This window comes from Marivita sp. (genome assembly GCF_020055635.1).
GTDB lineage: Bacteria > Pseudomonadota > Alphaproteobacteria > Rhodobacterales > Rhodobacteraceae > Marivita.
In genome coordinates, this window is sequence record NZ_JAIPUT010000033.1 from 1 (window position 1) to 48,100 (window position 48,100).

43 protein-coding genes are annotated in these 48,100 nt (G+C 63.8%); 18 read left to right on the forward strand and 25 right to left on the reverse strand.

Annotated elements, in window-relative coordinates:
- Both LCF60_RS15090 and LCF60_RS15095 read right to left on the reverse strand, forming a co-directional pair.
- Positions 1 to 257 (reverse strand): ATP-binding cassette domain-containing protein (locus LCF60_RS15090; RefSeq protein WP_292292875.1); only part of this gene is annotated, 257 nt, incomplete at its 3' end.
- Positions 254 to 2,134 carry a dipeptide/oligopeptide/nickel ABC transporter permease/ATP-binding protein gene (locus tag LCF60_RS15095; protein WP_292292877.1) on the reverse strand — a complete coding sequence of 627 codons (1,881 nt, stop codon included), beginning with the start codon at positions 2,132 to 2,134 and terminating at the stop codon, positions 254 to 256. The genes LCF60_RS15095 and LCF60_RS15090, both read right to left, overlap by 4 nt.
- 134 nt (positions 2,135 to 2,268) lie before the next feature.
- Between LCF60_RS15095 and LCF60_RS15100 the strand changes: the two genes are divergently transcribed.
- On the forward strand, positions 2,269 to 2,610 hold the full coding sequence (locus tag LCF60_RS15100; RefSeq protein ID WP_292292879.1) for a NirD/YgiW/YdeI family stress tolerance protein: 342 nt from the start codon (positions 2,269 to 2,271) through the stop codon (positions 2,608 to 2,610).
- Positions 2,611 to 2,627: 17 nt separating this feature from the next.
- Here the strand turns inward: LCF60_RS15100 and LCF60_RS15105 are convergent, their stop codons facing one another.
- Positions 2,628 to 3,575, reverse strand: coding sequence for an ABC transporter permease (locus LCF60_RS15105; RefSeq protein ID WP_292292881.1), 948 nt, complete (start codon positions 3,573 to 3,575; stop codon positions 2,628 to 2,630).
- Between the two features lie 89 nt (positions 3,576 to 3,664).
- On the reverse strand, positions 3,665 to 5,242 hold the full coding sequence (locus tag LCF60_RS15110) for an ABC transporter substrate-binding protein (RefSeq protein ID WP_292292882.1): 1,578 nt from the start codon (positions 5,240 to 5,242) through the stop codon (positions 3,665 to 3,667).
- A 102-nt stretch (positions 5,243 to 5,344) separates the two neighbouring features.
- Here LCF60_RS15110 and LCF60_RS15115 point away from each other — a divergent pair, with 102 nt between their 5' ends.
- Positions 5,345 to 6,040, forward strand: coding sequence for a DUF1028 domain-containing protein (locus LCF60_RS15115; RefSeq protein ID WP_292292883.1), 696 nt, complete (start codon positions 5,345 to 5,347; stop codon positions 6,038 to 6,040).
- Here the strand turns inward: LCF60_RS15115 and LCF60_RS15120 are convergent.
- The 6 genes from LCF60_RS15120 to LCF60_RS15145 all read right to left on the reverse strand — a co-directional run bounded on the left by LCF60_RS15120 (position 6,027) and on the right by LCF60_RS15145 (position 14,310).
- The gene (locus tag LCF60_RS15120; protein ID WP_292292928.1) at positions 6,027 to 6,740 is read right to left on the reverse strand and encodes an FCD domain-containing protein; all 714 of its coding nucleotides are present in this window, start codon (positions 6,738 to 6,740) and stop codon (positions 6,027 to 6,029) included. The two genes, LCF60_RS15115 and LCF60_RS15120, sit on opposite strands and share 14 nt — an antisense overlap.
- Before the next feature lie 147 nt (positions 6,741 to 6,887).
- Positions 6,888 to 9,932, reverse strand: a complete 3,045-nt coding sequence (locus tag LCF60_RS15125; RefSeq protein ID WP_292292884.1) for an efflux RND transporter permease subunit — start codon at positions 9,930 to 9,932, stop codon at positions 6,888 to 6,890.
- A gap of 10 nt (positions 9,933 to 9,942) precedes the next feature.
- Positions 9,943 to 10,974: an efflux RND transporter periplasmic adaptor subunit gene (locus LCF60_RS15130; protein WP_292292885.1), complete on the reverse strand. Its 1,032-nt coding sequence runs from the start codon at positions 10,972 to 10,974 to the stop codon at positions 9,943 to 9,945.
- Between the two features lie 160 nt (positions 10,975 to 11,134).
- On the reverse strand, positions 11,135 to 12,631 hold the full coding sequence (locus LCF60_RS15135; RefSeq protein ID WP_292292886.1) for a TRAP transporter large permease: 1,497 nt from the start codon (positions 12,629 to 12,631) through the stop codon (positions 11,135 to 11,137).
- On the reverse strand, positions 12,628 to 13,212 hold the full coding sequence (locus LCF60_RS15140; RefSeq protein ID WP_292292888.1) for a TRAP transporter small permease subunit: 585 nt from the start codon (positions 13,210 to 13,212) through the stop codon (positions 12,628 to 12,630). The genes LCF60_RS15135 and LCF60_RS15140 overlap by 4 nt, the downstream gene beginning before the upstream one ends.
- 63 nt (positions 13,213 to 13,275) lie before the next feature.
- Complete coding sequence (locus LCF60_RS15145) at positions 13,276 to 14,310, reverse strand: TRAP transporter substrate-binding protein (protein ID WP_292292889.1); 1,035 nt, start codon at positions 14,308 to 14,310, stop codon at positions 13,276 to 13,278.
- Positions 14,311 to 14,459: 149 nt separating this feature from the next.
- Here LCF60_RS15145 and LCF60_RS15150 point away from each other — a divergent pair, with 149 nt between their 5' ends.
- Positions 14,460 to 14,801 (forward strand): RidA family protein, encoded by a 342-nt coding sequence (locus tag LCF60_RS15150; protein WP_292292890.1) that lies wholly within the window; start codon positions 14,460 to 14,462, stop codon positions 14,799 to 14,801.
- Here LCF60_RS15150 and LCF60_RS15155 read toward each other — a convergent pair.
- From LCF60_RS15155 to LCF60_RS15175, 5 genes are all read right to left on the reverse strand, one after another.
- Positions 14,792 to 15,772 (reverse strand): 2-dehydropantoate 2-reductase, encoded by a 981-nt coding sequence (locus LCF60_RS15155; protein ID WP_292292891.1) that lies wholly within the window; start codon positions 15,770 to 15,772, stop codon positions 14,792 to 14,794. The two genes, LCF60_RS15150 and LCF60_RS15155, sit on opposite strands and share 10 nt — an antisense overlap.
- Positions 15,773 to 15,888: 116 nt before the next feature.
- On the reverse strand, positions 15,889 to 17,418 hold the full coding sequence (locus LCF60_RS15160) for an acyl--CoA ligase (RefSeq protein ID WP_292292892.1): 1,530 nt from the start codon (positions 17,416 to 17,418) through the stop codon (positions 15,889 to 15,891).
- 32 nt (positions 17,419 to 17,450) lie between these two features.
- Entirely contained in the window at positions 17,451 to 18,968 is a 1,518-nt protein-coding gene (locus tag LCF60_RS15165; protein WP_292292894.1) for a tripartite tricarboxylate transporter permease, read from the reverse strand.
- A gap of 15 nt (positions 18,969 to 18,983) precedes the next feature.
- Positions 18,984 to 19,472 (reverse strand): tripartite tricarboxylate transporter TctB family protein, encoded by a 489-nt coding sequence (locus tag LCF60_RS15170; RefSeq protein ID WP_292292895.1) that lies wholly within the window; start codon positions 19,470 to 19,472, stop codon positions 18,984 to 18,986.
- 122 nt (positions 19,473 to 19,594) lie between these two features.
- Positions 19,595 to 20,584 (reverse strand): tripartite tricarboxylate transporter substrate binding protein, encoded by a 990-nt coding sequence (locus LCF60_RS15175; RefSeq protein ID WP_292292896.1) that lies wholly within the window; start codon positions 20,582 to 20,584, stop codon positions 19,595 to 19,597.
- Between the two features lie 165 nt (positions 20,585 to 20,749).
- Here LCF60_RS15175 and LCF60_RS15180 point away from each other — a divergent pair, with 165 nt between their 5' ends.
- The gene (locus LCF60_RS15180; RefSeq protein WP_292292897.1) at positions 20,750 to 22,156 is read left to right on the forward strand and encodes an XRE family transcriptional regulator; all 1,407 of its coding nucleotides are present in this window, start codon (positions 20,750 to 20,752) and stop codon (positions 22,154 to 22,156) included.
- Positions 22,157 to 22,224: 68 nt separating this feature from the next.
- The gene (selD, locus tag LCF60_RS15185; RefSeq protein ID WP_292292898.1) at positions 22,225 to 24,393 is read left to right on the forward strand and encodes a selenide, water dikinase SelD; all 2,169 of its coding nucleotides are present in this window, start codon (positions 22,225 to 22,227) and stop codon (positions 24,391 to 24,393) included.
- Here the strand turns inward: selD and mnmH are convergent.
- The 5 genes from mnmH to LCF60_RS15210 are packed head-to-tail and all read right to left on the reverse strand — an operon-like array spanning position 24,375 to position 29,705.
- On the reverse strand, positions 24,375 to 25,430 hold the full coding sequence (gene mnmH, locus LCF60_RS15190; RefSeq protein ID WP_292292899.1) for a tRNA 2-selenouridine(34) synthase MnmH: 1,056 nt from the start codon (positions 25,428 to 25,430) through the stop codon (positions 24,375 to 24,377). The genes selD and mnmH overlap by 19 nt on opposite strands.
- 7 nt (positions 25,431 to 25,437) lie before the next feature.
- The gene (locus tag LCF60_RS15195) at positions 25,438 to 26,013 is read right to left on the reverse strand and encodes a PqiC family protein (RefSeq protein WP_292292900.1); all 576 of its coding nucleotides are present in this window, start codon (positions 26,011 to 26,013) and stop codon (positions 25,438 to 25,440) included.
- A gap of 16 nt (positions 26,014 to 26,029) precedes the next feature.
- Complete coding sequence (locus LCF60_RS15200; protein ID WP_292292901.1) at positions 26,030 to 28,483, reverse strand: MlaD family protein; 2,454 nt, start codon at positions 28,481 to 28,483, stop codon at positions 26,030 to 26,032.
- Positions 28,480 to 29,115, reverse strand: coding sequence for a paraquat-inducible protein A (locus tag LCF60_RS15205; protein WP_292292902.1), 636 nt, complete (start codon positions 29,113 to 29,115; stop codon positions 28,480 to 28,482). Before LCF60_RS15205 ends, LCF60_RS15200 begins: the two co-directional genes overlap by 4 nt.
- Positions 29,082 to 29,705, reverse strand: coding sequence for a paraquat-inducible protein A (locus LCF60_RS15210; RefSeq protein ID WP_292292903.1), 624 nt, complete (start codon positions 29,703 to 29,705; stop codon positions 29,082 to 29,084). The genes LCF60_RS15205 and LCF60_RS15210 overlap by 34 nt, the downstream gene beginning before the upstream one ends.
- Positions 29,706 to 29,995: 290 nt before the next feature.
- On the opposite strand from LCF60_RS15210, the gene choX reads away from it, so the two are divergent.
- The 7 genes from choX (at position 29,996) to LCF60_RS15245 (ending at position 35,127) form a co-directional block, all read left to right on the forward strand.
- On the forward strand, positions 29,996 to 30,910 hold the full coding sequence (gene choX / locus LCF60_RS15215; RefSeq protein WP_292292929.1) for a choline ABC transporter substrate-binding protein: 915 nt from the start codon (positions 29,996 to 29,998) through the stop codon (positions 30,908 to 30,910).
- A gap of 54 nt (positions 30,911 to 30,964) precedes the next feature.
- Complete coding sequence (choW, locus tag LCF60_RS15220) at positions 30,965 to 31,801, forward strand: choline ABC transporter permease subunit (RefSeq protein WP_292292904.1); 837 nt, start codon at positions 30,965 to 30,967, stop codon at positions 31,799 to 31,801.
- Positions 31,798 to 32,850 (forward strand): choline ABC transporter ATP-binding protein, encoded by a 1,053-nt coding sequence (gene choV, locus LCF60_RS15225; protein WP_292292906.1) that lies wholly within the window; start codon positions 31,798 to 31,800, stop codon positions 32,848 to 32,850. The genes choW and choV overlap by 4 nt, the downstream gene beginning before the upstream one ends.
- Positions 32,851 to 32,958: 108 nt before the next feature.
- On the forward strand, positions 32,959 to 33,822 hold the full coding sequence (locus LCF60_RS15230) for an MBL fold metallo-hydrolase (protein WP_292292908.1): 864 nt from the start codon (positions 32,959 to 32,961) through the stop codon (positions 33,820 to 33,822).
- A gap of 4 nt (positions 33,823 to 33,826) precedes the next feature.
- Positions 33,827 to 34,252, forward strand: coding sequence for a YeeE/YedE thiosulfate transporter family protein (locus LCF60_RS15235; RefSeq protein WP_292292909.1), 426 nt, complete (start codon positions 33,827 to 33,829; stop codon positions 34,250 to 34,252).
- The gene (locus LCF60_RS15240) at positions 34,252 to 34,686 is read left to right on the forward strand and encodes a DUF6691 family protein (protein ID WP_292292910.1); all 435 of its coding nucleotides are present in this window, start codon (positions 34,252 to 34,254) and stop codon (positions 34,684 to 34,686) included. Before LCF60_RS15235 ends, LCF60_RS15240 begins: the two co-directional genes overlap by 1 nt.
- 9 nt (positions 34,687 to 34,695) lie before the next feature.
- Positions 34,696 to 35,127 (forward strand): TIGR01244 family sulfur transferase, encoded by a 432-nt coding sequence (locus LCF60_RS15245; protein ID WP_292292912.1) that lies wholly within the window; start codon positions 34,696 to 34,698, stop codon positions 35,125 to 35,127.
- On the opposite strand, the gene LCF60_RS15250 is transcribed toward LCF60_RS15245, so the two are convergent.
- The 5 genes from LCF60_RS15250 to LCF60_RS15270 all read right to left on the reverse strand — a co-directional run bounded on the left by LCF60_RS15250 (position 35,124) and on the right by LCF60_RS15270 (position 41,017).
- On the reverse strand, positions 35,124 to 36,212 hold the full coding sequence (locus LCF60_RS15250) for a FliM/FliN family flagellar motor C-terminal domain-containing protein (RefSeq protein WP_292292914.1): 1,089 nt from the start codon (positions 36,210 to 36,212) through the stop codon (positions 35,124 to 35,126). The genes LCF60_RS15245 and LCF60_RS15250 overlap by 4 nt on opposite strands.
- Positions 36,213 to 36,271: 59 nt before the next feature.
- A complete protein-coding gene (locus LCF60_RS15255) occupies positions 36,272 to 38,959 on the reverse strand; it encodes an ATP-binding protein (RefSeq protein WP_292292916.1) in 2,688 nt (895 codons plus the stop codon).
- A complete protein-coding gene (locus LCF60_RS15260) occupies positions 38,956 to 39,249 on the reverse strand; it encodes a hypothetical protein (RefSeq protein WP_292292918.1) in 294 nt (97 codons plus the stop codon). Before LCF60_RS15260 ends, LCF60_RS15255 begins: the two co-directional genes overlap by 4 nt.
- Complete coding sequence (locus tag LCF60_RS15265; protein WP_292292919.1) at positions 39,246 to 39,614, reverse strand: response regulator; 369 nt, start codon at positions 39,612 to 39,614, stop codon at positions 39,246 to 39,248. The genes LCF60_RS15260 and LCF60_RS15265 overlap by 4 nt, the downstream gene beginning before the upstream one ends.
- An 86-nt stretch (positions 39,615 to 39,700) precedes the next feature.
- Positions 39,701 to 41,017: a helix-turn-helix domain-containing protein gene (locus tag LCF60_RS15270; RefSeq protein WP_292292920.1), complete on the reverse strand. Its 1,317-nt coding sequence runs from the start codon at positions 41,015 to 41,017 to the stop codon at positions 39,701 to 39,703.
- Between the two features lie 220 nt (positions 41,018 to 41,237).
- Here LCF60_RS15270 and LCF60_RS15275 point away from each other — a divergent pair, with 220 nt between their 5' ends.
- The 6 genes from LCF60_RS15275 to acs form a co-directional block, all read left to right on the forward strand.
- Positions 41,238 to 42,581 (forward strand): substrate-binding protein, encoded by a 1,344-nt coding sequence (locus tag LCF60_RS15275; protein ID WP_292292922.1) that lies wholly within the window; start codon positions 41,238 to 41,240, stop codon positions 42,579 to 42,581.
- A 108-nt stretch (positions 42,582 to 42,689) separates the two neighbouring features.
- Complete coding sequence (locus tag LCF60_RS15280) at positions 42,690 to 43,721, forward strand: branched-chain amino acid ABC transporter permease (protein ID WP_292292923.1); 1,032 nt, start codon at positions 42,690 to 42,692, stop codon at positions 43,719 to 43,721.
- A 3-nt stretch (positions 43,722 to 43,724) separates the two neighbouring features.
- Entirely contained in the window at positions 43,725 to 44,921 is a 1,197-nt protein-coding gene (locus tag LCF60_RS15285; RefSeq protein WP_292292924.1) for a branched-chain amino acid ABC transporter permease, read from the forward strand.
- Between the two features lie 12 nt (positions 44,922 to 44,933).
- Positions 44,934 to 45,689 carry an ABC transporter ATP-binding protein gene (locus LCF60_RS15290; RefSeq protein WP_292292925.1) on the forward strand — a complete coding sequence of 252 codons (756 nt, stop codon included), beginning with the start codon at positions 44,934 to 44,936 and terminating at the stop codon, positions 45,687 to 45,689.
- Positions 45,690 to 45,716: 27 nt separating this feature from the next.
- On the forward strand, positions 45,717 to 46,472 hold the full coding sequence (locus tag LCF60_RS15295; RefSeq protein ID WP_292292926.1) for an ABC transporter ATP-binding protein: 756 nt from the start codon (positions 45,717 to 45,719) through the stop codon (positions 46,470 to 46,472).
- An 87-nt stretch (positions 46,473 to 46,559) separates the two neighbouring features.
- The coding region (acs, locus tag LCF60_RS15300) for an acetate--CoA ligase (protein ID WP_292292927.1) at positions 46,560 to 48,100 on the forward strand (1,541 nt) is incomplete at its 3' end.

A 48,100-nucleotide genomic window follows, 5' to 3' on the forward strand; every position in this document is an offset into this window, starting at 1 on the left:
AGCGCCGGGTCCGCCGTATCCAGCGTCTCTCCGTCGATCTCGATGGTCCCGGTGGTTGGCTCCAGCAACCCCACCAGCATCCGCGCGAGGGTCGATTTCCCGCAACCGGATTCGCCCACGATGCCGAGTGTCTCGTTCTGTTGGACGTCAAGCGTGACCGGATGCACCGCCTTGACCGACCCCTTGGCCCGGCCCAACAGGCTCCGTCCCACCGGGAAGGTCTTCGAGACGTCCGACAATCTCAGCGCATGTGTCATTCCGCCGCCTCGCGCGTGCCCTGTTCCGGATAAAGACACCGCACCTTGCGGTCGCCCTGCCAGTCCAGCGGAATTTCGCCGCGCCGGCACTCAGGCTGCACCTTGAGGCAGCGATCCGCAAAGGCGCAGCCCTCGGGCAGCTTGTCCACAACCGGCGGCAGCCCCGCGATGGCCTCGAGCCGCCGCTTGCCGCCGCCCAGTTCCGGCACACAGGCCATCAACCGCGCCGTGTAGGGATGACGCGGCGCGTGCAGGATGTCTTTCGTGCTGCCTTCCTCGACGATCCGCCCGGCATACATCACCGCCACTCGGTCACAAAGCTGGGCCACCACGCCGAAATCATGCGTGATGAAGACAATCGCCAGCCCGCGCGACCGCCGCAGATCGTCCAATATGGTCAGAACCTGCGCCTGTACCGTCACGTCGAGCGCCGTCGTCGGTTCGTCCGCGATGATGATGTCCGGGTCGTTCGCCAGCGCCATGGCGATGCCCACGCGCTGCCGCATCCCGCCCGACATCTCGTGCGGATAGTCCGTCACGCGCTGCTCCGAGTTGGGGATGCGCACCGCGCGCAGCAGCTCGACCGCCTTGGCCCGCCCCTCCGCCTTGCCGATGGGTCGGTGCGACCGGATCGCCTCGATCAGCTGGTCACCGACGCGGTAGAGCGGATGGAGCGTCGCCAGCGGATCCTGAAAGATATAAGCGACGTTGCGCCCCCGCATGTCGCGCAGCTGTCTGTACGGCGCCCCGATCAGGTCTTTACCATCGTAATGCACCGCCCCGCCGGTGATCACGCCGGGGGGCGAAGCGACCAGCCCCATCAGCGACAGCGCGGTCACGGATTTGCCCGACCCGCTTTCACCGATGATGCCCAGGCATTCGCCCTTTTCGACATGCAGATCGACACCGCCCACAGCGCGGTAGACGCGATCCTTGACATGAAACTGCGTCTCAAGCCCCTGCACCTCCAGCAACCCCTTGCCGGTTGGTTCAGGCACCGGGCCTTTCCGATCCACCTGCGTCGTCGCCATCGGCCGCGACAGTGCCCCGGACTTCAGCCGCGGGTCCAGCGCATCGCGCACCCCGTCACCGAGCAGATTGATCGACATGACGATGATCAGGATCATCACCCCCGGCACGATCGACGTATGCGGATTGGTGATCAGCGCCGACCGCGCCTCACCCAGCATCGACCCCAGATCGGCCTGCGGCGGCTGGCTTCCAAGGCCGAGAAAGGACAGCCCGGCGGTCTCAAGGATCATCCAGCCGATGGTGGTGGACATGGCGATCACGATCACCGGGATCACGTTGGGCAGGATCTCGGACAGGATGATCCGCGTGTTCGACAGGCCCGCCAGCCGCGCCGCATCGACGAATTCCTTGTGCGCGATGCCCACGGTGATGCCCCGGATGTTGCGCGCGAAGAACGGCACATTCACCGCCGCCACCGCGATCAGCGCGTTGAACAGCCCCGGCCCCAAAGCCGCGACGATCGCCAGCGCCAAGAGGATGTAGGGAAACGCCATCAGCATGTCGACGCCGCGCATGATGATGTTGTCGGTGCGCCCGCCGTAAAACCCCGCGATGATCCCGATTGCGGCACCAAGGGTCGCGGCCACAATCGCCGCCGCAAACCCGACTGCCAAGGACAACCGCGTCCCCCACATCAGCCGCGACAGCAGATCGCGCCCCAGATGGTCGGTGCCCAGCAACGCGCCCTCGGACAGGATCGGCTGGAACCGGTTGCTCGTGTTGGTCACGTCCGGGTCCGCCAAAGGCAGCACCGGCGTCAGCACCGCCAGGAGAACCACAACCGACATCAAGACCCCGCCCGCCAGCGCCAGCCGATTGCGCGCCAGAAGCGTCAGAAATGCCATGCAGCACCCCTCCCTGACATTTGCGTCATCGCCGCTTGTACTGGCGTCAAATTCACCCATTTCACGATTACGTGAGGTGCGACCAAATCCTCGCACGTACCAGACGCACACCATTCACACTTAAGGAAACTGCAATGCTCCGCACCGCTCTGACCGCCTTTTTCCTTGTCACCGGCTCCGCTCTTGCCGCGCAGACCGATCCGCTCGTTCCGATTGCAGAGGCCGAACGCGGCAGCTTTGTCACCCTTGCGGGCGAAGTGACCCGCATCCTGGACGAAGACACCTTTCGCCTGACAGATGCCTCCGGGGACATCCGCGTCTATATCGGACCCAACCGAATGCCCGTGCGCCCCGGCGACAGGGTCTCCATCTCGGGCTTCGTGGATGACGACCTGTTCGGCCCGCGCGAAATCTACGCCGACACGGCCCAACTCGCCGATGGCAGCACCGTCGCTTTCGACAGGCGCTACGACTGATCCACAGCGGCGCAAGGTCATGTCTTGATCCGCGGATCAAGCAGGCTTTGCGCCACGTCCACCGCGATGTTGAACAGCACGTAACAGGCCGCCACGAAGACCACGCCGCCCTGCACCAGCAGGATGTCGCGCGTCAGGATCGCATCGACCAGCATCCGCCCCACGCCGGGCCACTGGAAGACGATCTCGATATAGACTGCACCCGACAACACAAAGCCCGCCTGGATGCCCAGTACCGGGATGATCGACACCATCGCCGCCCGCAGCGCATGGCGCCAGATCACGCCGCGCTCATGCACGCCCTTGGCGCGCGCCGTGCGGATGAAATCCTGCCGCAACACCTCGAGCATGGCCGATCGTGACAGCCGCGCGATCACCCCCGTCGCCACCACCGCCAGCGCCAAGGCCGGCATGGTCAGATGCGAGATCAGCGCCCAGATGTCGCGCGCGCCATAGATCGGCCACATGCCCGACACCGGGAACCAGCGCAGGTTCACCGCAAAGAACAGGATCATCATCATGCCCAGGAAAAATGACGGGATCGAAATGCCCAGCAAGACGACAAAGGTGATCGCCTTGTCCGCCCAGCCATACTGGTTCGCCGCCGAAATCACCCCGGCGATGATGCCGAGGATCGAACACAGCACAAACGCCGTTCCCGCAAGGACCAGCGTCGCGTTGAACCGCTCAAGCACCTCGTCCAGCACCGGACGGTTGAGCGCAAAACTGGTGCCGAAATCCCCGGTCAGCATGTTGCCGAGCCAGATGAAATACTGCTGCACCAGCGTCTTGTCCAAACCCAGATCGCGATTGAGCTTCTCGACATTCTCCGGCGTCGCATAGCTGCCCAGGATCGCCGTCGCCGGATCGCCCGGGATCAGCGCCATGATCAGGAACACGATCACCGTGATGCCCAGAAGAACCGGGATCGCGGACAACAGACGTTTGAGGATGTAGCCGGTCACGAAGGACCCCTTCATCTTGCCGGGTAAACTCCGGGGGGTGTGGGGGGCTGGCCCCCCACCTTGTCGGGCGGGCCGCGCCCGCCCGAAGCCTAGTTCTTCACGACATCATCCAGAAGCAGGAAGAATGACGGCTGAAGCGAGAAATTCTCGACCGCCTCATTCGTCACCGCGTTCTGCTTCCAGTTCGCCACGAACACCCAGGGCGCGTCTTCCTGCACGATGGTCTGCATCTCCTTGTAGAGCCGTGCACGCTCCTCCTGGTCGGTCGCAACCCGCGCCGCCTCAAGCAACTCGTCCACCTCGGGGTTGGAATAGTAGCCCGAGTTGAACCCGCCCTGGTCCGGCCAAGCGGCGGTGCGCAGCGCCAAGAAAGGCAGCGTGTCGGGGTCGTTGGTCATCCACGCCATTTCGGCCATGTCCGCCTTGCCCTCGAGCCCGGGGTTCACCTCGCCAAGGAAGGTGTTCCATTCGTAGGTCTCGATGCTCACGTCAAAGCCCACCGCTTCGAGGTCGGCCTGGATGGCCGTGCCCATCGCCACGGGGTCCAACATCCCCGATCCGCCTTCGGTGACAAAAAAGGTCAGCTCCGCGCCCTCGGCCCCGGCCTCGGCGATCAACTCCCGCGCCCGGTCGGGATCGTAGGGATAGGGCTCCAGTTCCTCGTTATAGGCCCAGGCAAAGGCCGGCGGCGTCGGGCCTGCGGCCACTTCCGCGGTGCCTTCGAGCACCTCCTCGACCAGCGCCGTCTTGTTGACCGCATAATTCGCCGCCTGACGCACGCGGACATCGGCAAACGGACCTTCCTTGGTGTTCAGGATCAGGAACCAGACGTGCGGCCCGGCCTGTTCATGCACCGTGTAGCTGTCGCCCTGGAACTCCGACAGCGCCACGGGGGGCACCTCGACCATCAGGTCGATCCCGCCCGCCAGCATTTCCGCCGTGCGGGTGTTGGCATCGGTGATCGGCCGGAACACGACCGCTTCCAGTTCGGGCGCGCCGTCCCAGTAATCGGGGTTGGCCTCGATCACCACCGCCTCGTTCGACCGCCATTCGACAAAGGTGAACGGCCCGGTGCCCGACGGGTTGCGCCCGAAATCGGCACCGTGCTCCTCGACTGCTGCGGGCGACACGATCAGCCCGGTGGGATAGGCGAGGTTCGACAGGAACGGCGCATAGGGACCATTCAGCGTGAACCGCACGGTCAGGTCGTCCACCGCCTCGACGTTTTCCACCGCCGAGAAGAAGAACGCCAGCGGGAACGGGCCGGTGTCGTGATAGGGGTGATCCTCGTTCAGCATCCGGTCGAAATTGAACTTCACCGCCTCGGCGTTGAAATCGCTGCCATCGTGGAATGTGACCCCGTCGCGCAGGGTGAAGGTATAGACCGTTCCATCCTCGCTGATCTCCCAGTCCGTCGCCAGCGCCGGTTCCACCTCGAGCGTGCCGTCGCGGTAGCGTACCAGCCCGTCATAGACATTCATCAGGATGCGGAAATCGTTCACCGCGGTGACAGCCGCGGGATCAAGCGCCTTGGGCTCGGCGATCTGGCCGACGATCAGAACGCCGGGCGGGGTCTGTGCGGCAACGGGCGCGACCGTGCCAAGGGTCAGCGCCAAAGCTGTGCCCGCGGCCAGAAGGCTGCGGCGGGTGACGTGGAAAAGCGACATGGGTGACTTCCTCTCCTGAAGTTCAGCTTTTATTTATCATGATAAATTGCATCAGGCCAAATTTTCATGATAAATTCAAGCCTGACGAAAACGGAGCCGCCCATGACCCTTTCCATTCTGGCTTTCGATGAAAAAACGGGAGCTTACGGCGGCGCTGCAACCACCGGAAGCCTGTGTGTCGGCGGCTGGGTCCTGCGTGGCGATGCCGAATCGGGCCTGTCGGCGTCGCAGGGGTCTTTGCCCAGCACGATGTGGGGAACAGATGTCCTGACCCTGATGCGCGGCGGCATGAACGCTGCCGAGGCGGTGGCGAAGATCACGTCAACCGACGAAGGCCGCGCGGAACGGCAACTGGCGGCGCTTGATCCGCTTGGCAGCACCGGCCATTTCACCGGCGCGAACAGCATCCCCGTGGCCGATGCGCGCATTGCGACCCATGTCGTGGTGTCGGGCAACCTTCTGGCCTCGGCAAAGGTGCTGGAGGCCTGTCTCGACAGGTTCCTGACCGACGGCGGCTCCCTGGACACACGGCTTCTCAACGCGCTCGACGCCGCCTCCCGCGCCGGGGGCGACAGCCGCGGGCTGCTGTCAGCCGCCCTGCTGGTGGTCAGCCGCGCGCAGCCGCCGATGACCCTGCGCGTGGACCATTCCGAAACGCCGCTCACCGATCTGCGCGCCCTGCACAGCCGGGCCACGTCGGGGCTTTACGGCGACTGGGTGCGCCATGTGCCGACGCTCGACGACCCGCAGCGCAGCGCCCCCTTCACGGCAACCAGGGACCCGGTCACTCCGCAATGAAGCGTTTCATGACCTCGGCTTCCTGATCTTCCATCAGGTCGCGCGCCATCTCCATATGGCTGGCCATCACACGCCGGGCAGCCTCGGCATCGCCCGACCGAAGCGCGGCAATCAGGTCCAGCTGGTGATCGCGCCCGCGTTTCCAGAGGTCGTGGTTCGGCGTGGTGTAGAGCCGCTTGTAGACGGTCAGGTCGGTCAGGATCTGCGCCATGAAGCTGATGAAGAAACTCAGCAGTGCATTTTCCCCAAAATCCGACAGCCGCGCGTGAAACCGCAAGGACGCGACATGCTGCAACCGTTCTTCCCGCGCGTCCTTGGCCGGGGCGGCGTAGGTCTGCATGATCTCTTGAAGCTCGGCCAGCTGCGCCTCGGTCAGCTTGCCTGCCAGCGACGCCGCCATTTCCGGTTCCAGCGACAGCCGCACCGCGTAGATGTCGGCAATGGTGACGTTCTGGAAATAGAAGTAATTCGCCAGCAAGGCATGCGCCCGGTCGCGCGACACCTCACCGACGAAACTGCCCCCGCCCGGCCCGGTCTTGGTCTCGACCAGCCCTTGCGCCTGAAGGATCCGCATCGCCTCGCGGATGGTGCCCTTGGACATCTGGAAGCGGTCGATCAGCGCGGCCTCGCCGGGCAGCCTGTCGCCGGGCATAAGCCCCTGCTCGACGACCCAATCCTTGATCGCCTCGGCCACCCGCACCGGTCGGGACCGGCGTCGCGGACGTTCGGAGAGATCAGTCTTGGAGCCCGGTGTCATGGCGGCCTTTACGGTTGACGGCTGCCCCTGTCCGGGCAGCCGCGCCATGCAACCAATTTATCATGATGAATACAAGCCTCGCAGCCCCGCTCACGCCGCAGCCCGCTCAGCCTTCTTCGCGCTGCGCATGAAGAACGCATAGTAAAACACCGGGGCAGCCACCAAAGTCAGGATCGACGCAAAGGCCAAACCGCCCATGATCGTCACCGCCATCGACCGGAAGAACGCATCCCAGATCAGCGGCGTCATGCCCAGAATGGTCGTCGCGGCTGCCAGAACAACGGGCCGAAGACGCGATGTCGACGCCTCGACAATCGACTCCTTCAGCGACTGATCGGGCTTTTCCTCGCGCACGATGTCGATCTCCTCGACCAAGACGATCCCGTTCTTGATCAGCATCCCCGACAGCGACAGCAAACCCAGAAGCGCGGTAAACGTGAAGGGGAACCCGGTGCCCAGAAGCGCGAGACTGACCCCGTTGACCGACATCGGCACCAGAAGCCAGATGATCAACGGTTGCCGCAACGCATTGAACAGCAGGACCGAGATCACCACCATGATGATCAGGCTCATCGGCAATTGCCGCCCAAGGCTTTCCTGCGCCTGCGACGAGCTTTCCAGCTCTCCACCCCATTCCATCTTGTAGCCCGGCGGCAACTCCATCGCCTCGATGGTGTCCGTGACTTCGGTCTGGACCTGGGCCGCGGTCAGGCCCTTGACGATATCGGCGCCCACGGTAATCGTCAGAAGCCGGTCGCGCCGCATCAGCAGCGTGTTCTGCGGCTCGAAGGTCAGACCGTCGGTCACCTGTTCCAGCGGCACGAAGGCCTGTGCGTTCTGCGAATAGACCACGTGATCGGTCAGGGCCAGACCCGCCTCGGGATCGGCGCGCAGGACGATGGGAATCTGCCGATCCCCTTCGCGGTAGACTCCGGCCTCGATCCCCGTGGTTGCAAAGCGCAGGATTGACGTGATGTCGTCGCGGGTGATCCCCGCCTCCTGCGCACGGTCGGTGGCATAGACCGGCTTGAGCACCAGTTCCTGTTCGCGCCAGTCGATGCGCGGGGTCACGATGTTCTCCGAGGCCGCGGCAAAGCGCGCCATCGCCTCATCCGCCAGGTCGCGCAGCACCGTCGGATCGGAGCCGGAGAACCGCACCTGGATCGGATCGCCGCCACCGGGGCCGAAGGCCAGCCGTTTCGCGCGGAATTCCCCTTGCGGCAGGGTCTGCGCGGCGAAGTCCTCGAGATCGGCGATCAGCGGGGCGATCTGGTCGATCGTCTCGGTCCGCACGATGATGTGCCCATAGCTCGGGTTCGGGTCCTCGGCCTGGTAGGTCAGCATGAACCGGTCTGCCCCGCGCCCGACAAAGGCGGTGGCCGACACCACGTCCTGCTGGCCTGCCAGCCAGTCCTCGAAGACCGCGAGATCGCGCGAGGTTTCCTGAATCGACGCGCCTTGGTCCAGCTTGTAATGCACGAAGAACAGCGGCGTGTTGCTGTCGGGAAAGAACTGCTGCTTGATCTGCCCGAAGAGCATGAAACAGACCACCGTGATCCCGACCAGACCGAGGATCACCAGCCACCAGGCCCGCAACGCGCCGCGCAGGGTTGTGCCGTAAAGCCGGAAGAAAAACCCGCCATAGGCGTCCGTGTCCTCACCGGATCCGCGCTTGAAGAAATAATGCCCCAGAAGCGGCGTCGCCGTCAGGGCCAGCACCCAGGACAGCAAGAGCGATATTCCGATCACCGCGAAAAGCGAGAACAGGAATTCGCCGGTCGCGTCGGGGCTGAGCCCGATCCCGGCAAAGGCCATGATCCCGATCACCGTCGCGCCCAGCAGCGGGATCTGCGTCTTGCTTGCCGCCTCGTCCGCCGCGTCGCGCGAAGTCTTGCCGCGCCGCATGGCGATCTGCATGCCCTCGGCCACCACGATGGCGTTGTCCACCAGCATGCCCATCGCGATGATCAGGGCTCCCAGGGAAATGCGCTCCATCTCGATGGAAAAGATCGCCATGAAGAACAGCGTGCCCACCACCGTCAAAAGCAGCGTCACGCCCACGACGATCGCCGCGCGCCAGCCCATGAACAGCGCCAGCACGATCACGACGATGCTGACCGACATGGCAAGGTTGATCAGGAACGCGTTCGAGGCTTCCTCGACAACGACATGCTGTTGGTAGATCGGCAGCAACTCGACACCGACCGGGATTTGCGACGACAGTTCCGCCAGCTTGGCATCGGCGCGTTTGCCCACATCGACGATGTTTTCCGACCCGATCCCGGCAACCCCGATGGTGAACGCCTCGACGCCATTGTGCCGGATCATCAGGTCCGGCGTGTCTTCGCGGGCCCGTGTCACTTCGGCAAAGTCGAACAGGTTGAGGATCTCTCCGCCGACCCCGACGGTCAGCCCGGCAATTTCCTGAACCGTGTCATAGCCCTCCGGCCCCTGGATCAGCGTGCGCCCGTCCTCCGTCTGGATCGAGCCCCCGTCCACGACCGAATTCGCATTCGCCAAAGCGCCCTGGATCGCGGCCGGCGGGATGTTGAGATTGGTGCTCAGAACAAGGTTCGGCTCCACATGGATCACCTCGCCCGGCACCCCGGAAAGCGCGACATCGGCGACCCCGTCCACCGTCAGCAATTCGCGCCGCAGAAAGGTGGACAGATCGTGGATCTCGGCATCGGTAAAGCCCGGTGCGGTCACCGCGTAGTAGATGCCGTACACATCCCCGAACCCGTCGTTCACGAACGGCCTGCCCACGCCCGACGGGAGTCGCGCCGCCGTCACCCGGTTGCGCAGCTTGGTCCAGATCTCGGGCAGTTCCTCGCCGTCATACTGGTCTTTCATGTCCACGGTGATCCGCGACAGGCCGGGCTGGTTCACCGACCGCACCTCCTTGACCTCGGACATCTTCTGGATCTCGGATTCCAGCGGTTCCGACACTTCGCGCGCGACCTGCTGTGCGCTGGCGCCGGGATATTCGGTGATCACCACGGCGGTCTTGATGGTGAAGGCCGGGTCTTCGAGCCGTCCGAGGGTGAAGAACCCCCAGATGCCGCCCAGAAGCGCCACGAGCATGATGAGCCAGGTGAGGATCGGCCGGTCGATGGAGGCTTTTGCGATGTTCATGACGCGATGCTCAGTTCGAGAAGCCGGTAAAGCGCCTGACGATGTCGCCATCGCTCAGCTGGCTCACACCGCTGGCGATGATTTCCTCGCCGGGTTCAAGGCCGCCGACCACCCGGACATCGCCGCGACTGCTCGGCTCGATCTCGACCGGGCGAAGCGACACCGTGCCGTCATCGGCGCCCCTGGGGGTGAAAACCATCACGTTGGGGCTGCCATCATTACCGGTCGCCACCGCCGAGGCCGGGATGCGGATATCCCCGGCCATTCCGGTGATCCTCGCATGGACCGTCACCGACGATCCTGGCAGGATCGACTGATCCTCGGGCGGCGCCATGCCCAGCGTGATCTGGTAGGTCTGGCCGACCTGCGATGTCTCGGCGTTGAATTCGCGCGGCGTCACCGGATACCGCGTCTTGTCGAACGGAAACTGCGCCCAAAGCTCGGTATCGGGGTCTCTGCCGGCCCGCTGGAACAGGATCTCCGGCACTTCGATATCGATCCGGAGTTCGGACATGTCATGCAGGCGCGCCACCGGCGTGCCGGGCGAAATCGTCGAATAATTCGCCACGTTCCGAGACGCGACCAAGGCGTCGAACGGGGCATGCAACGTCGCGTTCTGCAATTCCCGCTGGGCATTGCGCACCGCGATTTCCGCCAGTTGAAGCGAGGTCTTGGCATCGTCCACCGACACCTGGCTCACCGTGCTGCCTTCAAGCTTTTGCAACCGTTCCAGCGTGCGTTCGGCCTGGTCCTTCTGCACCCGCGCCTGATCGAGCGCCAGTTCGAACGGCTCAAGGTCAAGCTGGGCGACGGTGTCGCCCTGGGCGATCCGGTTGCCTTCGATCAACGGCAGATCGATGATCTGGCCGCCGACCTGAAACGCCAGATCGACGGTTTCCTTGGCAACCACATGACCGAAGAATTGCCGGATCACCGCGCCATCGGTCGAATTGACCTCGATGATCTTGGCCAGCCGGGCCTCCTGCGCAACGGCCAGGGCCGGGACCAGAGAGATCAACAACATAACAAGAAGACGGCGCATGACTGAGCTCCAACGGATCAGGAATTTCCCGTCAGGATGGCGCGAATCCTCGGCCGCACCCTCCTGACCTGCGCGATATCTAAACTGATCGGTTCAGTTTTCCAGAGGAAATATGGTGCGATCGCTGGTAACACCTGTGCGAAAATATGCAGTCGGCGTGTCAATAGAGCCAGAACAGCGTGATCGCCGGGAACAGAACGAGCAGTATGACCCGCAGGATATCCGAGGTCACGAACCAGATCACCGCCTTGTAGGTCGCCATCATCGGCGTGTCACGATCCATCGAGTTGATGATGAAGAGGTTCATCCCCACCGGCGGCGTGATCAGCCCGACCTCGACCACGATCAACACGAGGATCCCGAACCAGATCGCCACCCATTCGGCCTCGATCCGGTTCGCCATGCCCTGGGTCACACGGATGTCGAGCGCCTGCATCTGCTCGCGGGTCAGTTCGATCCCGCCGGCAATCGCCGCGTTGATCGACCCCAGCATCTCCTGCGTCATGCCCTCGGGAATGCCGGTCGCCAGCACCGCGCGCGCCGCATCGGCCTGCATCACCGCCAGATCGACAAAGCCGAAATCCATGACCGAGATCACCGGGAAAAAGATCGGGATCGTCAGCAGGATCATCGACAGGCTGTCCATCAGGCAGCCGAACACCAGGTAGAAGAGCAGGATGAGCGAAAGCACCATGTAGGGGCTGAGCGCCATCTCCACGACCCAGTTCGACAATTCCTGCGGCACCTGTGTCAGCGCGAGGAACCCGTTGTAGAACGCCGCCCCCAACACGATGAAGAAGATCATCGCGGTGCTCACGGCGGTCTGGATGATGCTCTGCTTGAACACGTCCCAGCTCAGGTTGCCCGAGACCAGCGCGATCAGGCCCGTGCCCGCCGCCCCCACAGCCGCGCCTTCGGTCGGGGTGAACCAGCCAAGATAGATGCCGCCGACGACCAGCCCGAAGACAAGCAGAACCGGCCACACGTCGATCAGCGCGCGCATCCGGTCAGCGTAAGGGACCGGGTCGCGATGCCCCGCGGACTCGGGGTGACGGCGCACGTAAAGCGAGATCGTGATCATGTACCCCAGCGCCGCCAACACCCCGGGGATGAAGGCCGCCAGAAACAGCTTGGCGATGTTCTGTTCCGTCAGGATCGCGTAGATGACCAGGATCACCGACGGCGGGATCAGGATGCCCAACGTGCCCCCCGCCGCCAGTGTCGCTGTCGAGAATCCGCCGGAATAGCCGTTGCGCCGCAATTCGGGCAACGCCACCCGGCTCATCGTGGCGGCGGTGGCCAGCGACGACCCGCAGATCGCCCCGAACCCCGCACAGGCCCCGACCGACGCCATCGCGACCCCGCCCCTGCGGTGGCCCAGCCAGGATTCCGCCGCCCGGAACAACGCCTGCGACATGCCCGAAAGGGTCGCGAACTGGCCCATTAACAAGAAAATCGGAATAATCGACAGGGAATAGCTGGAAAACGTTGAATATGTCTCGGATTTCAGCCGCGCCAGCACCACGTCCGGACTGCCCAGCGCCAGCCACAGCCCACCGATCCCGCAAAGCAGCATCGCCAGCCCGATGGGCGCGCGCAGAAAGATCAGCACCAGCAGGACCGGAAAGGACCAGATGCCCAGTTCGAGCATGCTCATGTCGCGTCCGCTCCCGGGTCCGGCAGGATCGACCGCCCCGTCGCGGCCAGCGTCACCCGCCCGAGCGAACAGTAGATCGCGGTCACCGACGCGACCAGCGCCGCCATGAAACTGGCGGCATAGGACCACCAGACCGGGAATTGCAGCAGGAAGGTGGTTTCCCCGTTGGCGTATTTGTCGGCCAGACCCGCTGACAGCCGCCAGGTAATCAACAGGATCGCCAGCGTCAGCACCACGTCCCAGAACGCCACCAGCCACGCATTCGCCCGGTCCGACAGGCGCGATGTGAACACATCGACCGTGGCATGGCCCGCATACAGCTGGCAGATAGGCAGAAAGGCGAAGATCGAAAACGCGATCCCCGCCTCGACCAGTTCGAAATCGCCCGTCACCGGCCCGACGCCAGTTGCGATCAACCCGTCGGCAACCCCCTGCGACAGCGTCGTCAGCCAGTCGCTATGGCCCATCGAATTCAACCCGCGTCCCAGCACCGATACGCAGGTCAGCAGAACCAGCGCCGTCAGGACAACGCCGCCAAGAATGGCCATCGCCCGCGCGAGGCGCTCAATCGCCCGTGTCATGCCGCTCTGCCCCCTGCCGTGTTGCGCGCCGCCCGAAATCCTTTGCGGACGACGCGCACCGCTTTACTGCGTGTTGTGCTTTTCCAAAAGCTCATTCGCACGCGCGATCAGGGCATTTCCATCGATGCCCTTCTCGTCCATCTCGGCGATCCACTCGGCGGTGGTGGCCTCCGCCGCTGCGCGCCACGGACCGGCCTCTGCCTCGGACACGGTGATCAGGTTGTTGCCCATGTCCAGCGCCGCCTCGCGCGAGGGCATATCATCCGCCTGCATCTGCGTGCCGGCCATCCGGCTGAACTCGGCCCCCGACTGCGCGTCGATCACCGCCTTGAGATCATCCGGCAGGCCTTCGTAGGCCTCCCTGTTCATCGCGAAGATGAAGCTCGTGGTGTAGATCGCGTCGCCCTCGAACTCGGTATGGTTCTCGACCAGCTCCGCCACCTTGAGCGCGCCTGTCACCTCCCACGGGATCACCGCACCGTCCACGACGCCTTTCGACAACGCCTCGGGGATCGCCGGAACCGGCATGCCCACCGTGGTCGCGCCCAGGTTGGTGAAAAGCTTGTTCGTGACCCGCGTCGGTGCCCGCAGCTTGACCCCGTTGAGATCGTCCGGAGTCGTGATCGGATCGGCGGAATGGATCACGCCGGGGCCGTGCACCCAGACACCCAGAACCTTGAAATCGGCAAAATCCTGATCCATCATCTGCTCTTCGGCCAGTTCCCAATAGGCCGCCGACATGTCGCCCGCATCGGTCATGGTAAAGGGCAGCTCGAACACTTCGGCGCGCGGGAACCGCCCCGGCGTATAGCCCGCCACCGTCCAGATGATATCGGCCACGCCATCAATCGCCTGGTCGATCAGTTGCGGCGGCGTGCCTCCCAGCTGCATCGACGGGAAATGCTGGATCTCGATCCGCCCGTCCGACGCCTCCATCACCCGCTCGGCCCATGGCACCAGCACGTTCTTGGGCACATTGGCCTGCGCCGGCAGGAACTGGTGCATCCGCAGCGTGACCTCCTGCGCGAAAGCTCCTGTGCCCAGCGTCAGCGCCAGTGCGGTTGTGCCAGCGAGCCTGAGAAATGCGCGCTTGATCATTGTGGTCTCCTCCCTGTTTTTCTTCCGATATAAACGCACGAAGCGCGCGCCGATTCCAAGGAAAAACTGGCCGGACCCTGGCGCAGGGTTCTGGACAATCCGCACGCTTGCGGCAAGTGTCGGCGCAAGCAACCGACAGGAGTGGACCCATGATCGAACGGCAAGAGACCGGCCAGCGCATGAGCAAGATCGTCAAACACAACGGCACCGTCTATCTCTGCGGCCAGGTCGGCAGTGGCGACACCGTGACCGAACAGACGCAGGACTGCCTCGCCCGCGTCGATGCGCTGCTGGAACAGGCCGGATCGTCCCGCGACCAGATCCTGCAGGCGATCATCTGGGTGTCCGACATGGCACATTTCGCCGAGATGAACGCGGTCTGGGATGCCTGGGTGCCCAAAGGCCACGCCCCCGCCCGCGCCTGCGGAGAGGTCAAGCTGGCCCGCCCCGAACTCAAGGTCGACGTGATCGTGACCGCCGCCTACGCATAAAGCCCGGCGGTCCGCGCCCGAAGCTGCACCAACGCCAGCACCGTGTCGATTGTCGGTGTTGGCACATTCACAACGCGGCCCAGTTCCTGCACAGACCCCACCAGCGCGTCGATCTCCATCGGACGGCCCTGATCCAGATCCTGCAACATCGACGTGCGGTGCGCGCCCACGGCGGCGCCGCCGTCGATCCGCCGCTCCACGTCGATGGGGAACTTCACACCCAGCGCCTCGGCAATCTCCTGCGCCTCGAGCATCATGCCCCGCGCCACCGCCCGCGTGCCCGGATCGGTGCACAGCACATCCAGCGTCGCATGGGTCAGCGCCGAGATCGGGTTGAACGACAGGTTCCCCCAGAGCTTCACCCAGATCTCGTCGCGCAAGCGCGGCCGCACCGGCGCCTTGAGCCCCGCCGAGGACAACGCCTGCGACAGCGCCACCGCACGTTCAGATTTCGACCCGTCCGGCTCGCCCAATGAGAAGCGGTTGCCCTCGATATGCTTGACCACACCGGGCTCGATCACCTCCGCCGCCGGATAGACGACGCAGCCCAGCACCCGGTCCGGACCAAACCCGTCCCATTGCGCATTGCCCGGGTCCACGCTCTCGAGCCGCGTGCCCTCATGTGCGCCACCGATCTTGTGGAAATACCACCACGGCACGCCGTTCACACCGGACACGATCGTGGTGTTCGGCCCGATCAACGGCTGCATCTTCTCCACCACGGGCGGCACCGAATGCGCCTTCAAGGTGACGATGACGTAATCCTGCTCCCCCAGGCTGGCCGGATCGTCCGAGGCGGTCACCGACACCACGGTCTCCTGGCCACCCTCTTCGATCAGCTTCAATCCACCCGACTGCATCGCCGCCAGATGCGGCCCACGCGCCACGAGGCTCACATCGGCCCCCGCCTGCGCCAGCTTCACCCCCATGTAGCCGCCGATGGCGCCCGCTCCGAATACACAAATCTTCATCGCTCACCCCGAAACGATCCGCCGATAGTCCGCGAACCGCTCCGCCTTCATCTTGCCAAGTAAACTCCCGCCGGAGGCTCCCGCAAAAGCCACCCGGCGCTTCATCAAACCGCCTCTCAGGCGGGCTCCACCAGCCCCAGCTTTTCCGCCAGTCCGATGCGCTGCATCTTGCCCGTGGCGCCTTTCGGGATCTCGTCGAGGATGATCACCTTGCGCGGGACCTTGAAATCGGCCATCCGCTCGGCGGCGAAATCGCGGATCTCGCGCTCGGTGGTCTCGGACCCTTCGGCCAACACGACCGCCGCGGCCACCTCTTCGCCAAGCTTGGGATGCGGCACCGCAAAGGTCACCACCTGAGCGACGCCCGGGTGATCCAGCAAAACGCCATCCACTTCGAGCGGCGAAACCTTTTCGCCGCCACGATTGATGATCTCCTTCAATCGTCCCGTCAGATGCAGGAACCCGTCCGCGTCGAACGCGCCCTGGTCGCCGGTTCGGAACCAGCGCTTGCCATCCGCCTCGAAGAAGTTCTTGGCATTGGCGTCGGGGTTGCTTTCATAGCCCGGTGTCACGTTGGGGCCGGAAATCACCACTTCGCCGGTGCCGTCGATCAGCCTGTTCTCGGTCTCATGGGCCACGCGCACTTCGGGACCGGCGGCCACACCCACCGCGCCCGGCTTTTGCCGCTCGAACGGGTTGCAGCACATCTGGTGCGCTGCTTCTGTCATGCCGTAGGCTTCGATCACCGGCGCGTTGAAGGTTTCGTGCAGCGCCTCCATCACCTGCGCGGGCAAGGATGCCGAGGAGGATCGCAGGAACCGCAGCGGCACCTCTTCGATCACGTCCGCGTTGCGCTTGGCCCGGCTCAGGATCGCCTGGTGCATGGTCGGCACGGCGGTGTACCAGGTTGGCGTCGCCTCGCGCATCCAGCCGAAGAAGCGCAGCGCGTCAAAGCCCGGCGCACACCAGATCGACGCCCCCACCGACAGCGACGCCGACACAGCGGCCAACAGACCGTGAATGTGGAACAGCGGCATCACGTTCAGGCAGCGATCCTCCGACGTCAGGTTCAGGGATCCGGCGATATTATGCGCGGATGCCGCGACGTTGGACTGCAACAGCGGCACGATCTTGGGCCGCGACGTGGTGCCCGAGGTGTGCAGGATCAGCGCCACGTCATCATCCGTCGGATCGCTGGCAGGCAGCGCCGCGCCGGTCGCGCCATCCGCTGTGAGGGTAAACGCCCCCGCCGCAGCATCGTCTGCCACAATTGTGCGCAGCACCATCAGCCCCAGGGACTGCGCCGCAGCCAGTGCCGGGCCGTCATAACCCTCTGCCAGCACGATCGCCTTGGCACCCAGATCCTCGAGGTAGAATGTGTACTCGTCTTCGCGATAGGCCGGGTTCAGCGGTGCCGTGGTCGCCGCCTGTGCAATCGTCACAAAGGCCGATGCCATGTCCGGCCCGTTCGGCAGCACGATGGCCACCCGGTCGCCTGGCCCGATCCCGAAGCCGCGCAAGCTGGCGCTCACCTCGGATGACAGATCGCGCAGCCCGCCATAGCTGAGCCAGTCTCGTCCCGGTGCCCCCAATGCCTTGGCATCGGACGCGTGTCCCTCCAGCAGTGCCTTGACGTTTGTAGCCATGCCCTGTCCCCTTTTGTCGTCAGAAATTCAGTTTATTCCGCCGGAGCGACGCTCCGCCGTCCGCCCTTGCGCAGATACTTAACCAAAGGCAGCACAAAGAAAAGTGCCGCGATGGCAATAAACGTGCCCGAGAGTGGCCGTTCGATGAAGGCAAGCACGTTGCCCTGCTCGGAAATCAGCGTCTGACGGAAGCTTTTCTCCATCAGCGGGCCAAGCACCAGAGCCAGGACCAAAGGCGCCAGCGGGTAATCCGCCTTGCGCAGCAGGTAGCCCGCAACACCAAAGCCCGCGATCAGCCAGACGTCATGCATTTTCTGGCTCGGAGCGAACCCGCCCACGATGCAGAGAACCATGACAATGGCGCAAAGGACCGTAAACGGCATCCGCAGCGCCCAGACGAAAAGCGGGATCAGCGCGATGTTGATCGCCACGGCGGCAAAGTTCGCGGTGTAAAGCGACGAGATCAGACCCCAGACGAAATCCGGCTGTTCGATGAACAGCATCGGCCCCGGCATCAGCCCCCACATCACCATTCCGCCCAGCAGAAGCGCGGTGGTCGGCGATCCCGGAATGCCCAGCGTCAGCATCGGCAAGAGCGACCCGGTCGAGGCGGCGTTGTTCGCCGTTTCGGGCGCGGCCACGCCTTCGATATTGCCCTTGCCAAAGCTTTTGGGATCCTTCGACGTGGACCGCGCGATCCCGTAGGCCATCAGCGCGGCGGGCGTCGCGCCAGCGGCGGGCAACATGCCCACGAAGAAGCCCAGGAACGACCCGAGGCTCATCGTGCGCCACATCCTGTTCATCGTGCGGATGCCGTCGCCGAGATCGCGCAGCGATATCTTGGCCGGTGTGACCTGCGGCGCGGTGCGCGAGGATTCGATGGTGTAGAGGATCTCGCCGATGCCGTAGACGCCGATGGCCAGGACAAGGAAACTGACGCCCGAATAGAACCCCGGAAGATCACCGAAGATCAGCCGTGGCTGGCCGGAAATCAGGTCGAGGCCGACGGTGCTCAGCACCAGCCCGAGACAGATCATGATGATCGTCTTCAGTTTGTCGTCGCCGCCCAGTCCGACAAAGGTGGTGAACGCCATCAGCACCAGCGCGAACTCCTCGGCCGGGCCGAAGGCCAGCGCCAGGTCCGCAAGCGGCACCGCGAACAGCGTGAACAGGACAACCGAGATCGTGCCGCCGACAAAGGACGCCACCGCCGCCGCGATCAAGGCCAATCCGGCCTTGCCCTGCTGCGCCATGGGCCGCCCGTCAAACGTGGTCGCCACCGCCGTCGACGCGCCGGGTATCCCCAGCAGGATCGACGAAATCGCGCCGCCATACATGGCCCCGTAATAGATGGCGCACAAAAGGATGATCGCCGAGCTGGGCGGCACGATGAAGGTCAGCGGCAGCACGATGGCCACCCCGTTGACCGACCCCAGACCGGGCATCGCCCCGATGAACAGACCGGCGGTCACACCAAGGATGACAATCATCAGGTTGATCGGAGAAAGCGAGGTCGCAAAACCATCCGCAAGAAGTGCCAACGTTTCCATGATCTCAGCCCCCGATCAGAAGAACATTGCGTAAAGCGGAAAGAACAACGGTTCCGTCACGCCTTTGGGCAAGAGAATTTTCAAAGTCACTTCGAAGAAGAAGAACAGGAACACCGGCGTCCCGATGGTCAGGGCCGCGGTCAGCACCCAGCCATGTCGACCGTAGATCTTGATGTACCAGAAGATGAACAACGGGATCGCGATATAGGCCCCCAGAACCGGGATCAGCGCGATGGTCACAAACAGCGCGACGACAACCAGGATCACGCTGCGCAACATCTGGCTGTCGAAGAAATGCTGTGACGACGGGGCCTGCATCAGGCTTCGGATCAGGACTCCGCCTGCGGACAACAACATGATCAGCGACAGCCAGAACGGAAAGGCACCGCCCCCCGGCCCACCCGTCATGCCATTCCACCCGATCGGCAGCGCGATGGCGTGCCACATGAAATAGGCGGATAGCGCCATGATGGCGATGGCGATCACTCTGTCTGCGATGAGCATGCCTGTCTCCCCGAACAATCTGAATTGGTTGCTGCCGGACCACCCTGCCCGGTCGTCAAAACAGGCCGGGGCACTCTGCGCCCCGGCCCGACACCAGTCACCTGGTGCGCCTCATATCCGCGTCAGGACGCGCCGTCGCCTTCCATGTCGGCCAGGATCGCCGCATGCTTTTCGCGCTCTTCGAGGAAATAGGCCTGAAGTTCGTCACCGGACAGGAAATCCGCCATCAGGGCTTTTTCCCTGGTGTAGGTCTGCCATTCTTCGGTTTGCGACAGGTTCTTGAACATCTCGGTGTAATAGGCCACCGCCTCGGCCGGCATGCCCTTGGGGGCCACGAAGGACCGCTGCATCCAGTAGACGATGTCATGGCCAAGCTCTGTCGCCGTCGGCGTGTCCGGGAACACGTCAAGCCGGTTGGGTGTCATCGCCATGATCGGGCGCATCTTGCCGGCCTGGTAGAAGCCCAGCGCTTCGGAGGGGTTGTTCACGGACGAATCGATATGGCCGCCGACCACGTTCTTGGCCACGTCACCGCCGCCACCGAAGGGCACATAGGTCACCTTGATGTCGAATTCCTTTTCGAGCATCGCCGTGACAAGGCTGTCTTCCTGCCCGGTGCCGGTGCCACCCATCTTCCATTCGCCACCCGACGCCTTCACGGCGGCCACGAAATCATCCAGCGTCTGGACATCGCTGTCGGCGTTCACCCACAGCACGAAGGTGTCCAGCGCCATGCGGGCGATCGGCTGGAATTCCTCGATATCGACGCCGATATCGGTGCGCAGCGGCGTGGTGTAATAGCTGTTGAGCGTCGCCATGATCTTGTGCGCGTCGCCCTCGTTGTCCTTGAGATAGCGCAGCGCCTCGGCGCCCGACCCGCCACCCTTGTTCACCGGCAGGACCGGCATCGACGCAAGCCCTTCCTTCTGGATGATCGACTGGAACAGCCGCGCCAGACGGTCCGCACCGCCACCCTGACCGGCCATGATGACCATCTCGATCGGCTTTTGCGGCTTCCAGCCTTCGGCGAGGGCCGATGTGGCTCCGGCGGCGATCATGGCAATGGAGGCAACTCCGGCCAAGGCTGCGCGACGTGTTATTCTGTAGATCATGTAATATCCTCCCGATCAAAAAGCCCGCTCCCGTCAGCGGCAATCGCCACCAATCCTCCTTCGGACTTGGAGGATAGATACCGTTTTGAAATATAATTTCACGTTTAATGCGGTCGGGATGTTAATTCTTGCCATTACAATTTTATTTTCTGTAATGTTGTAAACATGAGCAAGACCTTCGTTGGCCCCCAGTTGCGGCAACTGCGCCGCCAGAACAAGCACACGCAGGCCCAGATGGCGCAGCGGCTCGGCATCTCTGCGGCCTATGTAAACCTCTTGGAAAACAACCAGCGGAGCCTGTCCGTGCAGGTGCTTGTCGCTCTGACCGAAGCCTACGGCGTCGACATGCGCAGCCTTGTCACCAACACCGAGGCGACGAAACTGGCCGATCTGCGGGCCGCCGTGCGCGATCCCGCGTTTGGCGACGACCCGCCCGACCTGACTGAATTGCGTGGCGCGCTGGATCACGCGCCCACACTGGTCGAGCGTTTCCTCCATTTGCATCAGGCCCACCGGTCGATGGCCGAGCAGTTCCGCCGCCTGGCCGGCCAGGCCGCCGGCGGCGACCTGCGGTTCAAGACGCCGGAAACCGCGATCCATGACGTATTTCGCGCGCATGAAAACCACTTCGATCCGCTTGAACGGCAGGCCGAAGATCTGCGCGCACGGCTGGGCGGGTCGCATGACGACATGTATGCGCTGCTCAAACGCCACCTGCGGCTGGAACACAGCGTCACCTGCACGGTGCAAAAACTGTCTGACATGCCCGGCGCGCTGCGTCTGTTCCGCGAAACCGATGGCATCGTGAACCTGTCCGAAGCGTTGGACCATCCCAACCGCGTGTTCCAACTGGCGCATGTCATCGGCCTGCTCGAAGCGCGCGACACCGTGCAAAGCTATGTCGCCGCCAGTGGAATCGCCGCCGATGCGGGCCGCGCGCGGCTGACCGTCGAGCTGACCAACTACTTCGCTGCGGCGCTCCTGATGCCCTATACCGAGTTCCTGGCCCTGGCCGAGGCGACCCGCTACGACATCGACCGCATCATCCTTGGCTTCGGCGTCAGTTTCGAAATGGTCTGCCAGCGGCTCACCACCCTGCAACGCGATGGCCAACGCGGCATCCCGTTCTTCTTTCTGCGGGTGGACCGCGCCGGCAACGTGTCGAAACGGTTCAACGCCACCACGATCACGCTGGCCGAAGAGGGCGGCGCCTGTCCCGTGTGGGACATTCACGGCGCCTTTCAGGTTCCGGGCCAACTGCTTCCGCAATTCGTCGAGATGCCGGATGGCGGGCGGTTCTTCACCCTGTCGCGCACCTCTGACCGGCCCGTGGTCGGAGCACGGTTGCAGGAACGCCGCCTTGTCGTCGCCATCGGCTGCGACATCGACCAGGCGCATCAGGTCGGGTATTCCCAGCGCTTCAACATGGACGACAAGACCCTCTTCGCCCAGATCGGGACAAGCTGCCATGTCTGCCCGCGCACTGCCTGCCCCCAACGCGCGCATCAACCGCTGCACGTGACGCTGCCCGTCGACGCCAACCGGCGCGGACAGACTCGTTACGAAAGTTGACCGCCCGTCGCATGGGCGCGCGCGAAACCGCATGCTAAGTCCGGTCCGAATACCAAAGGACCACTTACATGCACACATCCTCCCTGCCGCTCACCCGGGATCTGGTCTTGATCGGCGGAGGCCACACCCACGCGCTGGTGCTGCGCAAATGGGCGATGAAGCCGCTTCCCGGCGCGCGCCTGACGCTGATCAATCCCGGTCCGACCGCGCCTTATTCCGGCATGCTGCCGGGGTTCGTCGCGGGGCATTACACCCGCGCACAGCTGGACATCGACCTAGTCCGCCTCGCGCAGGCCGCCGATGCGCGGCTGATCCTCGGGTCGGCCACCGGCATTGATCCTGCAAGCGGCACGATCCGGATCGACACCCACCAGCCCGTGGGCTTTGACATCTGTTCGGTCGATGTCGGCATCACCTCTGACATGCCCACTTTGCCGGGGTTCGCAGAGCATGCAATCCCGGCCAAACCGCTTGGCCCGTTTGCGGCAAGGTGGGACGTTTTCCGCAACGGTGACGGTCCGGCCCGCGTGGCGATCATCGGCGGCGGCGTCGCCGGGGTCGAGCTTGCCATGGCGATGTCCCACGCCCTGAAAAAGCGCAACCGCCCTGCCACGATCCACCTGATCGAGAACGCGACGGCCCTGTCCGCCCTGCCCGCCAAAAGCGCCCGGGCCCTGCGCGACGCAATGACGGCGCAGGACATCACGCTGCATGAACAGGCAAGCATCACACAGCTGTCCGCAAACGAGGTCCACCTGAAAGACGGGCGCAGCATCACCGCCGATTTCATCACGGGCGCCGCAGGGGCCCGTCCCTATCCGTGGCTGGCCGAGACAGGACTTGAAACCCATGACGGATTTCTCACCGTCAATAATCGCCTGCAAACCAGCGACCCGCGGATCTTTGCCGTTGGCGACTGCGCACACATGGCCCACGCCCCGCGTCCCAAGGCGGGCGTCTATGCCGTGCGTCAGGCACCTGTTCTGCTACATAACCTCGCCTCCTCTCTCTCTGGTGGCCCGCTCAAGCCCTACATCCCACAAAAGGATTACCTGAAGCTTATTTCGCTCGGAAAAAAATCCGCCCTTGGTGATCGGTTCGGCCTGACCTTCACCGGCGGCTGGGTCTGGGACTGGAAAGACCAGATCGACCGTAAATTCATGCGCCAATTCAATGATTTGCCCAAGATGCAAACCCCCGCGTTGCCCTATCCCCGCGCCAAGGGCGTGCCGCAGGCGATGGGCCCTAAACCCCTGTGTGGTGGCTGCGGGGCGAAACTGGGCCGCGACGCGCTGTCCAATGCGCTTGCCACGCTCGAACCCACGCGGCGCGCGGACATCACGCCGCTGCCCGGCGACGATGCGGCGCTCCTGACCACGGGAGGCACGCGGCAGGTTTTCACCACCGATCATCTGCGCAGCTTCTGGTCCGATCCAGCTGTCATGGCGCGCATCGCCACCCATCACGCCTTGGGTGACATCTGGGCAATGGGGGCCGATCCGCAGGCCGCGACCCTGTCGATCACCCTGCCGCGCCTGTCCGAAGCCCTGGCTCAACGCACCCTGACCGAGATCCTGACCGCCGCTCAGACCATCCTGCAAGACGCAGGCGCCGAGATTGTCGGCGGGCACAGCACGCTGGGCGATGAACTGACCATCGGGTTGGCGGTCACCGGCCTGTGTGACCGGGACCCGATCACCCTCAAGGGCGCAGAGGACGGTGCCGCGCTGATCCTCACCAAACCCATCGGCACCGGGGTGATCATGGCAGCCCTCATGTCGGGCAAGGCGCGGGGCGCGGACGTGGCAGGCGCGCTCGACTCGATGCAGCATGGCCAGAAAACCGCGGCCTCAATCCTGCGCGACACGGCGCAGGCGATGACCGATCTGACCGGGTTTGGCCTTGCCGGGCACCTGCAGAACCTCTGCATGGCCTCGGGGCTGTCGGCCACGCTGACGCTCGACACGGTGCCCCTGCTGCCCGGTGCACTGGACCTGTCGGAGCGGGGAGAGCATTCTTCGCTTTACGCAAGCAATCGCGCCGGATTTTCAAATATTCCGGACGACCCGCAGACCCGACTGCTGTTTGATCCGCAGACAGGCGGCGGGCTGCTCGCCGCGGTTCCGGCGGATCAGGCCCGGCAGATCGTCGCAAACCTGTGGCAAGCGGGCCACCCCGACACCGCGATCATCGGGCATTTGCAGACAGGTCCGGCGGGTCAGGTCTCCATCGCCTGAAGCGCCGCTTCGATCTGCCCCGCGACCCGGTCAAGATGCGCCGGCGACAATCCATCGGTCTCGACCCGTGCCCTGACCGCCGGCGCCATCGCCTTCATCGACTTGGCATAGGCCGGATCGTAGTGATCCTCCATCAAGGACCGGGTCAGGGATCGCGTGTCGCCCGCCGCACTCAGCCGGGTCCACTGCGCCACCAAGGCCTCGCCGCGATGTGCCTTCAGCGGAGCCAATTGCGCTTGCAGCGTTACCGTGTCCGACAGGATGTCGTCATAGGCCCGCAGCAGGTAGTCCGTGCGCGCCTCCAGAGGTGCCGCAACCTCGATCCACGGGGCGATCTTCATCGCCTCCCAAAGCGATGGCGGCAACAGGATCTGCCCGATCTTGCTGCTTTCCGCCTCGACGATCACCGGGCGCGTCGGATCAAGGCGGCACAATTGCCCGGCCAAGGCGCTTTCGAACGCCTTTTGCGCCGGTTGATCCCCCATCGACCCCAAGAGCGACCCGCGGTGGTTCGCCAGCCCTTCGAGGTCGATCACCTGCACGCCGCGCTCCGCCAGCAGCGGCAGCAGTTCGGTTTTGGCGGTCCCGGTATACCCGCCCAGTTGCACGAACCGAAACGGCAGGGGATTGCGATGCAGCATGTCCACGACCATGCGCCGATAGGTCTTGTATCCGCCTTTGATCACGTCCGACCGCCAGCCGATTTCGCCCAGCAGCCACGCGAACGACCCGGACCGCTGCCCGCCGCGCCAGCAATAGACCAGCGGCTTCCACGCTCCGTCATGATGTGACAGGGACGTTTCGATATGGTTGGCCGCGTTGCGAAACACCAGGGCCGCGCCCAGCTTGCGGGCATCGAACGGGCTGACTTGCTTGTAGATCGTGCCTACGCGCGCGCGTTCCTCGTTGTCCAGAACCGGCAGGTTGATCGCGCCGGGCACATGGTCTTCGGCGTATTCCGCCGGGCTGCGCACGTCGATCACGGTATCGAACCCGTGGTCCAGCAGGTCAGGCAGCGTGGTCGGGGTCAGCGGCATGGCAGGGTCAGCGCAAGAGCCCGATCAAGTCGTCCGACAGCGCAGCAAGCGCCCGGCCCTGTGCCTCGGTCACGGCCGTGGCGGATATCTCGGTGATCGGAACCGCGACACGGAACCGTTCGACCCGCTCGCGGGGGTTTCCTTCGACGGCGCTCACCGCCGCCTGCCCGGTGATCTCGAACACGCCGCTGACATTCGCCAGCATCTTGTCGATCCGAATGTCCAGCCGCGCCGACGGGCCGTCGCGCAAAGGCCAGGGCTCTGCGGCGACCGTGGCCGTGCTGCGCTCGTCGAGCAATTGCGCCAGCGTCCCGGTCACCGCGCGCTCTGGGTCATCCGCCCATTCCGCGTTTCCGATCGGGCGCAATCCTCCATCCGCCTCGCGCACGAGGATCGACGTGCCCGAGGCGTGGGTCGGCAGCGACACATCGCGCAGTTCGACGGTCCGCACGGACACCCGGGTCTCGGCGCCTGTAGTCACCGGGGGCGAATCGATGAGGTAGCGGGCGCTTTCACCGGTGCCGCAGGCGGCCAGGGGAAGAGCGATCGCGATCAGGGTGCTGCGCCAAGTCACTTGGGTCATGGTCTCTTGTCCTTCCTCAGCGTCCGAAAATCAGGGAATTCGGGCTGCGTTCGATTTCGCGGGCAAGCTCGGAGATCGCCCTCGCCGCGTTCTGCACCTCGCGCAGCGCCGACAATGTCTGCGTGTTGAAATCGGACCGCTCGCCGTAAGATTGCACGACGGTTTCGGTCTCGGCCACCAGACGTTCAAGCCGCGCGGTCAATTGCGGCAGGTCTTCCACCGAGTCCGCGACCGAGCCGGCGGCGTCCGACGCGGATTGCAGCGTGGCATTCAGATTTTCGACCACGCCGCCCTCGCGCAGTTCGGTCAAGGCCAGCCGCATCTCGGTCAGCGCATCATTGAGGGTGCCGGGCAATTCCAGCGTGTCTTCGCTGCCGACCAGCGCATCCACCCGATTCAACGTGCCGGTCGCGCTATCGACCAGTGCCTGCAACTCCAGCTGGTTGGCGGTCGCCGCCACGGCCTCGAGCTCGGCCAGAAGCCCGGGGATGTCGGTCTCGGTGATCTGGCGCAGGTTCGCGGTGAGCGCGGGTGCATCCTGTGCCGCCACCGTGACATCCGCCATCGCCCTGTCGAGATTGCGCAGCGACGATCCCAGCGCCTGCACCGCGCCTTCGGCCTGCACATCCGCCACCACCTGGCGCACATCGGCAATCGCCGCTGTCACCGCTTCGGGAATGCCCTGCACGGCCTCTTGCGCAATCAGCGCGTCGATGGTGTTCAACGTCTGCGTCGCGCTTGTCACCAACTCCTCTAGCTGCAGGTCCTGCGCGGTCTGCGCCACGCCCTGCAATTCGGCCAACACCGCCGGGATGTCTTCGTCGGTCAGCCTGGTCAGGTTCTGCGTCAGCGCAGGCGCCGATTTCGACGCCTCGTTGATCCCGACCATCGCCTCGTCAAGACGGGCCAGCGCACTGTTCAGAGACTCGACCGCACCGCCTTCGCGCACCTCGGCCACCAAAGCGGTCAGGTCATTTACCGCCGCTTCGATCTGCGCCGGAATGGACTGGATCGCCTCGCTGCCAACAAGCGCGCGGGTGTCATCCAACAGCGCCACAGCCGATCCCGGTACGCGCTGAAGGTCCTCGTTGCGGGCCAGCCGCTCGAAGGATTCCATCAGGTCGATCGCCTGCTGCATGACTTCCTCGATCGGCAGGGCATTGATCCGCTCGAGAACGCCTTCGGCAGTGGCGGTGAAATCCGACAGGTTCGACTCGACGCTGGGCAGGCGCGGCGCTTCGCCCTCGACCTCTTCAAGCGTCTGGCTGGGCACGTCATCGAGCACCACGAGTTCGATCCGCAGATCGCTGCTCAGCAGGCTTTGGGTCGCCAGGCGCGCGCGCATGCCGGTCTGAACGGCGAAGCGGAAGAACTCCACAGTCTCGTCTGTGTCCGCGTCGGCAGGCAGCCCCATGCGCTGCGGATCGATCGACACATCCGCGATCAGGGACAGCGCCGGGCCAAAATCAGCCTCCTGCACGCGCGAGCGCAAGCCGGTGACCACACCGACATCCAGACCCTGATAGGTCACGTCATCCCCCGGCTCGAGCCCGGCGACGGATTCGTCGAACACGACCGTGAAGGGCACACCCCGCGCGGTGCCGCGCACCAGCCGATTGCGTCTCGCCTCGTCCTCGTCGGGATAAAGCGAGAAGACATAGCCCGGTGTCAGCGGTTCGCCGTTCTCGTAGACATTGTCGAATTCGACCCCGCCGGTGACAAGCGATGCAAGGCTGTCGAAATCCACCGAGAACCCAGACGCGCCGAACGAAAGCTCGAAGCCGGACGTGTCCCAGAACCGTGTCGCCTGATTGAGCCGGGCATCGTGCGGCGCGTCGATGAACGCATCGACCAGAACCGTCCTGCCATCGGCAGACAGGCGCGGCGTCTCGAGCCGACCGACCTCGACCCCGCGGAACAGGACCGGCGAGCCGTAGGAGATCGTCGTGCCATCGTCCGTCGCCAAGGTGATGCGCCGCCCCGGACGTCCGGGCTGGTTCACGGGTGGCGTTTCGGTGCCTTCGAATGTGCTCTCGGCGGCGCCCGGCACGTTGTCCCAGGCGCCTTCGATGTAGACACCGGACAGAACGGTGGACAGCCCGCTGATCCCGCGCGCCGACACTTCGGGACGCACGACCCAGAACGCGGCCTCATCGTCGATATAGGGCGCCACATCGTTGTCGATCCGTGCACTGACCAGAACGCGCCCGAGATCTTCGGTGAAATTGACCTCTTCGACTGTCCCGACGACCACTTCCTTGTAGCGGATCGTCGTTTCGCCCGCGACGACGCCGGACGCATTGCTGAACGAGATCTGGATCAGTTCGCCGCGGTCGGCAAAGCTCTGCCACGCGATGCCCAGCGAGATGACCAGCGCCAGGAAGGGCACCAGCCAGACCAGGGACAGGTTCCTGAAGCGCGACTTGCGCGGCTCGGTCACGTTCATGTCGGCAGGTTCGGGAGTACTCAAACCGGTTTTCCTTCGCTCGGGGCATCCCAGATCAGCCTGGGGTCGAAGCTATTGGCGGAAATCATGGTGAATGCAACCGAAAGCGCAAAGCTGATGGCCGCGATGCCAGGATTGATCGTTGCCACGAAGTTCAGCTGCACGAGCGCCGACAGGATGGCCACCACAAACACGTCGATCATAGACCAACGCCCGATAAACTCGACAAATTCATACAGGTGGAAATGGCTCGATGTTCCGGGTTTTCCACTCTGGACCCGCAAGGCCAGGTAGGCGATCGCGATGAACTTGCTCACCGGGATGATGACCGAGGCCACGAACACGATGAGCGCGACCACGAAGGAGCCGTGGTCGATCAGGTCGAACACACCGCCGACAATTGTGCTTTCCTGGGTGCGTCCGAGGGTCGAAGTGCGCAGCATCGGATACACGTTTGCCGGGATATAGACGACGATGCCCGCAAAGAGCCACGCCCAGACCCGTTGCAGGCTGGCCGTGTCCCGGCTGACCAAGGCCGAACCGCAGACATCGCAGGTTGTCTTGTCGCGCGGATGGACATGCCCGCATTCGGCACATCCCACCAGCCCGGCCGCGCGCGCGGTCAGGACGGGCTGCGCGCGTTCAGCGTTTGCCATACCGTCACCCGACACATGAAATTGTCCTTGAGGGCCGTGATGATCACGAGCCCGACGAAGGCCCAGAACGCCGGCCCCAGCGTCACCTGGGCCAATCCGGCCACCTTGACCAGCGCAACCGCCACCCCGATGATGAATATCTCGGCCATCGCCCAGGGGCGGATCGCCTCGGCCAGCCTGAAGGCCACTTTCGCCCGCCGCGCCGGTTCCCAGCCCAGCGCCATGGGTGCGAACACGTAGATCAGCGCCAGGAAACGCGTGACCGGCAGCACCACGATCAGCGCCGCGACCGCAAAGGACAAGGGAAGCATCAACCCTTCGGAAAAGGCGAGGATCGCATCGAAGACCGAGCTCTTGCGCCCCAAGCCCTGAACGCTCAGTTCGAGGAAGGGAAAGAACACGGCCGCCACCATCAGGATCAGCGCCGTGACCGACAGCATCACGATCCGCGTCATCGCCTGCCGGCGGGGGGCCATCAGGACAGTGCCACAGCGCACGCATCTTGCCTGGGCACCGGTTGCCAGATCGGGCACGCGATGAAGGACGTCGCATTTCGGGCAGGCGATCATGTCTGACAGCGAGTCGGTCATTCCGGGGTGATACTTGATCCTTGGCGCAGGGAACAGCCGATTGCCGGACGAACCGGTCACAGGCCCGGCATGAAACCCTCGCATGACCGCACAACAGGCAAGCCGAAACGCAGCGTCATTCGCGCTTTCACCCCAGCGCAACGGCGTATAGGCTTTGCTCGAGCTTCGGCTCGACGTCTTTCGGCCTGCCAAAAGATACCGGTCGGAAGATACGGGCCGGAAGCCGGGTCAGGAGTTCTCGTCTTGTCCGCAATGAAAAAACGACCTCTTTCAGGGAGACCAAACCAATGATGAAATCCTCACTTTCCATCCTGGCGATCTGTGCCGCCGGTGCCGCTGCGGCTGATTGCGACACGATCGTCTTCTCCGACGTGGGTTGGACCGACATCACCGCAACGACCGCTGCCACCACGACCGTGCTCGACGCGCTTGGCTATGAGACCGACATCAAGGTGCTGTCCGTGCCGGTGACCTATACCGCGCTTGCCGAGGGCGATGTGGACGTGTTCCTGGGCAACTGGATGCCGACGATGGAAGCCGACATCGCGCCCTACCGCGAGGCCGGAACCGTCGATACCGTGCGCGCGAACCTCGAAGGCGCGAAATACACGCTGGCCACCAACAAGGCCGGGGCCGATCTGGGCATCACCAGCTTTGACGCCATCGCCGAGCAGCGAGACGCGCTGGACGCAGAGATCTACGGCATCGAGCCGGGCAATGACGGCAACCGCCTGATCATGGACATGATCGACGCGGACGCCTTCGGGCTTGAGGGCTTCGACGTGGTCGAAAGCTCGGAACAGGGGATGCTGGCGCAGGTCGCACGCGCCGATGACCGCGGCGAGCCGGTGGTCTTCCTTGGCTGGGAGCCGCACCCGATGAACGCGAATTTCGACATGACCTACCTGACCGGCGGCGATGACTGGTTCGGGCCGAACCTCGGCGGCGCGACCGTCTACACCAACACCACCGCCGGATTCGTCGAGGAATGCCCCAATGTCGGCACGTTTCTCAACAACCTCGAGTTCTCGCTCGCCATGGAAAACCAGATCATGGGCGCGATCCTGAATGACGGGGAAGAGGCGCGCGACGCGGCCGAAGCCTGGCTGCAAGAGAACCCGGACGCCTGGCAGAACTGGCTCGACGGCGTGACCACGAAGGATGGCGGCGATGCCGTCGCGGCGGTGGAAGCCGCGCTTCAGTAACCGGAACGGGGCGGCTTCGGGCCGCCCTTTCCTTAGGCGTCTTGGGGACAGCGGATGGACTGGCTGACAGAGAACAAGATCCCGGTCGGGGAAATCGCCGGGAATGCCTTTGACTGGCTCGAGAGCAACGGGTCGTTCTTTTTCGACGCTCTGTCGGATGCTCTGGAAGGCATGATCGACGGTTTCCTGTGGCTGCTGCAAACGCCCCACCCGCTGGTGATCGTCGGGCTGTTCGTGGCGCTGACATACTATCTGCAACGCAGTTGGAAAGTCGCGCTGTTCGTGGCGCTCGGGTTCCTGTTCATCATCAATCAGGGCTATTGGGAGGAAACGACCGAAAGCCTCACACTGGTGCTGTCGGCCTGTGTCGTCTGCATGGGCGTCGGCGTGCCCATCGGCATCGCGGTGGCGCACCGGCCCAAGCTCTATGCGTGGATGCGGCCGGTTCTGGACCTGATGCAGACCTTGCCGACCTTCGTCTATCTTATTCCGGCGATCGTGTTCTTCGGCATCGGCATGGTGCCGGGCCTGATCGCCACGGTGATCTTCGTGTTGCCCGCGCCGATCCGCCTGACCCATCTCGGGGTCAGTTCCACCCCCACCCCGCTGATCGAGGCGGCAGAGGCGTTCGGGGCCACCAAGTCGCAATTGCTGTGGAAGGTCGAACTGCCCTCGGCGCTGCCGCAGATCATGACCGGGTTGAATCAGACGATCATGCTGTCGCTGTCGATGGTGGTGATCGCGGCGCTTGTGGGCGCCGACGGGCTGGGTGTGCCGGTCGTCCGGGCACTCAATCAGGTGAACACCGCGCGGGGTTTCGAGAGCGGGTTCGTGATCGTCGTGGTGGCGATCATCCTTGACCGCATGCTGCGGATGGAGCGCCGAAAATGAGCGATACCCGTGTCGAATTCGACAATGTTTCCATCGTCTTTGGCGACAGGCCCCAGGCCGCGCTGCCCTTGATGGATGCCGGACAGGACCGGGGGCAGATCCAGCGCGACACCGGACAGGTGCTGGGTGTGCATGATTGTTCGCTGACCGTGGCGAAAGGCGAGATCCTTGTCCTGATGGGGCTTTCGGGGTCGGGCAAGTCCACGCTCTTGCGGGCGGTGAACGGGCTCAACCCGGTGGCCCGGGGCTGTGTGCGGGTGCATGACGGGACGGGTCTCGTCGACGTGACCCATGCCAGCGCCGAAGTCTTGCGCGACATGCGGTTGCGCCATGTGGCGATGGTTTTTCAGCAGTTCGGCCTTTTGCCGTGGCGGTCCGTGCGCGAAAACGTCGGGCTGGGCCTTGAGTTGGGGGGCCAGTCCAAGGCGGACCGAAATGCGCAGGTCGAGAAACAGCTGGCCCTTGTCGGGTTGACCGATTGGGCCGATCGCAAGGTGGCCGAACTGTCGGGCGGGATGCAGCAGCGCGTCGGGCTGGCCCGCGCCTTTGCCACGGATGCGCCGATCCTGCTGATGGACGAACCGTTCTCGGCGCTTGATCCGCTGATCCGGACCAAGTTGCAGGACGAGTTGCTGGAACTGCAACAGCGCCTGAAACGCACGATCATCTTTGTGAGCCACGATCTCGACGAGGCGTTCAAGATCGGCAACCGCATCGCCATCATGGAAGGCGGGCGGATCGTGCAATGCGGCACCCCGCAAGAGATTTTCCGCAACCCCTCCAACGATTACGTGGCCGATTTCGTGCAGCATATGAACCCGCTGGGCGTTCTGCGCGCCCGGGACGTGATGCGCGCGGGATCACCCGCCGCAGGAGCGATGACCGTCGATGCCGATGCGCGGGTGCAGGAGGTGATGACCACCCTCGTGAGCAGCGATATCGACCTTGCGGTGGTCGACGGCGGCACACCCGTCGGGGTGATCGGCAAGAACGATGTGCTGGCCTACCTGTCGGATCCGACCGGGTCGGCAACGCCACCGCAGGTCTAGGAGGGGGCTTGCCGGAAAAGTTGCGCGCGGCGTACATTTTTCCACACGGCCCCTTGTTACGTATTCCATTTTTGCTATATGTCTGTCCAGACCAAGGAGAGTTGAAAGATGACACCCAAAGTCACCGGATTTTTCGACGATGCCACGAATACGATCTCGTATGTGGTGCAAGACCCCGAAGGCAGCGCCTGCGCGATTGTCGATTCCGTGCTGGATTTCGATTACGCGTCCGGCCGCACCGACACCAAGTCCGCCGACGCGATCATCGCCTTTGTCCGGGAAAACGGCCTGGACGTGCAATGGCTGCTGGAAACCCATGTCCATGCCGACCACCTGAGTGCGGCCCCCTATCTGCAAGAGGCGCTTGGCGGCAAGGTCGGGATCGGCGACCGGATTCAGGTGGTGCAGGACACGTTCGGCAAGGTGTTCAACGAAGGCACCGAATTCCAGCGTGATGGCAGCCAGTTCGACAAGCTGTTTGTCGAGGGCGACAGTTTCCATATCGGCCAGATGCGCGCGGATGTGCTGCATACGCCGGGCCACACGCCGGCCTGTCTGACCTACGTGATCGGTGACGCGGCTTTCGTGGGCGACACGCTCTTCATGCCCGATTTCGGCACCGCACGCTGTGACTTCCCCGGCGGATCGTCGGAGGTGCTGTACGACTCGGTCCAGAAAATCCTCTCCCTGCCCGACCAGACCCGCATTTTTGTCGGTCATGATTACAAGGCGCCGGGCCGCGACGACTATGCGTGGGAAACCACGGTGGGCGACCAAAAGGCCGGGAACGTACATGTCGGCGGCGACGCCACCAAGGACAGCTTTGTCGAAATGCGCGACGCCCGTGATGCGACGCTGGCGATGCCGAAACTCATCATCCCGTCGTTGCAGGTGAACATGCGCGCCGGGCAGATGCCGCCCGCCGACGAGGAGGGCAAAGTCTTCCTCAAGGTCCCAGTGAACGGATTGTAAGAACATGAACCCTGATTGGATTTACGGACTGGTCGGCGGTGCGCTGATCGGCACGGGCGGCGCGGTTTACCTGCTGGCAAACGGGCGCATCATGGGCGCGAGCGGCATCATCGGCGGGCTTGTCGATGGCAGCGGACGCAGCACGATGTCGGAACGCCTGAGCTTTCTGGCCGGACTTGCCCTCGTCCCGGTGGCGATGCTTTTCTTTCTAGGTCCGAAGGACACCCATGCGACGGGCAACTTTGCCCTGCTCATCGCCGCGGGCCTGCTGGTGGGGATCGGCACGCGTCTGGCCAATGGCTGCACCTCGGGACACGGCGTCTGCGGGATTTCGCGCCTGTCGCTGCGCGGCATGGTCGCGACCGTGTTCTACATCCTCGCCGGTGGTCTGACCGTCGTTTTGTTCCGTCACCTGCTGGGGATCATCTGATGCGCAATCTCTTCGCTCTTGTCGCCGGTGGCCTCTTCGGCGCCGGGCTGTTCATCTCGGGCATGACCGACACCCGCAAGGTGCAGGGCTGGCTGGATATCTTCGGCGAGTGGGATCCGACGCTGGCCTTCGTGATGGGTGGCGCGATCCTCCCGATGGCGATTGCCTGGCGCGTGGCCGAAAAACGCCGCTTCGCGCTGACGGGCAATGCCATGCCGCCGCCGCCGGAACCCAGGCTCGGGCGCAACCTTGTCGTCGGGTCGGTGCTGTTCGGCATGGGCTGGGGGCTTGTTGGCCTCTGCCCCGGCCCGGCGATCGCGTCGCTCAGCTATGGCGGCGTCGAAGGCCTGGTGTTTCTCGGAGCCATGCTCGCCGGGATGAGCGCCATGCCAAGCCTGCGGGCATGGCTGGACAGGCCCGCGACAGCGCAGTAGGAGTTTGCTATGGATATACGCCCCATCACCGACCGCTACAGCGTTTCGCCGCAGATCGACCCGGAAGATGCCGCCGCCATCAAGGAGTCCGGCATCACCACGGTGATCTGCAACCGACCGGATGCCGAAGTGCCGCCGTCGCATCAATCCGACGCGGTGCGTGCGGCCATCGAGGCCGAGGGCATGCGCTTTGAAGTCCTGCCGATCACGCATCAGACGATGACACCGGATCGCATCGCCCAGCAGACCGCCATCGTGGAGGCGTCCGACGGACCGGTTCTGGCCTATTGCGCATCGGGCACCCGTTGCTCGATCGTCTGGGCGCTGGGGCAAGCCGGACAGCAGAGCGCGGACGAGATCCTCGCGGCGGCGGGGCGCGCGGGCTATGATCTGACCGCGTTGCGCCCCACCCTCGAGGCTGCAGCCGCCGCCAAGGGTTAGGGTTCGCCCGTTCCAAGCGGTTCGGGCAGGTCTGGCGTCAGATCCTCCAGCGCCTTTTCGAGTTGGCCGTCGAGGGCAAGGTCCGCGGCGGGGACCGGAAGCGATGTCGCCAGCGGCACCCTATGCGGATCGGCGTCAACCGGACCGGGGTCGGCTGCGGGTTTTGCTGTGCTGGCCTGATGAAAGGGCGATCCGTCCCATCCGATCCGCACGGCACGGAATCCGTTGATCTGACCCAGCTTGCCGCGCGCCGCGATATGGCCACCCTGCACGACAAGCGTGGCAGAGGTCACCGCCTGCGACGAAATCGGCAGGACATCTCCGGCCTTCAGCGCCTGCGCCTTGTGCAACGGCAGATGCACGCGCGTGAGAACCGCCTGCATGCGGGCCGGAACCAGCCTGAGCACGGCCTGGTGTTTGCCGGCCGCAGGCGGGGATGCGTCCTCTGCCGGTTCGGGCGGTTCCGGGAACAGGAAATGCGCCCGGCCGCGCCGAGTGTCCTGTGCCAGGCTGACGTCGAATTCCGTGAGATGATACCGCGCCGCGTCAAGCGCCAGCCCGGCTGTCTGGGCATCCTCTACCAAGGCTCCGAAGCGATACCCCTGCAGATGCGCCATCTCGGGCTGACCGGCCAGCATCGACGCGAAACGCGGCAAGGCCGCATCGAGCAGCGGCGCCATCATAGCGGCATCGGTGGGGGTATAGCGACGCGTGTCCGTGGGAAGCCGCGTGACCTTGCCCAGGGTCTGCACCTCGATCAGACCGGTGACGAGGGCGCGGTCGAAGGCGGCCAGACCGCACGGCCCCGCATCGTTCTCGAGCAGGATCAGCAGCGCGTCGTCTTCCATCCGGTCCATCAGGCGTTCGGCACGCAGAGAAAGGTCGTCGGACGCCTCCACCGCCAAACCCAGCCCCCAGAGCGCATCCGCCGCGATGGACAGCCCGCGCCCCAACGCACGCGGCAAGGACACGGTGCCGACACCCAGCGCCCTGCGCTGCGCGATGGCTTTGCGTTCAAGAACCGTTTCGGCCGCATCTTCGGTCATGGTTTCGCTGCTGTCCCTCTGCCGCACAGTCCCGGTCATGGCCCCGGTTATGGCGGGAATTGGTTACCAAGGGTTTAGCAGGACGCGATCCGAGGCGGCTATTGCGCGGCCAACGCCGTGCGATAGGGCAGCACGACCCGGAAATTGGCGCCGCGCAGGGCCGGAACGTAATCGACCGACCCGCCCAGACGCGTCATGACCTGCCGGCAGATGGCGAGGCCAAGCCCCGCGCCGCCCGCCTTCTGATCGCTGACGCGGGCGAATTTCTCGAAGATCATGTCCACCGCCTCGGGGGCGATGCCGGTGCCGTTGTCCTGAAAGTCGATGACCACGCGGTCGGCCTCCTGCATGACGCGGATCGCCAGCCGCGGCGCCTTGGCGTCGCAGTATTTCCGCGCGTTCGCGATCAGATTGATGAAAACTTGGCTAAGCCGATCCAAATCCGTGTGCAGGACGATGTTTTCCTTCTCGAGGTCCCGCGAGATCTCGAACTTGGTACCATCCTCGCCGATCCCGGCAGAGGCCACCGCCCGATCCAGCGCATCGCGCAAGGTGCCGTCGCGCAGGTTGAGGTTGACCTGCCCGTTCTCCACGACGCTCAGATCCAGCAGATCGTCCAGCAGACGCGTCAGACGCTGCGCCTCGTCGTGAATGATCGACGCATAACGCGACTGGTCCTTCGGCTCCATCTCGTCGGTGTCGCGCAGGATCTCCGAGAACGCCCGAATGGAGGTCATGGGCGTGCGCAATTCGTGGCTGATCTGGCTGAGAAAGGCGTCTTTCTGGATCGACAGGCGGGTCAGCTTCTGGTTCGCGTTGCGCAGTTCCAGCGCGGTGCGGCTGAGCTCCTCGGACTGCTCCTTGAGCCGCGCCGAGTATTCGAGCATCTGCGCGGTCTCGTCGGCCACCGCCATCAGGTCCTCGACCGACACGGCCATGCCGCCGGTGATCTGCCCGACCATCGCATGGGCCGTCGCCGCGCCGACGGAGCTGCCCAGTTCGCGCTCCAGCACCTCGAGGAAATTCGGCGTAGGATCGGGCAGGTCTCCACCCACGCCCTGCTTGCGCGCGTGACTGGCGAACAAAGCCTGCGCCTCGCGGGCCCCCAGGATGCGCTGCGCCATGACCATCAGGTCCTCGGCCTGGGCACCGCCGCCTGACCAGCTTCTGGCGCTGGCCGAATGGTCGAAGATGTTCACGAACTGCGCCGCCTGAAGCCGTTCCAGCGGCGACGGGAAGGTCACCAGAGACACGAACAGGAAGGCCGACGTGTTGAACAGCATGCTCCAGAGCAGGGCATGCATCAGCTGGTCCATGCCGGTGATCCCGAACAGGGCGTCGGGGCGCAGCCATGTCAGGCCGAACAGCCCGGTCTCGATCACCGATGCGGGCAGGATCGTGCCCACGCCGAAGCTGGGCAGGTACAGCGTGTAAAGCCAGGTCACGAAGCCGATGGTCAGACCGGCAAAGGCCCCGAGACGCGTGGCCCCGCGCCAGAACATGCCGCCCAGCATCGCGGGCAGGACCTGGGCCAGCCCGCAGAACGCCACCAGACCGATGGACGCCAGGGCCTCGCCGCCGCTCGAAAGCCGGAAATAGAGGTAGCCCAGCATCACCACGCCGACGATCGAGATGCGCCGCGCCATCAGCACCGCCGCGCGCACGTCGCCCGACACGCTGGCCCCGCTTGGCCGCAGCCGCAGCCAGATCGGCATGACGATGTGGTTCGACACCATCGTCGACAGCGCGATCGCGGCCACGATCACCATGGAGGTGGCAGAGCTGAACCCGCCGAGGAAGGACAACATCGCCAGCCCGTTCTCGCCAAGCGCCAGCGGCACGGTCAACACGTAGAGGTCGGGGTTCGATCCGTCGGGCATCACGTTCATGCCGACAACGGCGATGGGCACGACGAACAGGCTGATCAGGCACAGGTACAGGGGAAAGGCCCAACTGGCGGTGCGCAGGTGGTTTTCGTCATCGTTCTCGACCACGAGAACCTGGAACGTGCGCGGCAGGCACAGAAACGCCGCGGCGGACAGGAAGATGAGCCCGGCCCAGCGGCTGCGATCCGCATGCCAATGGCCGAAATCCGAGGCGTCGATTTCCGACAGCGCGTTGCCAATCCCCCCGGACACACCCCAGACGACGAAAATCCCGACCGACAGCAGCGCCACCAGCTTGACCACCGCCTCGACCGCAATCGCCATCACGACGCCATCGTGCCGTTCCTTGGCATCAAGGTTCCGGGTGCCGAAGAGCACGGTAAACAGCGCCAGCCCCAGCGACAGCCACAGCGCGAGATCGGCCTGGCTGCGCGGCATGGCGCCGTTTTCCTGCGCCGCGAAGACCGAGAAGGACAAGGTGACCGACTGCAGTTGCAACGCGATATAGGGCGTGGTTCCGATCACCGCGAGGATCGTCACGCCGGCCGCCAGCAGGCTGGACTTGCCGTAGCGCGACGAGATCAGGTCGGCGATCGAGGTGATCTTCTGCGTGCGCCCGATGCGGATGAGCTTGCGCAGAAGCCACCACCAGCTGACCATGACCAATGTGGGGCCAAGATAGATCGTCAGGTATTCGAACCCGTTGCGCGCGGCGGACCCGACGGCGCCGTAGAACGTCCAGGCCGTGCAATAGATCGACAGCGACAGCGTGTAGATCAGCGGCGACCGCAGCCAGGCCTTCTTGCCCTGCAGGGCCAGGCGGTCCGCGACGAACGCCACGAGAAACAGAAAGCACACATAGGCCGCGCAGACCGCGATCAGAATGTTGAGCGTACTCATGTGTCTGTCCCGGTCTCGGAGCCCGTGTGCCGCTGCGCGCGGTCCGACAGCACCTGCGACAGGCCCCAGGTCAGGACGATGATCCCCGCCCAGACCGCGAAGATATAGATCAGGGCGGTCGCGCTGCTGACCGTGCCGTCACCGCTCTGCGGCCAGATCAGCGGCACGCTCCAGAGGATCAGGGCAAGAACCGGCGCAAGGCGGGCGGCATCCATCACGCGGCGGCGGCGATAGGTGCGCTTTTCGTGAAAGACCGCTTGCGAACCTGCCCTGGTCTTCCTCTCCGTCATTTGTCGACCAGTGCCCTCACCGTTTCCAGAACGTCAGCATTCGAGAACGGTTTGGTCATGAAGGCATCACATCCCGCCTGTTCCGCGATTTCCCGGTCCTTGGTCTGGCCCCGCGCGGTCAGCATCAGCACCGGCATCGACGCATGATCGGGGTCGTCGCGCAGTTCCCGCAGGATGTCATAGCCGCTCTTTCCCGGCAACATCACATCAAGGATGACGATGTCAGGCTGCCGTTCCCGTATGATGTCCACCGCATCCGCCCCGTTGGAATGAGTCTTCACCGACCATCCGTCCCGGGACAGGATGAAACTGATCGCCTCGATGATATTGGGCTCATCCTCGATGAGCAAAACCTGTCTTGACATGCACTCCCCCCGATGCCGCAAGCCGCTGGGCTTTTTGCCCTTTTTCGACCGCTCTGTGCAAACTATTACGAAGGCGGCGCAATCTGTCAAAGCTTCGTGCGTCCGGGGATGGTCATGATGGAGGGCTCGCGGCGGGCGTCGCAGTCCGGCTGTGGACAGATCCGGCAGGTCAAACCGACCTCGCGGATCGGCTCATGCGTGTCGCGCATCGGCTCGGGCACGATCAGCATGTGGCTTTCGAACAGCACGTCCTGCGCCAGGCGCGTCGGGCCGACGGGCTGCGAGATGCCGTAGGCCCGAAACCGCGCGGCCGTCCGCGTGGATTGCTGCATCAGCTCGGAATGCACCATCATCGGGCGCGCCAACACGCGATAAAGCGGCCAGAGCGCACAGCCCGCACCCAGACGCGGCAAGGGAAATTCCGGCAGCGGCTTGCGAAACGTGGTCACGCCCGACCCGTCGCAGATGGCCAGTCCGACAGGGTTCGGCAGGACGTCGTCGGGCAGATGCGCGAGGCGCCGCATGGCAGAGGCGACGTCGCAACCGAACCTGTCGGCGAACTTCATGGGATCGCTTCCGATGGCGGCGACAACATCTGCACAGGCCGCAAGCGGCATCTTCGCCGCGTCGTCCCTGTACCGTGTCAGCATGCGCGACAGGAGCCACCGCGCGGCGTGCGACAGCCCCTCGCCCACCTCATCGAGAGCCGCGTCGACATCGGCGGTCCGGGTCTCGAGCGCCGGAAAGTGAAACCCGACCTTCTGGAACACCGCATCCACCTCGTCTTGCGGGGCGTTGGTTTCGGACGCATCCGTGTCGGCCTTTTCCAGGTATTGCGCGAGATTGCGGCTGGTATCGGCAAGCCTGGCGCTGTCTTCGTAGATGTTGCGGTTGAAGCGGCGCTGCCATTCCGGCTCGATGTCGCCCGGTTCGGCAAGAATCGACGCGGCCGACCGGATCGCCGTCACCGTCGACAGCATCTCGTGCAGCGAGGCGGCAAGATGCGGATCATGTGTCAGACGGTCGGTCAGGGCCTCGACGCTTTGTTGCAGCGTCTCGATCCGGCGCTGACTGTTGGCCAGAAGCTCGGCCCAGCCGGGGAACCGGCCGGCGAATTCCTCGACCCGTGCGAATTCGGCTTCGGGCATTCCGCTGTCACTTGCCGCTTCGCGCAGGGTTGCCAGAAGCGTGGTCTCGGCGCCTTCTGTCAGCGAGGTGGGTTCGACCCCGAGCGCATTGGCGATATCGACAAGCAGTTTCCCGCCGATTCTGCGACGGTTGTGCTCGATGAGATTCAGGTAGGACGGCGAGATCTCGGCGCGCTTGGCCAGTTCGGACTGCTTGAGTCCGCTCATCACCCGACGTTCGCGAATTCGGCTGCCTGTCAGAGTGTCGCGGGGCATCGAAAAATCCTGTGGTGAATCAACACGCTTCTGCGCTGCAGAAAAAACAAATTTACAAAATTCTGCAACGCATTGTTCATTTTTTGACAGAAAAATCGTTCAGAGCAAAGCGCTTATTGCTATGTTTTCCGTGCATGGCCGATAATCACCTTGCACATAAGTGCGGTGTTGGCGGACGGAGGAACGCCGCCAGACCCTTAAAGACATTTGGGAGGATTATATGTCCAAAGGCAACCTGACACGTCGCGGCGTGCTCAAGACAGGTGCGGTCGCGGGCGCGGGTCTCGCGCTCCCCACGTATCTCTCGGCACAGGAAAGCGGATTTACCAACGCCCCGACGGGTTCGACCGTCACGCTGGGTTTCAACGTACCCCAGTCCGGTCCCTACGCGGACGAGGGTGCGGACGAACTGCGCGCCTATGAACTGGCCGTTGAACACCTGAACGGCGAAGGCGACGGCGGCATGCTGAACACCTTCTCGTCGAAGGCGCTTCAGGGCAGCGGCATCCTCGGCAAGAAGGTCGAGTACGTCACCGGCGACACGCAGACCAAATCGGACGCGGCGCGCGCATCGGCGAAGTCGATGATCGAAAAGGACGGCGCGGTGATGATCACCGGCGGGTCGTCCTCGGGTGTGGCCGTGGCCGTGCAGGCGCTCTGCCAGGAAGCGGGCGTCATCTTCATGGCGGGCCTCACGCACTCCAACGACACGACGGGCAAGGACAAGCGGGCCAACGGCTTCCGCCACTTCTTCAACTCGTACATGTCCGGTGCGGCACTGGCGCCGGTTCTGGCGGCCAACTACGGCACCGACCGCAAGGCCTATCACCTGACGGCCGACTACAACTGGGGCTACACCACGGAAGAAGCGGTGAAGTCGTCGACCGAAGCGATGGGCTGGGAAACCGTCGGCACGGTTCTGACGCCGCTGACGCAGACCGACTTCTCGTCCTACATCACGCCGGTCCTGCAATCCGACGCCGACGTTCTGGTTCTGAACCACTACGGCGGAAACATGGTGAACTCGCTGACCAACGCGGTGCAGTTCGGCCTGCGGGATCGTGTCGTCAACGGCAAGAACTTCGAGATCGTCGTTCCGCTCTACTCGCGCCTGATGGCGAAGGGTGCCGGTGCCAACGTGAAGGGCATCTTCGGCTCCACCAACTGGCACTGGTCGCTGCAGGACGAAGGCTCCAAGCAGTTCGTCCAGTCCTTCGGCACCAAGTACGGCTTCCCGCCGAGCCAGGCCGCGCACACCTGCTATGTCCAGGCCCTGCTTTACGCGGATGCCGTGGAACGCGCCGGGTCCTTCCAGCCCTGCGCGGTTGTCGAGGCGCTCGAAGGGTTCGAGTTCGACGGCATGGGCAACGGCCCGACCCTGTATCGTGCAGAAGACCACCAGTGCTTCAAGGACGTGCTGGTCGTGAAGGGCAAGGAAAACCCGACATCGGAATTCGACCTCCTCGAGATCGTCGAAGTCACTCCGGTCGATCAGGTCACCTATGCGCCCGATCACCCGCAGTTCGCCGGTGGCGCGCTGGGTTCGTGCAACAACGGCGCATAAGCCGCTGTTTCCCGAGGTGGGCCGCGCGGCCCACCTCGCCTCTTCTCCAGCCCGTTGCTGTTGCGGGCTGTCTGCACTTCCACACTTCTGACCGCAAAGGGTGGGGCAATGGACGCCATAATTCTGCAAATTCTCAACGGGCTCGACAAGGGCTCTGCCTATGCGCTGATCGCGTTGGGCCTGACACTGATCTTCGGCACGCTGGGCGTGGTGAACTTCGCGCATGGCGCGCTGTTCATGATCGGGGCTTTCTGCGCCGTGACCCTGTCACGCCTGCTGAGCCTCAGCCACAAGGTCGAAGTTCCCGGAGCGACCGACTTTCTCGGCAACCCGCAAATGCGGGACGTGCCCTATATATATGACATCTTCGGTGAATCACTGGGGGCCAGCATCATCGACTGGGCCGTGCCCCTGTCGATCCTCTTTGCCATCCCGGTGATGATCCTGATCGGCGTGATCATGGAACGCGGGCTGATCAAGCACTTCTACAAGCGCCCCCATGCGGACCAGATCCTCGTGACATTCGGCCTGGCCATCGTGTTGCAGGAAATCATCAAGTATTACTACGGTGCCAACCCGATCCCGACCCCGGCCCCGGCGGCCTTTGTCGGGTCGTTCGATTTCGGCGCGCTGATCGGGTTTGAGGCCGGACAGATCATCTATCCCTACTGGCGACTGGTCTACTTTGCCTTTGCGGCGCTCATCATCGGTGCGGTGTTTGCCTTCCTGCAATTCACCACCTTCGGCATGGTGGTGCGGGCCGGCATGGCCGACCGCGAGACCGTGGGGCTTCTGGGCATCAACATCGACAAGCGGTTCACCATCATGTTCGGGCTGGCCGCAGCGGTCGCGGGACTGGCCGGCGTGATGTACACCCCGATCAACTCGCCGAACTACCACATGGGCATGGACTTTCTGGTCCTGAGCTTCGTGGTGGTGGTTGTCGGCGGCATGGGGTCTCTGCCCGGTGCGGTGCTGGCAGGGTTCCTGCTGGGCATCCTCGAAAGCTTTGCCTCCATGCGCGAGGTCATCGCCATCATTCCCGGCATCAACCAGGTCATCATCTACCTTGTTGCCATCATTATTCTGTTGACACGTCCGCGCGGCCTGATGGGTCGCAAGGGCGTGATGGAGGACTGATCCATGTTCGGACTGGACAAAAAAGACGCATCCCTCCTGCTGATCGTCGCAGTGCTGGTGGCTTTCGCGCCCTTCTTTCTGAACCCCTTCCCGGAAGGGTCGGGCTGGGCGCAGTTCAACGCGGGGTATCCCGACCTGATGCAGCGCTTCGTGATCTTCGGCATCTTCGCAATCGGGTTCAACATCCTCTTCGGCCTGACCGGCTATCTCAGCTTCGGTCACGCCGCCTTCCTCGGGGTGGGGTCCTACGCCGCGGTGTGGATGTTCAAGCTGCTCAGCATGAACGTGATCCCGGCGATCGCCCTTGCGGTCATCACCGCCGGCGCCTTTGCCCTGATCATCGGCTATGTCAGCCTGCGACGGTCGGGCATCTACTTTTCGATCCTGACGCTGGCCTTCGCGCAGATGTCCTTTGCGCTGGCCTATTCGGTCCTGACCCCGATCACCGGCGGTGAAACAGGTCTGCAACTGGCGCTGGACGACCCGCGCATCTTCGGCGGTGCGGCGACCGAAGGAAACATTCCCGTACCGGGCTTCTTCGGCCTGGAAATGCGCGACAGCGCCCAACTCGTGCTGGGCAACTGGGTCTTCACCTTCAACGTCGGGTATTATTTCGCGGCGATCATCATGTTGCTGTCGTTCTACCTGTCGATCCGCATCTTCCGGTCGCCCTTCGGCATGATGCTGCGGGCGGTCAAATCGAACCAGCAGCGCCTGAACTACACCGGTCTGAACCCGCGCCCCTACACCTTGGCGGCCTTCGTGATCTCGGGCATGTATGCCGGTCTGGCCGGTGGCCTGATGGCCTCGATGGACCCTCTGGCCGGCGCCGAACGGATGTTCTGGACCGCCTCGGGCGAGGTGGTGCTGATGACCATTCTCGGCGGTGTCGGCACGCTGATCGGGCCGGTTCTGGGTGCCGGGATGATCAAGTACATGGAAAACATCATTTCCAAGATCAACTCGGACATCCTGCACAGCTGGTTCGCCTTCCTGCCCGACGGGCTCGAGGACCTGGTCGTGACCCTGATCTACCCGTTCATCGGCAAGGGCTGGCACCTGACGCTTGGCATCGTGTTCATGCTGGTCGTGATCTTCCTGCCCGGCGGCCTTGTGCAAGGCGGTCAGAAACTCGCCGGGCTCTTTGGCCGCAAGAAGGCGCAAGAACCCAAGAACGCAACCACCGAACCCGCGGAATAAGGAGACGGACAGATGGGCATTCTCGAAGTCAAGGACGTCAACAAACGGTTCGGTGGCCTGCAAGCGCTCGGCAATGTGAACCTCAGCGTGGCGGAAAATACCTGCCACGCGATCATCGGCCCAAACGGGGCCGGCAAATCCACGCTGCTCAACTGCCTGGTGGGCAAGCTGATCCCGGACACCGGGTCGGTGATGTTCGACGGACAAAGCGTGCTGGGCCGCACCCCGTTCGAAATCAACCAGATGGGCATTTCCCGCGTGTTCCAGACGCCAGAGATCTTCGGCGATCTGACGGTCATGGAAAACATGCTGATCCCCTGCTTTGCCAAGCGGGACGGATCGTTCGCCCTGCACGGCATCCGATCGGTCTTCAGCGAATCCGGACTTCGCGATCAGGCCGAACAGATGCTGGAAGAGGTCAACATGCTGGACAAGCGGAACATGCATTCCGCCTCCATGTCGCGTGGCGACAAGCGGCGTCTGGAAATGGCGATGTGCCTCGTGCAGAACCCCAAGCTTCTGCTGCTGGATGAACCGACAGCGGGCATGGCGCGGGCCGATACCAACAACACGATCGACCTCCTCAAGGAAATCAAGGAAAAGCGCAACATCACCATCGCGATCATCGAGCATGACATGCATGTGGTGTTTTCCCTGGCCGAACGGATCACCGTTCTGGCGCAGGGAACCCCGCTGGTCGAGGACACGCCCGAGAACATCAAGGGCCACCCCAAGGTCAAGGAAGCCTATCTTGGCGAAGCGGCATAACGCCCGCGTGGTCGAAAGGACAAGACAATGAACGTCAGACCCGATTTTTCGAAAAACGCCAACGCGGCCCAGACCGCCCCGGCCTTTCTCTCTGTCTGGGACATGCACAGCTATTATGGCGAAAGCTATATCGTGCAGGGCATTTCGTTTAACGTCCACGAGGGCGAGATCCTTGCCCTTCTGGGCCGAAACGGGGCCGGCAAGACCACGACGCTGCGCTCCATCGCCCGCATGGACAGCCCGCAGGTCAACCATGGCGAGATCTGGCTCGACCATCAGCCGCTGCACAAGATGAAATCCTACGAGGCCGCGGGCGTCGGGCTTGGGCTTGTGCCCGAGGACCGCAGCATCATTCCCGGCCTCACGGTCGAGGAAAACCTGCAACTGGCCCAGATCGCACCGCCTGTCGGCTGGTCGATCGAACGCATTTACGACCTGTTTCCCCGTCTCGGTGAACGCCGCAAGCAGGAGGGCGTGACCCTGTCCGGCGGCGAACAGCAGATGCTGTCCATCGCCCGCGCATTGGCCCGCGACATCAAGGTGCTTCTGTTGGATGAACCCTATGAAGGTCTGGCGCCGGTGATCGTGGACGAGATCGAGAAAACCCTGCGCGTCATCAAGGAACAGGGGATGACGACAATCCTCGTGGAACAGAACGCGGTGCGGGCTTTGCAACTGGCGGATCGCGCGATCATCCTCGATACGGGTTCGATCGTGTTCGATGGTACCGCAGAGGAGGTTCTCGAAAACGAGTCCCTGCGGTCGGAATATCTCGCGATCTGACCCACATTTTTGAGCCTTGCGACCCAAGCCGCCCTTGCCATTTCCCGGCGGGGCGGTTTTTCTTTTCAGGAAAGAGGAGGACACATCATGACCGATACGACCTTTCCCCCATCGGAAGACCAGGTGAAGACAGCCCATGTTGATTTGGCGCGGTATGAGGAGATGTATGCGCGGTCGGTGTCCGATCCCGAGGGGTTCTGGGCCGAAGCGGCGCAGCGGCTGGACTGGATGAAGGCACCGACGCAGATCAAGGATGTCGATTTCACCCTGGGCCAGGTCAAGATCAACTGGTTCGCCGATGGCACGCTGAACGTGGCGGCGAACTGTGTCGACCGGCATCTGGCGACGCGCGGCGATCAGACCGCGATCATCTTCGAGCCGGACGATCCCAATGAACCGGCCAAGCACATCACCTACCGCGACCTGCATCGCAGTGTCTGCCGGATGGCCAACATCCTGGAATCGATGGGCGTGCGCAAGGGCGACCGCGTGGTGATCTACCTGCCGATGATCCCCGAAGCCGCCTATGCCATGCTGGCCTGCGCCCGCATCGGCGCGATCCATTCCATCGTCTTTGCGGGCTTTTCGCCCGACGCGCTGTCGGCCCGCATCAACGGGTCGGACGCCAAGGTGGTGATCACCGCCGACGAGGCCCCGCGCGGCGGCCGCAAGACCGCGCTGAAATCCAACACCGATGCGGCGCTGCTGCACTGCAAGGACAGTGTCAAATGCCTTGTCGTCAAGCGCACGGGTGGGCAGACCACGTGGATCGACGGGCGCGACTTTGACTATAACGAGATGGCGCTGGAGGCGGATGACTATTCCGCCCCGGCTGAAATCAATGCCGAAGACCCCCTTTTCATTCTCTACACATCGGGCTCGACCGGGCAGCCCAAGGGGGTTGTGCACTCAACTGGTGGATATTTGGTTTACGCCGCCCTGACGCATGAAATTACCTTCGATTATCATGAAGGCGACGTTTACTGGTGCACCGCCGATGTCGGCTGGGTGACCGGGCATTCCTATATTGTTTACGGGCCCTTGGCGAACGGCGCGACGACGCTGATGTTCGAGGGCGTGCCGACCTATCCGGACGCGTCGCGCTTCTGGCAGGTCTGCGAGAAACATTCCGTCAACCAGTTCTACACGGCGCCGACGGCCATTCGCGCGCTGATGGGGCAAGGTGACGAATTCGTAACGAATTGCGATCTATCCTCGCTCAAGCTTCTGGGCACGGTGGGCGAACCGATCAACCCCGAGGCGTGGACCTGGTACAATGACGTGGTGGGCGGTGGCCGCTGCCCGATCGTCGACACCTGGTGGCAGACCGAAACCGGCGGGCACCTGCTGACCCCGCTGCCCGGCGCGCACGCGACCAAGCCGGGGGCTGCGATGAAGCCGTTCTTCGGCGTGGTGCCGGTTGTGCTCGATCCGCAATCGGGCGAGGAAATCCACAGCTCCCCCACCGAGGGGGTGCTGGCGATCAAGGACAGCTGGCCGGGGCAGATGCGCACCGTCTGGGGCGATCACGACCGGTTCGAGAAGACCTATTTCTCGGACTACAAGGGCTATTACTTCTCGGGCGACGGCTGCAAGCGCGACGCCGACGGGGATTACTGGATCACCGG

Bases quoted from the DNA above. Each gene is read 5' to 3' on its own strand.
- selD (WP_292292898.1), top strand. From the start codon at position 22,225: ATGCACACATCCTCCCTGCCGCTCACCCGGGATCTGGTCTTGATCGGC.
- LCF60_RS15240 (WP_292292910.1), top strand. From the start codon at position 34,252: ATGCGCAATCTCTTCGCTCTTGTCGCCGGTGGCCTCTTCGGCGCCGGG.
- LCF60_RS15165 (WP_292292894.1), bottom strand. From the start codon at position 18,968: ATGGAAACGTTGGCACTTCTTGCGGATGGTTTTGCGACCTCGCTTTCT.
- LCF60_RS15235 (WP_292292909.1), top strand. From the start codon at position 33,827: ATGAACCCTGATTGGATTTACGGACTGGTCGGCGGTGCGCTGATCGGC.
- choV (WP_292292906.1), top strand. From the start codon at position 31,798: ATGAGCGATACCCGTGTCGAATTCGACAATGTTTCCATCGTCTTTGGC.
- LCF60_RS15175 (WP_292292896.1), bottom strand. From the start codon at position 20,584: ATGATCTACAGAATAACACGTCGCGCAGCCTTGGCCGGAGTTGCCTCC.
- LCF60_RS15250 (WP_292292914.1), bottom strand. From the start codon at position 36,212: ATGACCGGGACTGTGCGGCAGAGGGACAGCAGCGAAACCATGACCGAA.
- LCF60_RS15195 (WP_292292900.1), bottom strand. From the start codon at position 26,013: ATGACCCAAGTGACTTGGCGCAGCACCCTGATCGCGATCGCTCTTCCC.
- LCF60_RS15180 (WP_292292897.1), top strand. From the start codon at position 20,750: ATGAGCAAGACCTTCGTTGGCCCCCAGTTGCGGCAACTGCGCCGCCAG.
- LCF60_RS15130 (WP_292292885.1), bottom strand. From the start codon at position 10,974: ATGCGCCGTCTTCTTGTTATGTTGTTGATCTCTCTGGTCCCGGCCCTG.
- choX (WP_292292929.1), top strand. From the start codon at position 29,996: ATGAAATCCTCACTTTCCATCCTGGCGATCTGTGCCGCCGGTGCCGCT.
- LCF60_RS15095 (WP_292292877.1), bottom strand. From the start codon at position 2,134: ATGGCATTTCTGACGCTTCTGGCGCGCAATCGGCTGGCGCTGGCGGGC.
- LCF60_RS15260 (WP_292292918.1), bottom strand. From the start codon at position 39,249: ATGACGGAGAGGAAGACCAGGGCAGGTTCGCAAGCGGTCTTTCACGAA.
- LCF60_RS15135 (WP_292292886.1), bottom strand. From the start codon at position 12,631: ATGAGCATGCTCGAACTGGGCATCTGGTCCTTTCCGGTCCTGCTGGTG.
- LCF60_RS15280 (WP_292292923.1), top strand. From the start codon at position 42,690: ATGGACGCCATAATTCTGCAAATTCTCAACGGGCTCGACAAGGGCTCT.
- LCF60_RS15230 (WP_292292908.1), top strand. From the start codon at position 32,959: ATGACACCCAAAGTCACCGGATTTTTCGACGATGCCACGAATACGATC.
- LCF60_RS15140 (WP_292292888.1), bottom strand. From the start codon at position 13,212: ATGACACGGGCGATTGAGCGCCTCGCGCGGGCGATGGCCATTCTTGGC.
- LCF60_RS15170 (WP_292292895.1), bottom strand. From the start codon at position 19,472: ATGCTCATCGCAGACAGAGTGATCGCCATCGCCATCATGGCGCTATCC.
- LCF60_RS15255 (WP_292292916.1), bottom strand. From the start codon at position 38,959: ATGAGTACGCTCAACATTCTGATCGCGGTCTGCGCGGCCTATGTGTGC.
- LCF60_RS15285 (WP_292292924.1), top strand. From the start codon at position 43,725: ATGTTCGGACTGGACAAAAAAGACGCATCCCTCCTGCTGATCGTCGCA.
- LCF60_RS15115 (WP_292292883.1), top strand. From the start codon at position 5,345: ATGACCCTTTCCATTCTGGCTTTCGATGAAAAAACGGGAGCTTACGGC.
- LCF60_RS15205 (WP_292292902.1), bottom strand. From the start codon at position 29,115: ATGGCAAACGCTGAACGCGCGCAGCCCGTCCTGACCGCGCGCGCGGCC.
- LCF60_RS15160 (WP_292292892.1), bottom strand. From the start codon at position 17,418: ATGGCTACAAACGTCAAGGCACTGCTGGAGGGACACGCGTCCGATGCC.
- LCF60_RS15150 (WP_292292890.1), top strand. From the start codon at position 14,460: ATGATCGAACGGCAAGAGACCGGCCAGCGCATGAGCAAGATCGTCAAA.
- LCF60_RS15145 (WP_292292889.1), bottom strand. From the start codon at position 14,310: ATGATCAAGCGCGCATTTCTCAGGCTCGCTGGCACAACCGCACTGGCG.
- LCF60_RS15295 (WP_292292926.1), top strand. From the start codon at position 45,717: ATGAACGTCAGACCCGATTTTTCGAAAAACGCCAACGCGGCCCAGACC.
- LCF60_RS15110 (WP_292292882.1), bottom strand. From the start codon at position 5,242: ATGTCGCTTTTCCACGTCACCCGCCGCAGCCTTCTGGCCGCGGGCACA.
- LCF60_RS15265 (WP_292292919.1), bottom strand. From the start codon at position 39,614: ATGTCAAGACAGGTTTTGCTCATCGAGGATGAGCCCAATATCATCGAG.
- LCF60_RS15270 (WP_292292920.1), bottom strand. From the start codon at position 41,017: ATGCCCCGCGACACTCTGACAGGCAGCCGAATTCGCGAACGTCGGGTG.
- LCF60_RS15155 (WP_292292891.1), bottom strand. From the start codon at position 15,772: ATGAAGATTTGTGTATTCGGAGCGGGCGCCATCGGCGGCTACATGGGG.
- LCF60_RS15100 (WP_292292879.1), top strand. From the start codon at position 2,269: ATGCTCCGCACCGCTCTGACCGCCTTTTTCCTTGTCACCGGCTCCGCT.
- LCF60_RS15245 (WP_292292912.1), top strand. From the start codon at position 34,696: ATGGATATACGCCCCATCACCGACCGCTACAGCGTTTCGCCGCAGATC.
- LCF60_RS15290 (WP_292292925.1), top strand. From the start codon at position 44,934: ATGGGCATTCTCGAAGTCAAGGACGTCAACAAACGGTTCGGTGGCCTG.
- LCF60_RS15275 (WP_292292922.1), top strand. From the start codon at position 41,238: ATGTCCAAAGGCAACCTGACACGTCGCGGCGTGCTCAAGACAGGTGCG.
- LCF60_RS15125 (WP_292292884.1), bottom strand. From the start codon at position 9,932: ATGAACATCGCAAAAGCCTCCATCGACCGGCCGATCCTCACCTGGCTC.
- mnmH (WP_292292899.1), bottom strand. From the start codon at position 25,430: ATGCCGCTGACCCCGACCACGCTGCCTGACCTGCTGGACCACGGGTTC.
- LCF60_RS15210 (WP_292292903.1), bottom strand. From the start codon at position 29,705: ATGACCGACTCGCTGTCAGACATGATCGCCTGCCCGAAATGCGACGTC.
- choW (WP_292292904.1), top strand. From the start codon at position 30,965: ATGGACTGGCTGACAGAGAACAAGATCCCGGTCGGGGAAATCGCCGGG.